This is a genomic window from Ruegeria sp. HKCCD6157 (assembly GCF_013110685.1).
Classification (GTDB): Bacteria; Pseudomonadota; Alphaproteobacteria; order Rhodobacterales; family Rhodobacteraceae; genus Ruegeria.
Genome location: NZ_WVRB01000006.1, coordinates 114,033 through 168,730, shown reverse-complemented (window position 1 = coordinate 168,730; position 54,698 = coordinate 114,033). Strand labels below are relative to the sequence as shown.

The window sequence follows — 54,698 nt, the reverse complement described above, 5'->3', positions numbered from 1 at the left end:
CGGAATTGATCGCGCTTCTTGAAAGCCCGTCGGTGTTTGTCCGGAAAGAGGCAGCAATTGCATTGGGGAAAATAGGTGGCGCGGCGTCGTCTGCATTGCCCGCGCTGGAAGCGATGGTGGACGGTTCGTTGCAGGGAAAGTTCGCGGCCCGCGCAATCGAACAAATCCGGGACAAATCCGCAGACTAGCCGTGTCACCGTCGACTGGGCCGCCGCTATACACTTGTTTTTACAACGACGCGATCGCGTTTCCGGATGCGGGGTCTCTGCCCGCCGCAATGGGACAGAGACCGTATTGGATCAGACCGACATGCAGACGTATTTCATCTCCAGATAGTCTTCCATGCCGTGATGGCTGCCTTCGCGGCCCAGACCGGATTGCTTGACGCCGCCGAACGGGCCCAGCTCGGTCGAGATGATGCCGGTGTTCACGCCGACGATACCGTATTCCAAGGCTTCGGCCACCTTGTAGACGCGGCTCAGGTCCTTGGCATAGAAATACGAGGCCAGACCAAAAATCGTGTCATTGGCCATGGCGATCACGTCGTCTTCGTCCTCGAATTTGAACAGCGGGGCCAGCGGGCCAAAGGTTTCGTCCTGCGCCACCAGCATGTCCTGCGTCACGCCGGTCACGATGGTTGGCTGGAAGAACGTGCCGCCCAGATCATGAGGCAGACCACCAGTCAGAACCGCGCCGCCCTTGTCGGTCACGTCCTTGATATGTTCTTCGACCTTGGCGACCGCGTCGGCATTGATCAGCGGGCCGGTGGTGGTGCCTTCGGTCAAGCCGTCGCCGATCTTGAGTGCCTCTACTGCCGTTTTCAGTTTGGCCGCGAATGCGTCATAGACGCCGGCCTGCACATAGATACGGTTCGCGCAGACGCAGGTCTGGCCGTTGTTGCGGAACTTGCACAGCATCGCGCCTTCGACGGCGGCATCCAGATCGGCGTCGTCGAACACGATGAACGGCGCGTTGCCGCCCAGCTCCATCGAGCACTTCATGACCTGATCGGCCGCTTGGCGCAGCAGGATGCGGCCCACTTCGGTCGATCCGGTAAAGGTCAGCTTGCGCACGCCGGGGTTTTTGCAGAACTCCTTGCCGATCTCGCTGGCTTGTAACGAGGGCACCACGTTGAACACGCCCGCGGGTACGCCGGCCTGTTCCGCCAGCAGCGCCAGTACCAGCGCTGACAGGGGCGTTTCGGTGGCCGGGCGCGCCACAAAGGCGCAGCCAGCGGCCAAAGCCGGGCCTGCCTTGCGGGTGATCATCGCGTTGGGGAAGTTCCAGGGCGTGATCGAGGCCGCAACGCCGATCGGCTGCTTCATCACCATGATCCGCTTGTCGCGCTGATGGCCGGGAATGGTCTCGCCATAGACGCGCTTGGCCTCTTCACCGAAGAACTCGATGAAAGACGCGCCATAGCCGATCTCGCCGATGGCTTCGGCCAGGGGTTTGCCCTGTTCAGCGGTCAGGATCTTGCCCAGATCCTCGGCGTTTTCCATCATCAGATCGAACCAGCGCCGCAGGATGGCTGCACGTTCCTTGCCGGTCAGTTTGGCCCATTCCTTCTGCGCGGCTTCGGCCTGTGCGATTGCTCCGGCGACCTGAGCGCGGCTGACGTCTGCCACTTCGGCGACCACATCGCCCCGAGCGGGGTTTGTGACTTTGAACGTGCCATTGTCACCGTCCACCCACTGACCGCCGATATAGGCTTTGGTTACAAGCAATTCGGGGTTCTTCAGGATTGACTTCAGATCGGTCGTTGCGTCCAGCATGATAAGCCTCCGGCGTGAATTGGGTTGCGCGCACCCAATCAGGTGATGCCTCAATTGTCTATGGCCACTCTGGATGTGGAATCAATCCAGATTTGATCAAAAAATACTTAACAAGTTAATTTAATTGAGTCACCCGAAATCTGCGCGTTTCATTGGCCGGTCTCGCCTTTCTTTTTGCCAAGGAGTTTGCCAAAGTCTGGGTGAATTTTGAGACCCAGGGGATGTAAATCAGTGTAACATTCCCTATCTTATTGGGTAATAGAAGAAAAAAGGGATAGAAGCGATGTCGAACCAGCAATTCGAAGCGTTGATAGAAGAGACTCAAGCCAAAGTGCGCGAAAGCCAGTCTCAGATCGAAGGGCTGACCTCGCGCATTGAAGCGGCCCGCGCCAAGATCGGCACTGCCGAGGCCGATATCGACATCGAAAACGCCACGCTCGAGGATGTGCACGCCCATACCGAGGTGATGAACGCCAATATCGCCGAACTGATCATGGGGCTGGACGACGTCACCAGCGCGTTTTCCAAGGATTTTGACGAGATGCGCTCGAAAACCGGGTGGGAGTCGTTTGTCGGCATCTTCTCGAAAGGTAAATCCGAGTCGATGCGGCAGGAGCGGATGCGCACCGCCAATATCGATGACAAGCTGCAAGACCTGATCGCCAAATCCGACGTGATCGTCAAACTGCTGCAAGGGCAGTTGGCCGTGCTGGAGGAACAGCGCGTCAAGGTCGAGGACAACCTGACCGTCACGCTGGACGATCGCGAGGCGACTGTGGCGGAACTCGAGGCGCTGCGCGCCGAGATTCAGGGTATGGATCCGACGATCATCACGCTGGAAAACAAGATCAGCGTCGAACAGGACGCCGCCGCGCGCACCCAGTTGGAAACCGAACTTGCCGAGTTGAACAAACAATACAACGCCAAGGTTCAGGAAGAGCAGGTCAAGCTGGCCAAAAGCCAAACGCTGGAGCGTTACATCGAAAAGGGCAAGACCTGGGTCGATTCGCTGCAAAACCAGGCGGCGACGCAGATGGTGCTGATCAACAAGCTGCAAACAGACACGCAACAGCGCGTGGTGCTGTACGATGCCCTGACCAAATCGTTGAAAACCGCGCAGCAGCAGGACGTGGCCCACCGCATCAACGAGATCGGCGTGCAGACCGACCAAGAGGCGCAAACCGCCATGGCCGCCATCGGCACCGCGACCAACCAGAAAATGGCCGACATGCTTGAGGCACACGAGGACCACATGGTCTTTGCCCGCGACGTGTTGGAGAAAAAGGCGAAGGCGGATGAGCGTTTTGCCCGCCGGTTTGCCTCGATTGTCGAGAAGCATGATAAGAATTTGTATGGGGGTTGATCTTGGAACTTCTGGAATTGCTAACTTTTTTAGTGGCTCCAGAGAACTGGTTTTGGTGGGTCGTTCTCGGCGTTTTCTGGCTCTTATTCTCTGTGATGTACGCGGTTCTGGGAGGGCCGTTTGGATGGATGGCCATTTGCCTCGTGGTCGCTAGCCTGGCTCATTCTGCCTACCGATTGTGGAACGAAACCGTTGACTAACCCCACCCAAGACCATGTCGGCCTGACCGACACCTACGCCTCGCGCCGGTATTTCCGCAAATTCGAGGTGATCACCGTTCACCTCCTGCGCGTGGCCGCAACGATGGAGGCCGAGGGCGCAATCAGCAAGCAAGAGGTGCGGATCGTGTCGCGTTACCTTTCGGGGTTGCTCTATACCTTCCGCGCGCTATCCATGAAATACCTGCTGGTTGGGCGCGATACGGGGCGGTTCTTTGGCAGCCTCGCCATGGACAAACGCGACAGCGGGTTTCCGGTCGCAGCCGAGCTGCTGACCATGGCCAATGACGCGCAACAGGCGCAGGTTCATCTGGCGAATATGCCCTCGGAAGATGACCTGAAAACCGACATGGTGCGCACGATCATTGGCGACCGGGAAATTCCCACCAAGCTGCAATTCGCGCTGTCACAAAGGCTCTATTACGAGGAATTATTGAAGGGGGAGCTGTTCTGGGCCCGCAACGATCCCGAATGTCACTGGATCGGAAACGAAGGCGAACGACGCAAATTCATGATCCATTGGGCGGTCTATGACAGCCAGATCAACCTGCCGGTCATCTACCTGATGCAGTTGGAGGACAGCGGCAAAACGGCCCTGCCCAAAGACCAGCGCCGCTGGCCCGAGGTTCAGGCGCATCTGATGGCGCAATCGCTGGGTGGTCTGAAACTGGTGACCATCGCTAAAGGCTTCGATCAGGATTTCGATGACTTGCACCCCAAACACATGCGCCGCATTCATGTAGGGCCGATGTATTCCTCGGCCTATACCGAGCAATCCGGCCCCCTGCGGCAAGTGCTCGAGGACGCGCAGGCGCCCGAAGGGCAAGACTGGGCTTTGGCCTGGACCACCGAGGAACTGGAAAGCGAAGAGGTGATCGAGGAACGCGCCGGGTGGTTCTCGACCGTCGAGCGTGAGGTTTTTGCCTTGGACCCGTTCGGTGGTCAGGGGGCCGAGACCGGGGCCACACGCACACAACGGTCCATCATTCTGCCTCAGCGCCCGTTCCAGGTGCTGGCCGAGCGTAATCCTCCGGGATTTGCCGACGTGCGCAAGTTCGTGGTCAGCAAGGCCGGACAGGTGCTGAGGTATTGAGACCAGTGGCGGGCTGAAGCCCGCCCTACAGAATTCAAGTAGGCCGGGCTTCAGCCCGGCATTGCGAGGAAGAAGATGAGTTTGACGTCAGATCAAATGGAATTGCGCGAAGACGACATTCGCAAACATTATCCGGCAGCGACTGCTTTGCTGAATGGTTTCGAGCACGCACCGCGGATTGCAAAGGCTGTTGAAACCACCGTCGAGCGCTCTCCGGGCGTGTCGACCGGACGGCGGTTTCGGTCCACGACACCGGGGCTGGTGGCGCGCCGCGTTGCGCGCGCCGACGGGGTGCATCTGGTCGAACGGATTGAGGCCTCGGACGATGGCGATACGCTGGTCTCTCCGCCGCAGGCAACCACGCAGCAGGCGATCCGACGCGCCATTGCCATCGCTTTGGCCGTGGCCGAGGCCTATGCGGACCAGACCCCGCTGGCCGACCTGAAACGCGTGAACCTCGCCGGGGATTTGCCCGCCGCGCGCAAGTCCGAGTTCTCAGAACTGCTGACAGCCGAGGCTCTGATTACTTCGCACACCTTCGGCAATGCGTTGGCTTACCTGATGTCCTCACATCTGGGCGAAACCACCGTCGATATTGGTGAGGTCGAAGAGGTTCTGACCGACAATGGCCATCTCGCCCTGCACGGTGCATTGTGGGAGCTGGACCAGACCCTTGCCAAACACGCCCCCGACGATGCCCACCTGATCGCAGCCACCAGTGCCTATGCCGAGCAGTTGATGGACAAGGCCGCCCTGCGCGCCCAGTCCGCAGGCCAACTGGCCCCGTTCCAGAACGCCGCCTGGCATATCGAGGCTGACGACCTGACCATCCGGGGGTTCGAACCGGCCTCCAAGGCGAAATCCACCACCCTGACCATGACGTTCAAGAAACCGAACGAGGTGGTCGGCAACCATATCGCCAAATATCAGGCGTTGAAGCTAGCCAAGATGCTGATGGCCTATGACTTCGACCGCCGCCTGAACCCGTTCGCGGAGCTTGGCGGGTTTATCTTTACCTTCATGGGCGACGGCAAACCGGGCACCGGCAAGACCACTCTGATCCAGATGATGGCCGGGCTGATCAATGATTATTGCCAGAATGCAGACTATCCGTTCCGCTATCAGAACCTGAGCACCGACAATATCGACAGCTATCAGGGCAAATCCGGCCAGAATGCCAAGGCGTTCATCAACACGATCATCGACCCCTCGGTCATCGGCTTTGGCACCATCGACGATATCGACCAACTGGCGGGCAAACGCGGCGACCGGCAGTCCAGCGCGGGCCAGCTGGAAATCACCGCCGTGCTGATGGAGAGCTTTGCCGGCGCCAACACCGTGGTGCGCGGCAACTGCACCTTTGGCATGTTCTCGAACTACCCCGAGAATGTGGACGACGCCCTGCGCCAGCGTGCCGGAGCACGGTTTCTGGTGGACGGCCCGCAAACGCGTGAGGATTACATTGACATTCTGCACCTGCTGATGGGCCGCAACCACGACATCCCGCTGGGCGAGCACGACGCCTATGCCGCGCAGGAAATCAAGAAGGCCGTCGCAGCCAGTTTCGAAAGCCACGCCCGTCCGCATGAGGACGCCTTGATGCAGGTCTATGACCGGGTATCCGGTGACATCGGCCAGATGGACACGATCGCCAAGCTGGGCACCTATCTCAAGGCGATCCAACAGGCGGATGAGCGTTTCACCGGCCGCGCGATCAAGAACATCACCGACGCGGTCAAGGTCCGCGCGATGGATTTCGAACTGCCCGACGAATGGATGGAAAACCCCGACCTGTTCCTGTTCCGCGACTACGACACCAAGAAGGCGATGATCGAGGAGCTGCGCCAGCCGATCACCGTCGAGATGGTGATCCAGGAGATCAACCGCTACGCCGACAGCGAGTTCCGCTATGCCGACAAGAGCGACGAGGTCGCCATAGAAAACGCCGTCCGCGAGATGGGCCGGATGGAAGAGGCCAAGCGGCGGTATCTGGAGGGGAAATAGAAACCTGTGCTAACCGATGTATTTTTTATCAGGTACGAGGAAACACCGCTGTTTAGGAGTTTTCTTAGACGAGAAAAACGAGCTCTTCACCAGTGTTTTACTGTCCTCGAAGAATTCCACCCATATTGGGGTGAAGAAGGCGATACTCGAAAAGCCAGTAACAAGTTTTGGGAAGAGGTACACAAAAGACTGGCAAATGAACTCGGTGTTCGTTGGTTGTCTGACGCTTGGTACGAAACTTACGTCGGGCTAGGAGAGTACAGGCGAAAAGAGCATAAGCAGAGAGCCTACATCGAAATTTGCCGGAGTTGGTACAACAAGCAAGAGCTCCAGACTGCCGACATTGATGAGTTTCTAAAAGAAAGGCTTAGCCTTATCGAAGTAGGTTTACGTATCAAATACAACAGAGCAGATTCTTGTAGAAAGTATCTAGAATCAGCGAGTAATTCTGCTTCTTTGCTGGCCAAGTCATATCAAAACACTATCAACGAATATGAAACTGCGGCTTCTGAAATCAACGAAAGATTCCGTTCGGCTAGGTTTCCCCTCAACTACCACAATGGTTTTTTCCAAATAGAAGCTGATCTTCTGGTTTCAAATGAGATCGAGCAACCCTTTTGGAGCCTTGTGTCTGAACCTATTTGGCAAAACGTCGACCTCGATATGAAGGAAGCGGTGGACCAACGAGATAACGGCGGCAAAGACCCTGCACTATTTGCGGCAAAAGCGCTCGAAAGCACGATTAAAATTATATCCGACAAGCTCGGCCTCACACATGGTGGTGAGAAGGGTGCGCATAACTACATCGACAATCTCTCGAAGAAATCAGTTGTTTTCTTGGTCGATTGGGAAAAGGAATTGATAAAGGCTTACTTTACTAAGGTGCGCAACCAACTTGGACACGGCCCAGGAAGTGAACCTATGCCGCAGCTTTCACCGGATCAGACATCCTGGGCAATTGAAAACGCTATGTCATGGATAAAGTTGCTCGTTTTAAAGTTTGAAACCCATCTGGCTGGAGCCTCATGATCCGCCTCATCGAAAAAGGCCTGATGTTCGGCAATCTCGTCCACATCTCCAGCCCGGCTCTGGTCGAGCGGTATAGTCGCGCGTTGCAGCATCTGGCGGGCAAGACCACGGCGCTGACGGATTTCCATGTCGATATCTCGGGTTATTCGCCGGAGGTGGGGATTGAGCTGGACGACCCGCTCTACCTCAACCCCAACGGGGTCAACCGGCAGTTCATCCTGCTGACAACCGAGCAGAAACGCGCGCCTTTGCTGAACGTCAAACTCTCGACCTCGCGCGATATCCTGCGTGAATTCATCGAGATGAACGAGGCGCAGCTGTTCGCCCTGACCGCCACCGATGCGGTGGCCGGAGAGCTTGTGAACTCGGTCATCAAACTCACCACGCCGGGCGATTTGCTCAATATCAAAAAGATCGAAATCGAGGCCGACACAACAGGCGGCACCCTGCGCAAGGCGCAGCAACTGGCGGGCATGGTCGAACGGTTCAAAACCGAAGAGGACGCCTGGTTCGATGATGTGCTGATCGCCAGGATGATCGAAACCGCCAAGGAAACCGGAGACGTCACCCGAAACCCGGTGCGCCTGCGTCATACGGATTTTGAGCAGCGAAATTTCTGGACGGCACATTTCGGTGGGCTTTATCTTTTTCCCGACGTTGATCACCCGGCCGCGATTTGCATGGGTGAAAAGCCTGACGACCTGCCGATCAAGTACACGTTTGACCCGTCACAGCGGAACCAGATTGCCAAGTTTCTGGACTACAACGATCTGGTTGAGCCCATCGTCAAGGCGCGCGGCGTGGATGCGGCCGCGATCCTGCAACAGAAGATGGATTTCCTGACCGTCGATGCGGCGGCGGATGCCGATGTCAACCTGACCGGGCTGGATCGCAGCGACATGCGGCGGTTGGCGCGGAACCACGCGGATCGTCTGCCGCAGGCCTATCACGGGCTTGCGCAACTGCTGCGCTGGGCAAGTGACGGGGGTCCGTGGCCGCGCATCACCTCGGACCACCCGGCCTATTTCTACACGCTTCGCGCCGCCGATACGCCGAACCGCGATCTGGTGAACATGCTGTTGTCCGAATTGGCCCCGCTGGACCCGCGCCAGATGTTCATCTGCCACAAAGAATTGTTCTACCGAACATATTCGGGCTGGCCCGAGAGCAAGAAGGCCTATGTGGCCGACTTCCTTGCGCGCGAATATCAGGTGGACAAGCAAGGCGCACGCGCCGCCCTGTTCGGACATGAGCCGGATATGAGCGGCGACGATCGCGTCAGCGATGACATAATTGCCCGGGTCGGTCCGTGGGGTTCGGTGAGGAAAGGTTGAAATGATTGGATTATTGCGCCTTTTGCTGATCTTGCTGGTGATCCAGACGATAGCCTATGTCGGGCTGTCTTTTTACTCGCGCGGCATACGCCGGCGCAAACTGGAGAACTGGTGGGACGAAAAGGGCAAGACGGGCAACAAAGAAGCCTTTGTCGAACGCGGATTGCATGTGTATGACAACTCGTTTCGGCGTAAACTGATCCTGGGTGTCTATATCGTGCCGTGGGTGGCGATTGGCGCGCTGATCTACATCGTGAATTACATGTGAGGGTTTAGGCATGGCCTATGTGAAATGGGCGTTCATTATCATTTTCTGGGGTACGATTGCCGTGATCCTGCAATATTCTCTGCCCCAGCATGACATTGTGCGCATCGTCAACACCTATGAAGAACGGCAGGATCTGAACGACTGGACCCGGATCTTCTGGTCAGAGCCGGAAGATCAATCCACCAGCCTGTCCAACCGGGATGTGCAGTTCATTCAGGCGGTGCGGGCCAACGGAAAACCCATCGTGTACCGAAATGAGGATACCGGCTGGGGATGGCCCCCGTATTTCAAGTTCGACACGGCGAACCTGTATACCGAGGCCAATGATGCGAAATCCACTAAGGAAAACCCGAAATGGGTGGTCGTAACCCACTACGGGTGGCGCAACGAATTCATGTCGATCTTTCCCAACGCCATTTTCATCAAAGACGTTGAAGGGCCGGATGTTCGGATCATTCCCTGGTTCAATATCATCTTCCTGACGATCTTTGCGGCGTTCGTCTGGGCGATATGGGTGCGTTGGCGCAGGTTCCGGCAAGCACGGATTGATCCGATGATCGAAAACGTGGAAGACGGCCTATATGCGGCGGGTGACGCCATAGAAGAGCGACATAACAGATTTCGGCGCTGGCTGGACAGCTGGAAATCGAAATAGATACAAGCTTTGGTGGGCGTGCCAGCAGCGCGCCCATCCAGCTGGCGGTGCCCTTCACCTGACGATGAATTCCGCATGCAGCGCGCCTGCTGCCTTGATCGTTTTCAGAATGTCGATCATGTCCTGAGGCGAGACCCCAAGCGCGTTCAGACCTGCGACAACCTCGGACAACGTGGTGGCCTCGGGGATTTCGGCGAGGCCGGTTCCCTCTTCTTCCTCGATCCCTGCGATTGTACGTGGCACGACCACTGTTTCACCTCTGGCGAACGGGTTGGGCTGCACCGCAATCGGTGCTTCCTGAACCGTCAGAGTCAGGTTGCCTTGAGACACTGCAACACGCGAAATTCGGACCTCCTGCCCCATGACAATGGTGCCAGAGCGCTGATCGACAACAACGCGCGCTTTCGATTCAGGTTCGACCAGAATGTTTTCGATACGCCCTATGGCGTGGGCTGTCGAAAGCGCCTGCGTCGCCGCGACGTTGATCTCAACCGTGCCGGAATCCCGCATGATTGCCACGGCTCTGTTGAACTCGGTGTTTATCGCGGTTTCGATGCGCGCGGCTGTGGTGAAATCAGGCTCTCTGAGTGCAAGGCGCATCTGAGTGAGAGTTGACAAATCGAAGTCAATTTCACGCTCGACCCTTGCACCGGATGGGATCACGCCCGAAGTTGGCACCCCACGCACGACCGAGGCTGCCTCTCCTTCAGCCGAAACGCCACCTGCAAGGATTGTGCCCTGCGCGACCGCATAGATTTGGCCATCGGCTGCGTTAAGCGGGGTCATGATCAATGTTCCACCCAACAGGCTGCTTGAATCGCCTATGGCTGAAACCGTTACATCGATTTGCCCCCCCACCCGTGCAAAAGGCGGCAGGCTGGCCGTGACCAATACCGCTGCAACGTTTTTGGGCCGAAAATCCTCACCTGTGACGTTGACGCCAAGACGTTCGAGGATATTGGACATGATTTCTTCGGTGAAGGGCGCGTTGCGTAACCCATCGCCGGTTCCGTTCAAGCCGACCACCAGGCCGTAACCCACCAGATCGTTGCCCCGCACACCGTCAAAATTCACGAGGTCCTTGAGACGGATTGTCCCAGCCCAAGCCATGCCGGGAAGGAGAAGCAGGAGAAAAATCAGCGCCCTCATCTCAGAAAGTTCACCAGCGACAGGTTCGCATTGCGAACGGTTACGGAATACAGGCTTTCCAACTGAAATTGCACCGTTTGCAGTTTCGCTGCCGTCTCATAAGGATCGGCCGCGATCAGTTCGTTTCGGCTGAATTCCAGGCTGGTTCGGGCCGACGAATTGCGTGTTGCCGCCTCTTCGATGCGGGCTTCGGCCGCACCGACTTTCGCCCTGAGCTTGACGGTGGCATCCTGTGCGTTGGCCAGATCGACCCCTAACTGCGTGAACAAAGCGGTGCGTTGATCGGGCGAAAGTGCCAATGCGCTGTCGGTGGCCAGTGCCGCAACGGCGACGTCCCTGAGTGCGACCTTGAACGCCGGGTCCGTTGCCGTGATCGGCAGCGTGACGCTTTCATTTTCCGAAATCTGCATCGGAGACAGGGTGCTGTTTGACCCCTGAAAAATCACGGCGTCGAAACCGGCTGGGTCATTGAACCAGTTTTCTGCCGCCAGCCTGATATCAGCGACCGTGGCAAGCCCCGTCAACTGCGATTTCAGCGCCGTCAAAAGATCGCTCGAAGATTGCAGGGGCGACACATCGGTGGCGGTACCGGAAAACAGGCTGCGCCCTCCTACGCGCGTGTTCAGTGCCGAGATCATCGTGTCCAGTTCATTCTTCGCCTGTTGGGACGCTTGTTCATGATTGACGGGCTGATTGGCGTTTCCGTACGCCAGCAAAGATACGGTCATGTCTCCGACCGAGTCTCCGAAGGTTTTCAGGCTCAGTTGCATGGTATCGGTGAACAGGGCCGCTTCGGACGTTGCGATGCCAAAGGCGTCGAGTCTGGCGAGGCTGCGGTCGAGATCCAGAATTTGCGAATAATCCCCGCCAAGCCGCCCCGACACGTCCTGTACCCGCCCGGTGGACATTTCATAAGACAGGGTTTCGATCTGGGTTTTGATATCTGTTGCGCGGGTTCGCAAGGTCATTCCTCGCGCCAAATCGCCGATAGAAGTGATATTCATGGTCACAACCTCAGAAGAGTTTCCATAAGCTCGTCAATAACCGAGATGACACGAGCGTTTGCGGCATATGTCTGTTCGACCTGCATGAGCCGCTGCAGTTCCTGATCGGTATCTACGCCCTGCGCGGCCTCGATCTGCGCCATTTGCTGCTGGAAGCTGATTGAAAAAGTCTTGCTTTGATCTGCGGCATGGGCGTGTGCGCCCGCTTTCGACAACAGGGCCTCGGTCAACTCGGCAGCGCGCATTTTTCCCGTGCCGAACAGCCCGCCGGGTACCAGACGTGCGTCGTTCAATATGTTCCCGAACGCGCGCAATTGAGCAGCCTGCCCGGGGTCACCCGGAGTTGCGGCACCCAGACCCGCGCGCAGTTTCCAACTGTCCCCGCCATCGTCAGGGTCCACGGTTGAATTGAGTGAAATCAGTGAAGCAAGCCCGACAACAGATGCAGGATCAAATCGGTTGCCGTCGTCGGTGAACAGACCAGGATCTGTCGCAATAGCCGACGAATCCAAACCGGGCGTTTCAAATCGTTCAATCAGGTCCCTTGCAACCGTGTCGAGCTGAACCTGCGCCTCGACTGCCAAGTCGTCGCGGATGGTGAACTGCGCCATCAGTGCCCCGCCGCGTATTTGAGCGTTGTCTCCGCTTGTCCGTACCGGGTTGCCGTTCATCTCCAGACCGGACAACAGACCATTTGCCACGGTCATGTGAGGCTTTGTTTCGCCGGTCGTGGAAAAAGTGAACTCCAAGGCCGTGCTTTCCAGCAGGATCAGCCCGCCCTCCGAGTACAGGGATACCTGATCATTGGCGCGAGGCACGACATTGACCGGGATCAGGGTATTGACCTGGTCGATCAGGACGTGCCGCTGATCCAGCAGGGCAACGATGTCACCACCAGAGTTTTGAATGGCGGGAATCTTGGCGTTCAGTTCTTCGATATCTTTCAGAGTCTGATTCAGGGTGTCGATCTGAGTGCCAATTTTTCGATCAGCATCCGAGCGTGCCTGGCGTACGCCTTCGGACGCCGCGTTCAGCTCGTTGGTCAGATCGCGGGCCGAGCGCGCAACCTGGTCCAGCCGTTCGATCGAGTCAGGCAGACTGGCCGCCGTGATAAAGGCGTTTTCCAACGAGGACAAACGAGTAGACAGCGAAGGGCCGTCATCAGGAGACCCCACCAGCAGTTCGAACCGTGCGTGAAAATCTGAAACGTCCGACCGAAAGGCGAGTTCGGCATCAGACGAACGTCTGTTGGCGGTCAAAACCGGATCCTGATGCCGGATCACGCCAACGGTGCGTACGCCATTTCCGGATATAGGGCTTGTTGCAAGCTCCAGGGATCGGCGCGCATAGCCGGGGGTCAGCGCATTCGCGATGTTTCCGGACACCACAGCGGCCCCGCGACTGGCCGCAGTCAGCCCGCCCAATGCGTTATTGAGTGCTGTCGACATGTTCATGAGGCCGCTCCTTTCTTTGGGTCAGAGCTGGATTAACGTTTCAGGTTTGTCGTTTCCTGCAACATCTCGTCCACCGTCTGGATCACCGTGGCGCTGGAGGAGTAAGCACGTTGCGTCTGAATCAATGAGGTCAGCTCGGTCGCTACATCCGTGGTGGATTCCTCGCGCGCGAAAGAAACAAGATCCCCGGTCGGGCCTTCGCCCGCATTCCAAAGAAAGAACGTACCGCTTTCACGGGAAGGCGCGTAGGTCTGGCTGTCCAGCGCGGTCAAACCGTTGGGATTGGGGACATCCGCCAGCGGAATCTGGTACATTCGGCGGCTGACGCCGGTGTCGTACAATGCATAGACATATCCGTTCTCATCAACCTGGACGCTGGTCATTGTGCCAACGGCAGAACCATCTCGTGTGATCGAAACGGGCGCGAACGTATCGGACAATTGGGTTATACCGTCTGCATCCCCGATCAGGCCAATATCTACCTCCATCGGTCCGCCGGCGACGTTGACCATGACACTGCCCGTTGCTGGATCATAAGCACCGCCTGAAACAGCTGTGACGCTGGCCAGAGTGCCACCTGCCGTTCGGTTGTCGGTGAATGTCAGCGTGTATTCACCGATGATCGCGCCACCCGAGGCCGAGTCACGCAAGACCATGGTCCATTCGTTGCTGCTGCCGGTTGCGGGAACAGTCGGGATCAACTGGATATCGACGCTTTCAGACTTGCCGAGATTGTCGAAATACTCAACTGACAAAGGTTGAATGTCGCCCGGCGCGCCCGCATCCGTTGCCGTGGCCGGAAGGTTCATACGCAGTTTCATTTCCGTGGTTGGGGAACCCGACAGCTGGTTCACGCTGAGCTGAATGGGTTCAAGCGCGGCGGGTGTGTCGCGCGAAACCGGTGGAATAGTGCCATCAGGTGCCGCGGGCCACCCCAGAAGAACAAGGCCTGATTCGGTAACCAAATACCCTTCTTCATTGGTGCGGAATGACCCGGTTGTTGTCAGCAGCATCTCGTTCGAATTATTCCCGATCTGCGAACTGGGGCGCACAGGCAACATGCCGCGCCCGCGAACCGCCAGATCGGTTGAGTTGCTGGTCGTGACCAGGGGCCCGCGTTGATCAATCATGCGCTGGCTTGTCGTCCGCACGCCGCCTGCCGAATAGCTGCCACCCTGGCCCGACGTGACCATTGAATGAAAATCCGTCTCGACCCGTTTATACCCGTAGGTTGAAGAATTCGCGATGTTGTCGGAAATCGTCGCCAACCTGTTGGCATTGGCTTTCAGCGCCGCCACACCGGCATTGAGCGAAGAGGAAATGGTCATGGGTGCGCCCTTCTGTTGCGTCCGTCTTTGATGCAACAGGTAACGCGCTGCCCCTTAACAGCGCGCTAACATGTAAAATACGCTCTATCATTTAGGGTTGGCGCAGAAAGATCACTTCGATCCTGTTGTTCCGCGCAGCCATGGGATTGTCGGCGAACAATTCTCGGTCTGCATGGCCGGTAACACGATCCATCCTTTGTGCCGCAACGCCCTTGTCCTGTAGCAATTGACGCAATTTCTGGGCCCTTGCCGTGGACAGTTCCCAGGCTGTGTTGCGCGCCTGCACGACCGGAGACGCGCTGACATGCCCTTCGACGGCGATCGAATTGACGACAAGATCCGAGGCTCGGGCGATGATCAGGGCCAGGGACCGCAGAAAGCTGGTTGGCTTGTCAGAACCCGATTCGAACAATGCCTGATCGTCGGTGTCGAACAGTTCCACCACCAATCCTTCATCGGTGACCCGTGTGACGATATGCTTGAGCAGTTTGTCCGAGACCTCGCTTTCACCCGTGCGCCCCAGCAGTTGCGCCTCCAGGGTAGAGAAATCTTCCTTGGCCCCTTTGCCGCCGCCCTCGGCATTCACTCCGATCGAGCCACGGGACTGATGCGATTCGGTCGGATGTGTGGTCGTGGCACCCTGACCGTCCCGCAACAGCACGTCTTCAGACAGCATGCTGTCGCCGCCAAACGCCCCGTCCCCGCCGCCGGATTCCGGGCTTAGCGGGATTGTCGGTGCGAAGTAATCCGCCAACCCTTTTCGTTGCTGTTCCGTTGTTGCGTTCAGCAGCCACATCAACATGAAGAAGGCCATCATGGCCGTCACAAAGTCGGCATACGCGACTTTCCACGCGCCACCGTGATGGCCATCGCCACCTGATGAACGCTTCTTCTTGATGATGATTGGCGCCGCATTGGTTTGCGCACCCATCTCCACCACCTTTTTATCACCCGACTATCGGAATAGCAGCGCAGGTCTTAAGGCGGCCTTAATACTTAAAACTGTTCCGAGTTCACTAACGCGGCAGGCCGGCCGAGGCACGACGCAGAATCAGGGACAAGCGGTTGAAGCTGTTTTCAATTCCTTCGGAATCGGGTTTGCCGAAAAACGTGTCCAACTCCTCATGAACGCGCACGGCCTGATCCAAGAGCGGATCTGATCCTTCTGAATACAGCCCGGCCTTTATCATGACTTCGGATTGTTCGTAGCTGCCAACAAGTTTGCGGGTTTCGTTGATCATCTGGTTCTCGGCCTCTGACGCGGCCTCTGGAAGGCTGCGGGATACGGATTTGCTGAGGTCGATGGCCGGGAAGCGCCCGCGTTCGGCAATCTCGCGGCTGAGTACGATATGCCCGTCCAACACACCGCGCAGAATGTCGGCGATGGGTTCATCCATGTCGGACCCCGCAACCAGGACGCTGAACACGGCGGTGATATCACCCTGCTCCTGCGTGCCGGGGCCTGCGCGTTCACTCAGATTGGCAATCAGGGGGGTGACAGAGGGCGGATACCCTCGGAGCGACGGGGCTTCGCCCATGGCAACGGCGATTTCACGGTGCGCTTCCGCGAAACGGGTTACCGAATCGGCCAGAAACAGGACGTTCAGCCCCAGATCCCGCAGGAACTCGGCCGCCGACATGGCCGACCACGCGCACCGTCTGCGCGCCAATGCAGACTGGTCGGACGTCGCGGCGACCACGATAGTGCGCTTCATGGCTTCCGGGCCTATGGCGCGGGCAACAAACTCGTTCACTTCACGCCCACGTTCGCCGACAAGAGCCACCACAACCACGTCAGCCTGCATGAAGCGCGCCAGCGTCGACAGCAGCGTCGATTTCCCCACACCCGATCCCGCAAACAACCCAACGCGTTGACCGCGTACAATCGGCAGCATGGTGTTGAGAACCGATAGTCCGGTGGCCATCCGCTTTCCCAATGGCTTGCGCGCCACTGCAGGCGGCGGGGCTTGCATGATGTCGCGATCCTGTGGCCCGTTCAGCAGGGGTTTTCCGTCCAGCGGTTTGCCAAACGGATCAATGACGCGTCCAAGCCAGTGCAATGCGGGCGCGAACCCCGGCGATGGATCAAGATACACACGGTCCCCGAGGCTGACACCGTCCGGGGCGGAACCCGGAATCATGTGGATATGGTCTGCACCGACATGCAGCACTTCACCGGCCAGATCGGGCCCCGCGCGCCGCCGCAATGTAAGCAGGTCTCCGGTTCGCGCATGTTCGTTGAGGCCACTGATCTCGATCAATCCTTGTGCGACGCCGCTGACCAGGCCCACGTGGCGGATCGAAGTCATCCGATCGAATTCATGTTTCAGAAGCATCGGGTCGAGATCGGACATCTTGGGTTCTCCAATTGGGTTCTGAAAACGGTTTCTAAAGGAATCGGGGTTAAGCCTTGATTGAAATTGATCGAGGGAGAAGCCCCGATGTTCTATGACTTGAGCGTCCTTAAGACCGCGTACGCAATGACAACCCATGCCGGGCAACGGCAGGCGGTGATTGCGCGCAACATGGCCAATGCGGATACGCCGGGCTACCAGCCGCGCGATATCGAGCCCTTCCATAAAGCACTTGAAACCTCGGGACGCGAAGTGACCATGATGGCCACGCGGAGGGGTCATCTGCACGGCGGTACGGGTGCGCAGCCCTGGGCAGAGCACCAGGCCGCTCCGTCGGGTGATCCAAATGGTAACGGCGTATCGCTTGAAGAAGAGATGCTGAAATCGGTCGAGGTCAAACGACAGCACGACCGCGCATTGGCAATCTACAAATCCTCGATGAACATACTTCGCACCAGTCTGGGACGTGGATAAGGAGGCCGAGGATGAGCGATTTTTCCCACTCACTTGCGGCATCCGCCAGCGCCCTGCGCGCGCAGGCAGCCCGGCTGCGCCACGTGTCCGAAAACATATCGAATGCGGATACGCCCGGGTACCGGCGCAAGACGGTGCCGTTTGAGACCATAGAAAAAGATGGTCAGAACGTGGTGAAAGCTGGCCGCGTAAAGCTTGATCGACGCGACCTGACACGAATTTTCGACCCCGGCCACCCGATGGCAGATGCCAGCGGTCACTATCTGGGATCGAATGTCGATCTGATGATCGAAATCGCTGACGCGCGTGAGGCGCAGCGGAGCTACGAAGCCAACCTCAAGATGTTCGATCAAACACGGCAAATGTCGTCGTCGTTGATGGAATTGCTCAGAAAATAAAGGACAGCCAGAATGGACATCCGATCCCTGACCGCCGCACAGAACTATGCCGGCGCACGCCCCGCAACACAGGCCGATCCCGAACATACCGGGATGGCGCAGGGGCTGAAGGCCAGTTTTCAGGACTTTGCAGCCACATTGAAACATAGCGAGCAGATGTCGCAGACCGCGATTGTCGGGCAAGCCGACCCGCACGCGCTGGTGCAGGCGCTGGCACAGACCGAACTGGCCGTCGAGACAGCTGTGATAGTTCGCAACAAGGTGGTCGAGGCCTATCAGGAAATCCTTCGGATGCCGGTCTGATACCATGCTGAGCGAAGGTCTTTTCTATGACATCGTGCGTCAGGCTCTCTGGATCGCCGTCATCACATCGGTCCCGATTCTGGCAGTTGCTCTGGTGTCAGGCCTGATCGTTGGTCTGTTTCAGGCCCTGACGTCGATACAGGAAATGACACTGACCTTTGTTCCCAAACTGATCGCCATCGTCGTCGTGTTCTGGATCTCGATGGGGTTCATGACTCAGACCCTTGTTACGTTTTTCACCGGTACGCTTGTTCCATTGATCGCAGGAGGTCGCTGATGGACACCGCCTATGTCACCCTGTCCCGCCAGTCCGGGCTGATGGATGAAATGCGCCTGGTGGCGAATAACATCGCAAATGCCAACACGACCGGCTATCGCCAGCAGGGGCTGGTGTTCTCGGAATACATTCGAGATATGCCGAACAGCCCGTCCCTCTCCATGAGCCGGGCCGAGGCGCGAAATTCGTCAATGCAACAAGGCGTGCTGACGCAAACCGGCGGGCAATTTGATTTTGCCATCGAAGGCGACGGGTTCTTCATGGTCGAAACCGAGAACGGCAACCGGCTGACGCGGGCTGGCAGCTTTTCTACCAATGCCGATGGCGATCTGGTTTCAATGGATGGTGCGCGCGTGCTCGATGCCAATGGCGCGCCTGTGTTCATCCCGCCTGATGCAGCGTCAATCGATGTCGGCAGCGACGGAACGCTGAGTGTCGATGGTCAACTTCTGGGGCAGCTGGGCGTTTTCAACGTTGCCGACACGAACGAACTTGTACGCGAAGGAAACACTCGTTTCCGCACCGACGGTGCAATTGAGCCGGTCGACGAGCCGGTGGTTTTGCATCGCTTTCTCGAAGGGTCAAACGTGAACGCGATTCAGCAAGTGACCCGTTTGGTGGAAATCCAGCGCGCCTATGAGCTGGGGCAAAGCTTTCTTGAGAGTGAAGATGAGCGCGTGCGTGGAGCACTCAAGGCGCTGATGCGCTGATTTGGATGAGGAGAGTTAGACATGCGGGCCCTAAAAATTGCCGCCACCGGGATGACAGCGCAACAGATGCGGGTCGAGACGATCTCGAACAACCTCGCGAATATGAACACCACCGGCTACAACGCCCGACGGGCCGAATTCGCCGACCTGCATTATCAGCAGATGGCGCGGGCCGGGACCGTGAACGCGTCGGACGGAACCGTTCTGCCCACGGGTATTCAACTGGGTCTGGGTGTGCGACCGGCCGCGGTGACAGTTCAATTGGAACAAGGGGCCTTGTCGGCCACCGGGAGCGACCTGGATGTTGCAATCGAAGGTCGCGGATATCTGGAGGTGACCTTGCCCAGCGGTCAGGCCGCGTATACGCGCGACGGCAGTTTGAAGCGGTCGGCAGAGGGTCTGATCGTCACCTCTGACGGGTTTGCGGTTTCGCCGGAAATCACCATCCCGGACGATGCGCGTTCTGTTTCGATCAATGCGTCGGGCGAAGTCTATGCATATTTTGACGATTCCCCCGAAGGTCAGTTGCTTGGAGAGTTTACGCTGGCCAGTTTTTCGAACGCCAAAGGCCTGGAAGCCGTCGGAGGCAATCTGTTCAAGGAAACCGAAGCTTCGGGTGCTCCGGTTCTGGGTACGCCGGGCGAAGACGGTCTGGGAACTTTGCGGCAGGGTTATCTGGAAGACAGTTCGGTTGACGCCGTTCGCGAAGTTACCGAGCTGATCGAAGCGCAACGCGGCTATGAGATGAATGCCAAAGTCATCACGGCGGTGGACCAGATGATGAGCGCGACAACGCAGGTACGGTGATGCGACATCTGGTTCTTTCTCTGGTGCTTCTGGTGCCAATTGCCGCCCAGGCTGACATTGTGGTGCCGACACGCACGATCCGGGCCAAGGAAGTCATTTCTGCGGCCGATCTCGAGTTGAAGCCAACAGATGTTGCCGATGCAATTTCAGACCCTGATCTTCTGATCGGACAAGAGGCCCGGGTGGCGCTCTACCCCGGTCGGCCAATTCGCGGCTCTGATGTCGGGCCACCTGCCATCGTGGATCGAAACGATCTGGTCGTGCTGGTGTTCAGCAGCCAACCCTTGTCGATCACCACCGAGGGCCGGGCCTTGGGGCGCGGCGCGGCGGGGGATCGCATTCGGGTCATGAACCTTTCATCCCGAACAACCGTAACAGGCCGAATCCGTCCGGACGGTCAAATCGAGGTACAGTGATGCACGGATTGCCAAAAACCCTTGTCCTGACGGCTTTTGCCTTGTCCGCATGTGGACGAATGGATCATTTGGGCAAACCGCCAAGTTTCACACCCAACGAGGATTCCCCGGAACAGGTTGCAATGTTGTGGCCGGGTTTGCCATTGCACACCCAACCCCAGCGAAACGTCGACCGGTCCTCTTTGTGGAGCGGCGGGCAGCATTCGTTGCTGGGCGACCAGCGGGCGATCAAGAAAGGCGACATCCTGACCGTCGTCATCGAGCTGGACGAGAAGGCAGAAATTTCGAACAATACCAGACGATCCAGATCTGGGTCCGAGACCCTCGAAGTCCCCAGCCTCTTCGGCCTGCCTCAGCGCGTGCAAAAGAACCTGCCCCAGGGCGCGTCATTGGATGAAGCCGTTTCGATTGAAGCGGATTCCTCGAGTTCTGGCCGGGGATCCGTCAGGAGAAACGAAAAACTGACTCTGCGTGTTGCCGCAACAGTGCTGGATGTGTTGCCGAACGGAGTTCTTTCAATATCGGGATCCCAGGAGTTGCGGGTCAACTTCGAACTGCGAGAGCTTCTTGTGACGGGATATGTCCGCCCGCAGGACATCTCGCGGCAAAACGAAATAACCTATGACAAAATCGCGTCAGCGCGCGTGTCATATGGCGGCAGAGGGCAGATAACGGATGTCCAGCAACCCCGCTATGGTCAGCAAGTTCTTGATTCCCTTTTGCCGTTCTGAGGTGAGATCGTGGTTGCGAAATTGATTCCCGTGATTCTTCTGATTGTTGGACTCGGCGCGGGTATTGGCGCGGGTCTGGTTCTTGCACCTGCAAAAAAACCTGAAACTGCCGCTGCCGAAAAAGAAGCAGTCAAAGAGGATAAGTCGGCCGGCAAAAAAACCGGGAAATCAAAGGAAAAAGGCAAGGGGGAAAGCTCTGGCTATCTGAAAATGACCAAGCAATTCGTCGTCCCCGTTGTAAAAGACGACCAGATCGAAGCCATGGTAACGCTGTCGCTGAGCCTTGAGGCGAACCCGGCCATCACAGAAACCTATTATGCGATCGAGCCTAAACTCAGGGATGGCTTTCTTCAGGTTCTTTTTGACCATGCAAACACGGGCGGCTTTGACGGGACTTTTACAGAATCCGGGAACCTGGATGTTTTGCGGAATTCCTTGCTGGAAGTGGCGCGCAAAGAATTTGGCGACAACGTGTCCAAAGTGCTGATCCTGAGTGTAAACCGACAAGATAGCTGACACTGACCGGCCCGATACGTCGGGTCGGTCAAGCTAGGCACCGAAGTGCTTTTTGGCATTTGCTTTTCGGTTTGCCTGCTGAACTTTCTTCCGCAGTGTTTCCACCGCTTGTTTTCGCCCAAAGGCAGTACGCAAAGCTTCCATTCCGGCCAGTTTCTGCGCGCGCGTTCGTGCCAGTTGCAGGTTCAATTGTCTCCGCGTCGCGGACTCCCAACTATTCCAGAGTACGTCGGTCCCTGAAACCTGATAGCCTTCGACCTTGGTGCTGTCTTGGCGCGCCTGACGGAGTTGACCGTCCAATCTGGCAAGTTGCTGCTTGATCCGTGCCTCGGCCTCCAGGATCGGTCGCAGCGCTTGAAATTGCTTCTGAAACGCTGCGTTGGTCACTTTTTCCAAATCGGGTAATTGCGTATGAGTCATCGAACTTGCTCCTTCGCGCGTTTTCGCATCGCTTCGGCAAACCGGATCGCGGCGGCAACAGGACGATAGTGCTCTTCGGCGATCTCCTGACCTATGTCCACGGTCGCGTGAAGGGCGCGAGCTGTGGGAGGGTCTGAATGGATCGGAACGCCTGCTTCTCCTGCGGCGGATCGGATGGTGGCGGCGATTTCGTCCACCCCTTTGGCAACGCAAACCGGGGCGCTGCCCGCAACCCGTGCCCATTTAAGCGCCACAGCATAATGGGTGGGGTTTACGATCACGACATCCGCGCCTGGAACATTTGCCAACATTTGGTTGGTTGCGATTTCCTGTGCGCGCTGGCGCCGGTGTTGTTTGACATGAGGGTCGCCCTCGGCATCCTTGGTTTCATCCATGATCTCCTTGCGCGACATACGGTTCTTGCGCATGTGTTCGGCATATTGCCAAAGGAAATCGACAACCCCGATGGCCAGTGCGATTGCGATCACGATGAACAGAAAGCGAAACAGCAGGTTCATCATGAGCAGAATGGATGACTTCGCCGGCGCCGCGCTGGCAGACAGAATCTCGGTTAGATTGGCTTTCAGAAAAAGCGCAAGGCAGGTGCTGTAGATCAACAGTTTGGTGGTGCTTTTGGCAAACTCGAACAGGCCACCCCGCCCGAACTTGTTCTTTGCGTTCGAAACCAGAGAGATACGCGAAAGTTTTGGTTTCAATTTGCTTGGGGCAAAGATCAGCGCGCGCTGGGCGATCAAGTTCAGCAGAACAGCCGCGGCAGGAAGGCAGAACAGCAAAGCAACAGGCAGCAGGGCACTTTTCAAAACCCCCGCAACCGGAGCATGCGATGGCCCATCCGTCAGAAGCCGTGCAAATGCGTCGGACTGATCGATCAGAACCATGAACCCGGTGCCCATATGCTCGACGCTGTATTGACCGACTGTAAGCAGGGCGATCAGAAGCCCGGTATATGCCGCCACAACCGACAAGTCGTTGGATTTTGGAACCTCACCTTTCTCGCGCGCCTTCAGCAGCTTTTGCGGTGTCGGCTCGTATGACTTGTCGCTGTCGTCATCACCTGCGCTCATCTTTGCACTCCCATCGGGTTGGTGAAGAAGGTGATCAGCGCGTCAGCCCACACGGACAGGATCAGCGGTGTGCCGGCGAACAGCAGAAACAGCCCGGCGAAGGTGATTGCAGGAGCGCCTACGAAGGCCACCATCAGCTGGGGCATTGCCCGGTTGATGACCCCAAGTGCCAGGTTGTAGATCAAAGAGGCGATGACGAACGGTGTTGCCAGTGCAAAAGCCAGCCCAAAGCTGTTGGCGACCTGATGCAATCCCCAGCGCGACGCATCCGCGGCATCAGGTGCCAGCCCTATTGGGAACAGGGCATAACTCTGGATCAGGAACTGCGCGGCCCGGATGTGCAGGTCCATGATTACGGCAAGTGTCAGTCCTGCCAGGGTCAGCAGGTATCCCATGGCGGGGATCGGATCGGCCGCCGCGCCACCCAGCAGTTGCGACAATGACGTGGACTGAGCCGCAATAGACCCCGCGGTTTGCAGCGCGAGAACGAACAGGCGCAGGCCTATCCCCAGGACAAGCCCGATCAGAACTTCGGTGCCGACCAGCCGCACTGTCGCCCAAAGGCTGGGATCTATTCTGACGGGGGGCGCAGCGGGCAGTATGATCAGCGTGAAAGCAACGGAAGCACCAAGCTTTACCCGTGTCGGAATACTGCGCTCACCGAAAGCTGGAAGCAGCGAAACAAGAGCGGAGACGCGCAGAAATACGACAAAGGCCTGCCAGATTGCTTCGGCCAGCTGCGACAGCATCTCTGGCGGCAGGGCAATCACGCTGCAACAGTTCCGACCAAGGCAGGTTTGGCTTCCAACCCGATTTCTTCGAAGGACAAAACCGGGTTGGACACGCCGCGTGCTTGCATGACGGTGCGCAGCAACCGACGGCGCCGGGTCGAGGTCACGACGGCTGGAAACAGACCGTTGTCAGCGGATTTGGCGATGGTGCTCACGACTCCGTCGGCCAGTTTGTTGAACACGTTCGGGGGCAGCGCGACATCCATGCCGGTATTTGGGGCGTCGATCTGGTAAGAGGCGAATGTGTCCTCCCATTCCGGGGCCAACTGGATCAGAGGGATCGAACCATCCTCGCGCTTCATGTCCGCGACCAACTGAAAGCCAAGACGCTGACGCACAAGTTCACAGATGCCTTCGGGCTGGGTTGTGGTCAGCCGCGCTTCGGCGACACTTTCAAGAATCAGCGCCATGTTCCGGATCGACACACGTTCGTCGAGCAACAGGCGCAGAACAGCGTGCAACGTGTCGATCGGCACTTTGTCGGGGATCAGTTCATCCAGCAGCTTACGGTTGGCTTCGGCGCGTACCGGGTCGCTCAGGCGGGTCATTTCCGACAGCAGGCGCCGGAGGGATTTCAGTGTCAGCAGGCGCGAGAAGTTCTGTTTGATGATCTCCAGCAGATGGGTGGCAAGAATCTCGGGCGGTGAAACTATGGTGGCACCGCTCAGCGCGGCATCCTCCTGATCTTTCGGCAGGATCCAGCGCGCTGGAGCACCATAGACCGGCTCGGTCACGTCATTGCCCTCCGGCAGCAGGTCAAACCCGTCCTGCACGAGCGCCAGGATGAGATCGGGATGCAAGACACCGCGTGCCTGTTCGACGCCCTGAACCTTGATCACATACGTTCCGGTCGGCAGGTCGGCGCGGTCGGTCAGGCGGATTTCGGGCAGGATCAGGCCAAAGGTCGACGCCACATAGGTCCGCATATTGGCAATACGAGCGTCCAGCCCCGTGCCAGGATTCAGAACCATGCTGACCAGATCCGGCGCGAACTCCAGATGGACATCATCCAGGTCCAGGATGTCGCCGATAGCTTGGGATGTCGGCGCTTCGGTTTCGGTCGAGGGCAGGTTTGCCGACGCGTCTGCTTCATGCTGCTTTCGGTGAACATTGTAAGCCGCGTATCCCAGAATGGCCGCGCCAAGGATGAACGGCAGAAAAGGGAGACCGGGCACCAGAGCGAACAGAACCATGAGCACCGCGACGGTGGACAATGCTGCCGGGTGGCGGCCAAGTTGAGAAAAGATGGCGTTGTCCGTGGCCCCCTGCGTGCCGCCTCGTGCCAGCAGAAGGGCAGACGCTATGGAAATGATGACGGCGGGAATTTGGGACACCAACCCGTCGCCGACGGTGAGAATCGCATAGGTTTCGAACGCCGCGGCCACGGGCATTCCATGTACGACGACGCCCATGACCAGGCCCATGACGAGGTTCAGCAACGTGATCAGAAGCCCGGCGACGGCGTCACCTTTCACGAATTTCGACGCACCGTCGAGCGAACCGAAGAATGTCGTCTCCTGCTGTTCCAGCTCTCGCCGTTCCTTGGCCTGCTGATGATCGATTGCCCCGGCGGACATGTCGCTGTCGATCGCAAGTTGTTTGCCGGGCATCCCGTCCAACGCAAAGCGCGCGCCGACTTCGGCCATGCGGGCGGCGCCTTTGGTGATGACCATGAAATTCACGATCAGCAGCACGCCGAACACCACCAGGCCAAGAAAAATGCTGCCGCCCATGACGAAACTGGCAAAACCTTCGATCACGTCTCCTGCCGCATTCGGGCCGGTGTGCCCCTGCCCGATGATCAGTTTCGTCGACGACACATTCAGCGACAGGCGCAACATCAACGACGCCAGCAGAATCGTCGGGAAGGACGAAAAGTCCAGCGGGCGTTCAATGAACAGCGTCAGGGTGAAGATCAGGATGGCCAGGGCAAAGGAGGCCGCCAACCCCACGTCCAGCACCCAGGCTGGCATGGGCAGGATCATCATGACGATGACCGTCATCAGCGCAATCGCCAGCAGAACAGTAGGCGAAAACAGCGACTGGATGTTTACCTTGGGCACGCGAAACTCCTAGTTGAAGGCGATAAACGCGGTTGCGGCGCCTGCGGCCGGCACCAGAGACCCAAGCGCGCCGGTGCGGGGCGAGGCCGTCGGAATGGGGATCAAGGGGAGGCCGGCCCCGGTGAACGGATCCCGAGATGTGGCCGCAACCCGGGTTCGGGGGGGCCCTTCGAGCTGTGCCAGCACCGTTTGAAACCGCTCTTTGTAAGCTTCGGCAAGGGGTGTCGTGCGGGAATGATAAGCCCCCGCGGCTGCGGGCCACGATCCAAGCTCGGCATGGAGTTCATTCAGGAACCGGGCGGCGTAGGTCGCGTTCTCATCCGGATCGAACATCGCGTCGATCGAACGGAAGGCTTTGCCGTGCCAGCGATAATTGATCTGAAAACAGCCGACATCAAAGCTGCGGGTGCCCGATTTGAAGATTTTGAACGCATAGGCCTTGGCTTCGACCTCGGACTTGAACCAGTATCCCTGACCGCCGACGTTGATCGTCCAGGGCCAAGGCTGCAACCGGCCGTCCAGCCGGCGCCCGGTTTCAACGCGCGAGATGGCGCGCAGCACGTCCAGGGGCACGCCTTCGGACAAAGCGGCGCGGCGCGCGGCATGATCGCACAGGTCACCGGTTTTGGCATCTGGCATGGCAAACCCTGCCTGCGCCAAAAGCACATGCACCAACATGAGTAACAGCGGGAACTTCTGATTTGGCATTCTGCCGGTCCGGGATTCTGATCTGTCCCGGCCAAGCTAACCAACGATCGGTTTACAGAGAGTTATCGCCGCTTCAGTTTCGATCTATCCTGCGCCCGAAAACAACGCTGGTATTGGTGCGCAAGACACCGGGAATTTTCGCCAGGTCATCGACCAGAATGTCCAGATCCTCCAGCCTGGGCGCCTCTGCCGACAGCATAAGATCGAACTCTCCGTTGATCGACAGGCATAGCTTGACCTCGGGGTAGGCTTCGAGCCGCCTGATGATCCGGCTGGTTTCCTTTTGCTGCACTTCAAGCATGACGATGACCTGCACTTTCGGCGTGTCTTCAGTGGACCCGAGGCGCACGGAATATCCTTCGATCAGGCCGCGCTGTTCCATCCGGTTTATTCGCTCGTGCACGGTTGTCCGGGCAACACCCAGCGTGGTCGCAATCTGCGTGGTCGAGGCGCGTGCGTTGGTTTGCAGGGCGGCGATGATGCGACGGTCAAGCTGGTCCATTGGGGCTCTGGTTTGTGGTCATTCCGGGTTGAGATCAGTTCGAAGCGCCCGCTCAGGGTTCGCGCGGGATGCGCGGGTGCAGATCGTCGATGATGATCGGATGCGCGTGCGGGCCCGGCCCGGCCAGATGTGGATGATCGGGCGGCAGGTCAGGGTGATCATGGGTGATCGGTTCCTGGTCGAGGCGCGGCCACAGGCCGATTGCACCGACGACGCCCGCCACGGACAGCGTCGCCATGCTGCTGAGTGTGACGGTCGGGCCGAACACGGTCATCAACCACCCCGCCAGCGGGTAAAGAACCAGCCAGCAACCATGCGACAGGGTAAACTGTGCGGCGAAGACGGCGGGGCGATCCTCGGGGTGGGCCGACCGGGTCAAAAGGCGGCCCGAAGGTGTCAGGGTGGTTGAATATCCGAAACCGGTGAATGCCCACAGCGCGGTCAGCAACCCGAGCGACAGAGGAGCAATTGCGGCCAGCATCGCGGCGACGGCCATGGAGCCAGTGGCAAAAACGGCGCCCGCGACCATGACGCGACGGTCCTCGATCCGGTCCAGAAGGCGGGGCAAGGTAAAGGCTGCAAGCATCGATCCGCCCCCGAACCCGGCCAGGGCAATGGCCACCGCGCTTTCCGACAGGCCCAGATTGGCGCGCACGATGACCACGGTGTTCACGATCACCATCGAGCTCAGGGCCGCCGCACTCCAGCTGAGCGCAAGCAGCCCGCGCAACCGGGGTGTTTTCAGATAGATACGTATGCCGCGTGTGGTGCGGTCATAGATACCGCGGGGTCGGCTTGGTTTGGGCGACGGAAGCACGACCGAGACAACCAGCAATGCCGATGCGACAAAACCAAGCGCGGTACCCCAGAACAGGCTGTTGAAGCTGACCAGCAGCAGCAATGCGGCGGCGAACATCGGACTCAGCAGGCTTTCCATATCGTAGGCCAGGCGTGAAAGTGACAAGGCACGCGTGTATTCAGCTTCGTCTGGCAGAACGTCCGGAATCGTGGCCTGAAAGGCGGGCGTAAAGCCCGCCGACGCCGATTGGAGCACGAAGATCAGCACGTAGATTTGCCAGACTTCAGTCACGAAAGGCAGACACACTGCAACCGCTGCGCGGATCAGGTCCAGCACGACCAACATCTTGCGACGATCCAGACGCTCGGCAAAAGCAGCGGCGAGCGGTGCAACGGTGACATAAGCCACCATCTTGATCGTCAGTGCCGTGCCAAGGACAAGGCCCGCAGCATTCCCGGCCAGATCAAAGGCGAGCAGCCCAAGGGCGACCGTGGCCAGCCCGGTTCCGGTCAGAGCAACGATCTGGGCGGCGAACAGGTGGCGGTAGGTGCGGTGTTTCAGAATACTCAGCATGGCTCAGAGGTACTTTGTAATCGCCTTGAAGTCTTCGATCCCGCCGCCATCGTCGTCAGCGGACAGGCAGTGCTCGATATGATCATGAATCAAAGCGCGTTTGGCATTGGTGACGGCTTTTTCCACTGCAAACAACTGTTGGGCGACGTCCGAACAGGGCGCGTGCTCCTCGAGCATGGCAATGACCTTGGCCAGGTGCCCATGGGCCCGCTTCAGGCGGGCCGTGATCTGTGGATGTGACTGGTGGGCGTTGTCTGACATGGCTTATCCATATCCCCCCGATGAGGATATGGTCAAGGATTTGGCATCGAATGGCCCGCGACTTTCGGACGGCGTTGAGTTTGGGGACCAAACCGCCTATCTCGGGGGCTATATCGCACAAAGGAATAGTCGCGTGGCGAACCATTTGTACAAAAACGATCTGCCGGATGGGCTGGATCTGGGCCCGGTTGTGGCCATTGACTGTGAAACCATGGGGCTGAACCCGCATCGCGATCGCCTGTGCGTGATTCAAATGTCAGGCGGTGACGGAAACAGCCATATCATCCAGGTGGACAAGGGCCAGACCGAAGCCCCGAACCTGAGTGCCATGCTGGAAGACCCCGATGTCCTGAAGCTGTTCCATTTCGGGCGGTTCGACATCGCCGCGATGTATCACACCTTTGGTGCCCTGGCCGCGCCGGTTTACTGCACCAAGATCGCCAGCCGGCTGGTACGCACCTACACCGACCGTCACGGGCTGAAGAACCTGTGCCAGGAACTGATCGGCGTGGATATCTCGAAACAACAGCAGATGAGCGACTGGGGCGCTGAAACCCTGACCGATGCTCAGCTGGACTATGCGGCCTCGGACGTTCTTTACCTGCACCGCCTGCGCGACGAGTTGAACAAACGGCTGGCGCGCGAGGGCCGGACCGAGATGGCGCGGGCCTGTTTTGATTTCCTGCCGATGCGTGCGAAGCTGGACCTCGCCGGTTGGCCCGAAACGGATATCTTTGCACACTCATGACCGACACCGAAGCATTCCTGAGAACCGCCCGCCAGGTCGTCACCGACGAGGCCCGCGCGCTGGACGTGCTGGCCGACAGCCTTGACGAGCATTTTGCAGAGGCGGTGCATCTTATCCTTAAAGCAACCGGGCGCATCATCATCAGCGGCATCGGAAAATCGGGCCATATCGGCCACAAGATTGCCGCCACTCTGGCCAGTACCGGAACGCCCGCCTATTTCGTGCACCCGGCCGAGGCCAGCCATGGCGATCTGGGCATGGTTTCCAAAGGCGATGTGGTGCTGGCGATTTCGAATTCTGGCGAAGCGCCCGAGCTGGCCAACCTGCTGGCCTTTACGCGCCGCTTTGGCATTCCGCTGATCGGGCTATCCAGCAAGCCAGAAAGCACGTTGATGAAACAGGCCGATGTGCATCTGCTGATACCGTCGATGGGCGAGGCCTGCGGTTTCGGCATGGTGCCTTCGATCTCGACGACGCTGACCCTAGCCATGGGCGATGCGCTGGCCATTGCGCTGATGAAGTATCGCGACTTCCGCCCCGAGGATTTTCGCGCCTTCCACCCCGGCGGAAAGCTGGGTGCACGGCTGAGTACGGTGCGTGACCTGATGCATACCGGCGACGCCTTGCCTCTGGTCGCGGCGAACACCCCGATGAGCGACGCGCTGATCGAAATCAGCCAAAAGGGTTTCGGCGTGGCCGGTGTAACGGATGCGCAGGGGCATTTGTCGGGCATCATTACGGACGGTGACTTGCGGCGACACATGGACGGTCTGCTGGACAAAACGACCGAGCAGGTCATGACCGCCAATCCGACCACCATAACACCGGACGCATTGGCCGAAGAGGCGGTGGCGATCATGAATGATCGCAAGATCACTTCGCTGTTTGTGGTCGACGAGTCTGCATCCGGGCAGGCGCTGGGTCTTCTGCATATCCACGACTGCTTGCGCGTCGGTCTGGGCTGAGGGAGGCCGAATTGGACAGGTATTCCCGCATGGTACAGTTCCTGAAGGTTCTGTTGCCGCTTGCGGCCATTCTGATGCTGTCTACAGTGTTCCTGCTATCCCGCAGCATCGAAACCAACGTATCAGTGCCATTCGCAGAAAAAGACATTGACGAGCGGTTGGCGCAACAGGTGGTCACACAGCCGAAATATCGCGGGACAACCCGCAAAGGCGAGGATGTTCAGATCGAAGCCATCCAAGCCAAGCAGGGCGGCGAAGACGAAACCCCGACCGCATCCGAATTTCGGGGTCGGCTGGGGCTTCTCAGTGGTGGAACGATACTTCTGGATTCCAATTCAGGTTTGATCCGCCCTGATGAGGGCACGGCGACTTTTGTCGGCGACGTGGTGATTACCACTGCCGACGGACTTCAGGTCACGACTGACCTGCTCAACACGTCGCTGGACGAAATCCGGGGCGACACGCCGGGGCGGGTGAACGGAACCGGGCCGATCGGCAATTTTTCCGCCGGACGCATGACCTTTGGGACTGAAAAAAAGGACGGACCGGTCCATATTGTTTTTACAGACGGCGTGAAGCTGGTATACGAGCCTGAAAAAGCAGAAAGATAACCTGTGTTCGATTTTCGTTTTGTTCCTTTGTGCCTTGCTCTGTTTGCAGGTGCCGTAACCGCGACTGCGCAGGAGGCGCAGGTGGCTTTTGGTTCCGCAAATGCCGACCCGAGCCTTCCGGTCGAGGTCACGTCCGAAACGTTGAACGTCAACCAGGAGGACGGTTCTGCCGAATTCCTCGGAAATGTCGTCGTCATTCAGGGCGAAATGCGGCTGACTGCTGAGCGGGTTCTCGTGATCTACAATGAGGAACGCTCGGCGATTGAACGGATGGAAGCCACCGAGAATGTTGTTCTGGTCAGCCCGCCGGATGCGGCAGAGGGCGATTGGGCGGAATACACGATCGATTCCGGTGTGATCGTCATGAAAGGCAATGTCCTGCTGACGCAAGGCCCCAGCATCATCAGCGGCGATCAGATGAACGCCAATCTGACAACGGGCACAGCGACCATGACCGGGCGCGTCAAGACGATCCTTCAGCAGGGAAACAACTGATGGCGCGACCCGACCTGTCAGTGGCCGAAGGCAATTCCGGGCTGCGCATCGAGAAACTGCGGAAATCCTACCGTAAGAAAACGGTGATACGCGATGTCTCGATGACACTGGACCGGTCCGAAGTCGTTGCCCTGTTGGGACCCAACGGATCGGGTAAGACCACGACCTTTTATTCCGTGGCAGGGCTTGTTTTCCCAGAGGCCGGCAAAGTCACGATTGACGGCCAGAATGTTACGACGTTACCGATGTACCGGCGTGCGCGAATGGGCATCGGTTACCTGCCGCAGGAGATGTCGATCTTTCGCGGCATGAGCGTCGAGGACAACATCGCCGCGGTACTGGATATCACGGTTCCTCATGCTCACAGGCGGAAAGAACGGCTGGAAGAGCTGTTGTCGGATTTCTCGATCGAACATCTGCGCCGCGCGCCCGCTCTTGCCCTTTCCGGCGGTGAGCGCCGCCGCGTTGAGATAGCGCGATGTTTGGCCGCAGACCCGAAATATCTTTTGCTGGACGAACCATTTGCGGGTGTTGACCCGATCAGCGTCGGCGATATCCGACATCTGGTTGCCGACCTTAAAAAACGGGGGATCGGTGTTCTGATCACCGACCATAACGTGCGGGAAACGCTGGAAATTGTCGACCGCGCCTATATCCTACATGACGGGCAGGTTCTGATGTCGGGCACACCGGACGAGGTCGTCGAGAACGAGAATGTCCGCCGTGTCTATCTTGGCGAAAACTTCCGTATTTCATAGGCTTGTTATGGTCTGCGTCGGATGCATGGCGGAAATCGCGTATATACACACCTGTTTTGATTGACTCTTCCCTCGTCTCTTGCCTCAATTGTCCCATGGCATTTACCCGGTTCCAGTCTGGAGATCGTTGTCCCTTCGTTGAAGGGCTGGAGTTAAGACAACCGCGGAAAGTGTCTCGACCCCCCACCCGATAAAAACAAGTTCGTCGCGTAACGTGACGTCAGAATGGGTGTGAATTGTGAAGGAGATCACATGCGTTACCAAATCAGCGGAAAACAGATCGACATCGGTGCGGCGCTTCAGACTCACGTGCAGACCGAATTGGGCGAGGTTGTGGGTAAATATGCCCAGCGGCCTACCGATGCCAACGTCGTCTTTTCCCGTTCAGCGCATGAATATGTATGCGAAACAACAGTGCACCTGTCCACCGGGCTGACCGCTCAGGCCAAGGCGCATGCAACCGAAATTTATGCGGCGTTCGAGGCATGCTGCGACAAAATGGAAACACAGCTGCGGCGCTACAAACGTCGTTTGAAGGACCACCACAAGGATCGGTCCGAGCCGGTTGAACTCTTTGGGGCGTCCTCTTATATCCTCGCCTCTGACGAATCGGACGCGGCCGATGAACCCGAATCGCTACAGCCCATGATTGTGGCTGAGATGGAAACAAAAATCCCATCTTTGAGCGTTGGTGAAGCCGTGATGCAAATGGAACTTGCCGGTGCCCCGGTGCTGGTGTTCAGAAATGAGAACAAGGATGGATTGAACGTCGTGTATCGTCGCGAAGACGGTAACATCGGCTGGATTGATCCTTAACAGGCAAGGATACGGGGCCGCACCTGCCGTGGCGGGTGCCGTGCCTATGGAGCGTGATCATGGAGCTTTCGAGCATACTGAAGCCCGAAGCAGTACGTGTACTATCCGCCGCTTCCAGCAAGAAGCGGTTGTTTCAGGAAATCGGCGATGTCGCAGCCGCCAATCTGGGCCTCGATTCTCAGGCCGTCGTCGACTGTCTGCTTGAACGGGAAAGCCTGGGCCCGACCGGCGTGGGGCATGGCGTTGCGCTTCCGCACGCGCGGTTGCCCGAGCTTGATTCGGTTTCGGGCGTATTCGTCATGCTGGAAAAGCCCATCGACTTTGGATCGGTTGACCGTCAACCCGTGGACATTGCCTTTGCACTTTTTGCGCCGGAAGAGGCCGGCGTCGATCATCTCAAGGCGCTGGCCCTTGTGTCACGTACGCTGAGGGACACCTCGGTGTGCACCAAGCTTCGGGCGAACCCCGATCCGGTCAAGCTTTATGCGATCCTGACCGAAGCGCAGTCTATGCAAGCAGCGTAATCAGAAAAAAAGCCCCCGGATTTCGGGGGCTTTTTTGTGTGTACGGTGATCGGGGTCAGCCGCCGGTTCCCATTTCCAGCGTCCACCAGATTTTCCCGCCTTTTTCCTGATGCCAAGCGAACCCCATCTGCGTGGCCTTGGGGTCCATGATCACGGCGCGCGGTCCGGGTTCCTGCATCCAAGCGGCGAGGGTTTCGGTTTCGGTTTCGTAGGTCTCGGAAATTGCTTCACCGAGGAACGTGCCGAAATATCCGACCCGTGCAGCCCGATCGATCGGAGAGGAGCCGTCGGACCCAAAGTGCCAGGGCCGGTTCTGTCTGGCCATGTCCTTGGAATGGGTCGCCGCTGCTGCGTTCAGCTGCGCGTTCAGCTGGACAGGCTGCAATCCTTGGGCCTGACGCAGGGCATTGACCGAATCAACCATACGGAACTGCAACTTTTCTGGGTTGCCGCGAATTTTGTAGACCGTGGGCAGCGGGCGACCGTCTGCACCAATGGTCGTGGTGCCGGTGTCTGTACATGCCGCCAGCGCGACAAAGCAAATCAAGAGTAAAGAAACGATACGCGTCATGATCGACCTGGTTATTGTGTCATTACAGGGCATAGCGCGCCTGACAGCTCTGAGCAAACGCGCAATAGCCTAAACTTGCGTGATTCTGCCGGTTTGATTTGCGACTGAAGCATTCTGGCAATAGAATGTCACGGATTTCAGACCTCACTTGAACACAGGACCCGTTGTCATGGTCAAAAAGCGCATTCAAACGTCCACACGCAGGGGTTTTCTGGCTGGGGCCACTGCAACGCTGGCAACACCCGCACTGGCGCAGTACATCCCCGGTGATCCGCTGCGCCCTGCACCCGAACCCGAACCGTCGGTGCGCCGCAACGTATCGGGTTTCCGGGCGCTGGATTGGCAACCGTATTTTTCGAACACCAGAAACGGTGCCATTCTGGTCGATACCGTGTCGCGCGCGCTGCACTATTGGTCAGATGATCAAAGTATATACAAACTCTATCCTTCATCGGTTCCCCTGACCGAGGAACTGACCCGCCGGGGGCGTACCAGCGTGATCAGAAAGGTTGAAGGGCCCAGCTGGTCTCCGACACCGTCCATGAAAAAGCGAAACCCGGAATGGCCTGACTATATCCCTCCGGGGCCGGATAACCCGCTGGGAACACATGCTTTATACCTGAGTTGGAAGTACTATCGCATTCACGGAACGCACGATACGCGAAAAATCGGACGTCGGTCGTCGAATGGCTGTATCGGTCTGTTCAACGAAGACATTGCCGAGCTGTTCTCGATGGCGAAGGTCGGCACGCAAGTGTTGCTAATTTGACGACATTTTCGTGTGGGAACCCGCTTAGCGGTCAAGTTGCAATTGCATTCCAGCGTCAATGCTGATTAGAAAAAACCACGAGGTAAGTCTTAGATGTGTGGTTCCGGGCATTGGAACTGCGCAAATTCTGGAGGTTAATATGAAGAAACTCGTTCTCGCTGCTGCACTGACTGCTGCTGCTTCGACCGCTTATGCTGGTAACCTGGAAGAGCCGGTTGTTGAAGCACCTGTTGTTGTAGAAGAAACTCAGGGTTCGTCGCAGGGCATCCTGCTGCCGCTGATCCTGCTGGTCGTTGTTGCTGCTGCTGTTGCTGCAAGCTAATCCGACACGGAATTCATGAAAAAGGCGGTGGAGTAATCCACCGCCTTTTTTTGTTTCCCAAGGCTGTGCCGGTCAGTCCAGCCAGCCGCGCAAGTTTTCTTCGATCACTGTGCCCAATGCAGCAATGTGCGCCGCATCGTCATTGAGACATGGAATATAGGTGAAGGTTTCGCCGCCCGCTTCTTCGAAGCTTTCCTTAATCTCTTCGTTGATTTCTTCCAGCGTTTCGATGCAGTCGGCCGAGAATGCCGGCGCGATGACCGCTATGTTCTTTTTGCCCTGTTTGGCCAAATCCGCCACATGATCCACTGTATAGGGTTTCAGCCATTCCTCGGGGCCGAATCGCGACTGGAACGTTGAAACCAGTTGATCGTCAGACCATCCCAGCCGTTCCTTCAGCAGCCGTGTCGTCTTGGCGCACTGGCAATGATAGGGGTCACCCTGTTGCAGATACCGTTCCGGCATCCCGTGATACGAGCAGACCAGAATATCGGGTTTTGTCTCCGCCGCGGCATAAGCACGTTCAACGGATTGCGCCAGAGCGTCGATATAGGCGGGTTGGTCGAAATAGGCCGGTACGGTTCGCGTGGCAGGCTGCCAGGCCTCATCCATCAGTGCACGAAAGAACTGGTCATTGGCGGTGGCCGTGGTTGCGCCCGCGTATTGTGGGTAAAGCGGGAAAAACAGAATACGGTCACAGCCCGCGGCAACCATCTCGCGCACTTTGGACTTTGTTGACGGGTTGCCGTAGCGCATGCAGAAATCGACCATCACCTGATCCCCATACCGATCCTGCATCGCGTCGCGCAGCTTGGCAGTCTGGTCCTTGGTGATCGTCATCAGCGGGCTTTCGCCCTTCTCGTGATTCCAGATCGATTTGTAGGCTTCACCCGAACTGAATGGCCGTTTGCTGAGGATGATCCCCTGAAGAATCGGTTGCCATTTCCATTTCGGATAGTCGATGACCCGCTGATCCGACAGAAACTCGTTCAGATAGCGACGCATCGGCCAATAGGTGTAATTGTCCGGTGTACCCAGATTGGCCAGCAAAATGCCAACACGGCCCATCTTGACCTTGGGATGGTCGGCAGGGGCATGAGCGGGACGGGTGGCATCAAACATTTGAGCATTCCTGAGTTTTCGTGTTCCGACCTGAGATAAAGGGATTTGGTTGCGCGTCAATCCGGCAGTTTGCCCTCTTTCGTGCGCAGGGCATCTGCCAGGCGCATTTGGGCTGACCCTGGACGCAGCGGCTTTGGTTGGCTGTCATCGGGGGACCAACCGGTCAGGCAAATCAGTTCGAAGGTTGCGGCGAGGCGGCCTGTTCCCGTCGAAAAGTGATCCGAATAGACGCGCTGTGCGGCTTCGAAGACTCTGCGCCGGGTCGGGCATTTCAACCGGGCAGCCAATGCGTTGGTTTCACCCATATCCCTCAGATCATGCATCAGGTGCCAGATATCGCGGTATTCTGCCGTCAGCGGTACGGCATCGGCCACTGGCAATGCCAGACCGGCCCGTTGCAGCAACCCACCCAGATCGCGCAGTTCGGCCATGGGGGCGATGCGGGGGCTGAGCCCGCCCGTGACTTCGATTTCGGCCTGACCCAGCGCGGCGCGCAATTCTTGAAGGCTCTCACCCCCAAGGCATAAAACAAGAAGCAACCCATCCGGTTTCAAAGCCCTTTTGCATTGGATCAACTGTCCGACCGGGTCATTGGCGCAGTGCAGCGCCATCGCATGAATCACCAGATCATGCGCGCCGGGTTGCAGCGACAGCACATCGTCATCCGCGACAATGGCGGCATCCGGAAAAACGTCTGCCCAAAGCTGTGGGAAAGGGGTCACAACCGCAGGTGCCGTAAAGGTTCTGTTAACCATGGAGAGCCGATCCTGAACCTCATCAATGGCGGCGCGGTGCAAGAACAGGGCGTCGTCCTTCGCGCGGGCGCGATGATGCAGAATGGCGTTTCGGTCGAAAAGAGAGGGTGCGGTGGGCTCGGGCAGTTTCATAGGTCGCAAGTATCGCATTGCGCAGCGGATTCAAACTGCCCTTGCATTGATCTATCCGCCGCGTTGCATGGGCTGCGGAGAGCTGACGGAATCCGATTTCGGCCTGTGTGGGGCGTGTTGGGGGGATACGCCGTTCATCGGTGGCACGGTTTGCGAAAGCTGTGGTGTGCCCGTGATCGGAAGTGCAGACAGGTTCCGGACCGAGTGCGACGATTGTCTGAAAACCCCTCCGCCCTGGAACACGGGCCGCGCTGCGCTGATGTATGATGGGAAGGCGCGGTCACTTGTTCTGGCTTTGAAACATGGTGACCGGACCGAACTGGCCCGCCCCGCTGCGCGTTGGATGGCGCAGGCCGGGCGCGAGCTGCTGCGTCCCGGGATGGTGATTGCTCCGGTGCCGTTGCATTGGTCACGCCTGCTGAAACGGCGATACAATCAGTCTGCGCTGCTGGCACGCAACCTGGGGCGAGAAACCGGGTTGGACTGCGTGCCGGATCTGCTGGTGCGCAAACGGAGGACCCCGGTGCTGGACGGAAAGACCGCGCGGGAAAGGGGCGAAGCCTTGGCAGGCGCAATTGACGTCCACCCAAGGCGGGCACTGCATTTGAAGGGGCGCGATGTCCTGCTGGTGGATGACGTGATGACATCCGGCGCGACGCTGGCGGCGTGCACACGTGCGTGTCAGGCCGCAGGGGCAAATCATATTTTCGTGTTGGCACTGGCGCGCGTTGCCAAGGATGCCTAATTCGCCCAAGATCGCACGAAACCCAAAGGGACCGGAACATGAAGCCCGTAGAAATCTATACCTCGCCGCTCTGTGGTTTTTGCCACGCGGCCAAACGTCTGCTGAAGCAGAAAGGCGTTGAGTTCAAGGAAGTTGACATTCTGATGCACCCCAAACGCAAGCCCGAGATGATCCAGCGTGCAGGTGGCAAACGCACCGTGCCTCAGATTTTCATCGGGACACAGCATGTGGGCGGCTGCGACGACCTTTACGAGCTGGAGCGGCAAGGCAAGCTTGACCGTCTGCTTGCGGCCTGATGAAGACCGCGCTGCTGCAAATCACCTCGTCGGATGATCCGGTCGAAAACCTGGACATGGTGCGCGCCATGGCGGACGACGCGGCAGGGCAGGGCGCGCGGTTCATCCTGACGCCAGAGGTCACGAATTGCGTGTCAAACAGTACGACGCGGCAAAACGAGGTTCTTCAGCACGAAGAAGACGACATCACCTTGGCCGGCCTGCGGGCTCAGGCCGCCCGACTGGGCGTGTGGGTGTTGATCGGGTCACTGGGGATCAAGACTCATGACGCTGACGGGCGGTTTGCGAACCGGTCTTTCATGATCGATCCGCAAGGTCGGATCGTGGCGCGTTACGACAAGATCCATATGTTCGACGTGCAGGTCACCGAGACCGAGACGTTCCGCGAATCAAAGAACTACCGCCCCGGCGAAAAGGCGGTCATAGCCGAAACTGATTTTGGCAAGGTGGGTTTGACCATCTGTTATGACATCCGGTTTCCGTACCTGCATGCGGCTTTGGCGCAGGCAGGCGCGCGAATCCTGACCGTTCCGGCAGCGTTTTCACCTGTTACGGGCGCCGCGCATTGGGAATCGCTGTTGCGGGCCCGGGCGATTGAGACAGGCTGTTGGGTCTTGGCCCCCGCGCAAACGGGTGAACACCCATCAACGCGCGGAAAGACGCGTTTTACCCATGGGCACAGCATGGTCGTCGACCCCTGGGGAAAGGTGCTGATCGACGCAGGTACCGATCCGGGCATTCACATTTTCGATCTGGATGATAGTTCTGTGTCAGAGGCACGCCGCCGCGTGCCGTCGTTGACACACACCCGGTCTTTCACCGGACCCTGACAGAACTGGACAATGACGGAAGACACCAACGCCCTTGCGGTCACGCTGTTCAGCGAGATCCTGACCGCGGATCAGTTGTTGCGCAACCGGCTCAGCCGGGTGCTGCCCAAGGGTATGGAAATTTCGCATTTCTCGGTGCTGAATCATCTGGTTTTCGTCGGGGACGAGCGTAGCCCGGCGCAACTGGCCAATACATTCCACGTGACCCGTGGCGCGATGACCAATACTTTGGCCAAGCTGGAATGGGCCGGGTACATCCACATCCGCCCCGACTGGGACGACGCCCGCCGCAAGATGGTCGCCATCAGCCCCGCCGGCCGTCGCGCGCGTGATCAGGCGATTTCCTCGATTGCCCCCCTGATCAACCGCGTGGTCGGAGAACTGGGGCTGGAGCGCGTCCGCAGCACGCTGCCGGTGCTGCGGGATCTGCGCATGCAGTTGGAGGGGGAGTAGGGGGCTGAGTTCCCCCGCACCAGCATTCTGCTCTTGTGGGCGAAAAACGGCTTTTGCTTCAGTCCTTGGGCTCATAGCTGTTGCGAATAGGGCAACCTTGAACTTTCCAAAGAGAGTAAACCCCGAGATTCCTCCATAGGAGTTCGCAAGCTAAACACATCACCATAAACATTGGTTTCATCAACGTGATGAAGAGAGGAGCCAATAATAAAGCAGTTATCGGTATTGGAATTCCCGCAATTTCTTCAATCGCAAGCATGAATACGCTAATCGCAATGAGCGCAAAACATATGCATGCGAGGCCCAACACGCTTCCGATGAGCGGGTTTCGATCATAGAGCGGAAGAAACCACCTAATTGTCCAGTTACTTATCTTTCTCATTGTTGTGTCGAATTCACCCCGGCTTCACGCTCGCCGTCACGTAATTCACGCTCAGATCCCGGTCCGAGATCGACCAGTTCCACAGGATCGGGTTGAAGACGAACCCTTTGCGGTCCACCGGGTCCAGCCCGGCCTGACGCAGCAGGTCGAACAGCTCGTCCGGCGTGATGAACTTGTTCCATTCATGCGTTCCGCGCGGCAGCCAGCGCATGACGACCTCGGCCCCGAAAATCGCCATGGCGTAAGACTTCGGGTTGCGGTTGATGGTTGAACAAATCTCCAACCCGCCGGGTTTGAGCAAGTGACGCGTGGCGGTCAGATAGGACAGGGGATCAGCCACGTGTTCCACCACTTCCATGTTCAGCACAACATCGAATTGCTCACCGGCAGCGGCCATGTCCTCGGCCGTGGTATGGCGATAGTCGATCGTCAGACCGGATTGTTCCGCGTGAATGCGCGCCACGGGCAGGTTGCCTTCGGCCGCGTCGGCGCCCACAACGTCGGCCCCAAGACGCGCCATCGGTTCGCTCAGCAGCCCGCCGCCGCAGCCGATATCCAGCAGGCGCAGGCCTTCGAACGGCACAGGCGACTTTAGGTCGCGATCGAATTCTCCGGCGATCTGCTGCGTTATATAGTCCAGCCGGCACGGGTTAAGCATGTGCAATGGCTTGAATTTCCCGTGCGGGTCCCACCATTCGGCGGCCATCGCCTCGAATTTTGCAATCTCGGACGGGTCCACCGTGTTCGGATGCGCTTGCATTCCTGTCTCCGTGTGCTCTTTTACGCTTAAGGACTATATAGGGCCATAATGGACAAGTACCCGGACCAAAAGCGCGCAGTTCAATATCTGTACCCGCCGATCGACCCTTTCGACCAGCGGATGGTCGATATGGGCGATGGGCACCGTATCTACGTGGAACAATGCGGAAATCCTGACGGCATACCCGTCGTGATCCTGCACGGGGGGCCGGGTGGTGGGTGCAGCCCGGCCATGAGGCGATACTTCGATCCACGGGCCTACAGGGTGATTCTGTTTGACCAGCGCGGATGTGGCCGGTCGCGCCCCACCGCCTCGGTCGAGGACAACACGACGTGGCATCTGGTGGCCGACATAGAGCGGCTGCGCAAACTCTTCGAGATCGAAGAATGGATCGCTTTTGGCGGAAGCTGGGGGGCGACTCTGGCGTTGATCTATGCCCAGACCCATCCCGATCGCGTCAGCCGGTTGGTGTTGCGCGGAGTGTTTCTGGCGACTCAGGCCGAGCTTGACTGGTTTTACGGCGGCGGCGCCGGGCGGTTCTGGCCCGAGCAATGGCAGAAATTCACCTCACTGCTGCCAGAAGTTGAGCTTGAGGACACCATTGCCGCCTATAACAAACGTCTGTTTTCGGGCGACCGTGCGACAGAGATCCTGTACGCGCGGGCCTGGTCGCATTGGGAAAACGCGCTGGCCTCGATCCACACCAACGGATCGGTTGGCGAAAGCCCCGGCGAATACGCGCGCACCTTTGCGCGGCTCGAGAATCACTATTTCACCAACAAGGCGTTTCTGGAAACGGACGGGCAGATTCTGGAACAGATGGACCGGATCGCGCATATTCCCGGCCATATCGTGCAGGGGCGCTATGACATGATCTGCCCGCCGCAGGCCGCCTGGTCGCTGGCGGAACGCTGGCCGAATGCCGAACTGAAGATGGTTCGTCAGGCGGGGCACGCCCTGTCCGAGCCGGGCATCAGCGCGGAACTGGTGCGAATCATGGACCGTGTGGCGGAGGGTGTCGCATGACCCGCATCGATCGCCGTGCTCTCTTTGCCTCTGGTGCCGCTGCCGCATTGCTGGCGGCGACAGGAGCATCCCTTGCCGGTACGCCCAAGAAAGGCGGGACATTGCGTCTGGCCGTTCCGCGCGATGACAGCCTCGAGCAAGTGGCGCGTGGGGCCGTTTTCGACACAATGACCGAAATCGCCCCGGATGGTACGTTGCGCGGTGAGCTTGCGACCGGATGGCAAACCGACGCTGAAGCACGGGTCTGGAACTTTGATCTGCGTGATGACGCGGTCTTTCACGATGACGAACCGTTGCAGATTGCTGATGTCATGGCCGTTCTGGCCGAAATCGGAAGGCCCGAGGCGCTTGCCCCCAACCGCCTGCGGCTTGAACTTGCCGAGGCAAATCCCGGATTGCCTTTCCTGTTGGCCGACAGCCGCTTTGTTGTTGCGCGCGCCGGTGAAACCGTATCCCCGTTGCGCAAGGCCAACGGCACCGGCTGCTATCGTGTCGAACGGGCAGAAGATGGCCGCCATTTTCTGGGCCGCCGTGTCGAGGGGCATTACAAAGATGGTCAGGCCGGATGGGCTGACGCGTTTGAGGTCATTGTAATCCCGGACCCCGCCGTGCGGGCCGAGGCGCTGCGGGACGGGTATGTCGATATCGCGGCGCTTCCGGATCGGGCCGGAATGCGAGGCACACGCGGTGTCCGGTTCCACCCCTCCGAGGCCGACATGGCCCTTGCCGTATCGGATGCTGTCGGGATGCCGCGGCAGATTGCCGGGAACGGTGCGCTGGACGATGGCCGCATCGCCGAACGGTGGTGGATGGTGTAAATCCGAATGCGAATCCCTCTGGGGGTTGCAGACTCGGGCCATCCTGCGTATATGCAGTTTCAACAGCGGCGCGTTGGACTTCTGGTCCAAGGCTCCACCGGAAAATTCGACGGGCCGCGCGCCCGTTTTTTTGTGCCCGACTGACAGGGTAGAGTACCAGATGACAAACGACCTGATAGCAAAAGCTGCCATTGACCGGCGACTGGCCGAGATCATCACGCCCGTGATCGAGGATCTGGGGTATGAGCTGGTCCGCATCCGCCTGATGAGCGGCAAGCAGACCACGCTTCAGATCATGGCCGACAAGCCCGATGGCGGTATCGAAGTGGATGATTGCGCCGAAATTTCCAACGCGGTCAGCGCCACGCTGGATGTCGAGGATCCGATCCTTGATGCCTATACGCTTGAGGTGTCCAGCCCCGGTATCGACCGCCCTCTGACCCGTCTGAAGGATTTCGAGACCTTCGAAGGGTATGAGGCCAAGATCGAGACCGCCGAACTGATTGACGGCCGCCGACGCTTCAAGGGCGAATTGGCCGGGATCGAAGGGGACGAGGTTCTGATCAACATCCCCGAGGGGGATGAAACCATCACCATTGGTCTGCAATTCGACTGGCTGAGTGATGCCAAGCTGGTCCTGACCGATGACCTGATCAAGGAAATGCTGCGCCAGCGCAAGGATGCCGGCGCCCTGAACGAAAACGCTTTCGACGAGATTGAGACCGAAGGGTCCGAAGAGGAGACGAACTGATGGCAATCACCTCAGCAAACCAGCTGGAGCTGTTGCAGACCGCCGAGGCCGTGGCCCGCGAAAAGATGATCGACCCCGGCCTGGTCGTCGAAGCGATGGAGGAATCGCTCGCCCGTGCCGCCAAGAGCCGCTACGGCGCCGAGATGGACATCCGCGTCAGCATCGACCGCAAGACCGGCAAGGCGACTTTCACCCGTGTTCGCACGGTGGTCGAAGATGACGAGCTTGAAAACTATCAGGCCGAAATGACCGTCGAGCAGGCCAAGCAGTACATGGAATCGCCCGAGGTTGGCGACGTCTTCGTCGAAGAGGTTCCGCCGGTTGAAATGGGTCGGATTGCGGCTCAGTCCGCCAAGCAGGTCATCCTGCAAAAAGTGCGCGAAGCCGAGCGCGACCGTCAGTACGAAGAATTCAAGGATCGTGCGGGCACCATCATCAACGGTGCGGTCAAGCGTGAAGAGTTTGGCAATGTCATCGTCGATCTGGGCGGTGCCGAGGCGGTTCTGCGCCGCAACGACAAGATCGGCCGCGAAAGCTATCGCCCGAATGACCGGGTGCGCGCATACATCAAAGAGGTTCGCCGCGAAGTGCGTGGCCATCAGATCTTCCTGTCGCGCACCGCGCCGGAATTCATGGCCGAGCTGTTCAAGATGGAAGTGCCGGAAATCTATGACGGCATCATCGAGGTCAAGGCCGTGGCCCGTGACCCCGGTTCGCGCGCCAAGATCGCTGTGATTTCCTATGATGGCTCGATCGACCCCGTCGGTGCTTGCGTGGGTATGCGCGGCAGCCGTGTTCAGGCCGTTGTGAACGAGCTTCAGGGTGAAAAGATCGACATCATTCCGTGGAACGAAGATCAACCGACTTTCCTGGTAAACGCGTTGCAGCCTGCCGAGGTCTCCAAGGTGGTTCTGGACGAAGAAGCCGGCAAGATCGAGGTCGTCGTGCCCGAAGAACAACTGTCGCTGGCCATCGGTCGCCGCGGTCAGAACGTGCGTCTGGCCAGCCAGCTGACCGGTCTGGACATCGACATCATGACCGAAGCCGAAGAATCGGCCCGCCGTCAGAAGGAATTCGAAGCCCGTACCAAACTGTTCATGGACAGCCTGGATCTGGACGAATTCTTTGCTCAGCTGCTGGTCTCGGAAGGCTTCACCAACCTCGAAGAGGTTGCCTATGTCGAGATCGAGGAACTGCTGGTCATTGACGGCGTTGACGAAGGTACCGCGCAGGAACTGCAAACCCGCGCCCGCGAATTCCTGGAAGCACAGGCCAAGGCGGCACTGGATGCGGCGCGTGAATTGGGCGCCGAGGACAGTCTCATTGAATTCGAAGGTCTGACACCCCAGATGGTAGAGGCGCTGGCCAGGGACGACGTGAAGACTCTGGAAGACTTTGCAACTTGCGCCGACTGGGAACTGGCCGGTGGCTGGACGACCGTCGATGGTGAGCGTGTCAAGGATGACGGTGTATTGGAGCCTTTCGGCGTAACGCTGGAAGAGGCGCAAGATATGGTCATGACGGCGCGTATCCTGCTGGGTTGGGTTGATCCGGCCGAGCTGGAACAGGCGGAAGAAGACGCCGACGGCGACGCAGCAGACGAGGAGGTCGAGGCCTGATCTCGGGCTTCGGGTGGCGTGTATGAGTCGCGGTGGCGCCCATAAGGATCGGTCCGACGGACCCGAGCGCAAGTGCATCGCCACGGGCGAGGTGCAGCCCAAATTCGGGTTGATCCGCTTTGTGACGGGGCCGGACGGTCAGGTTTTTCCGGATGTCGCGGCGAAATTGCCCGGGCGGGGGGTCTATGTGGCGGCGGATCGTGCCGCCCTGGACAAGGCCGTTGGCAAGAAACTGTTTGCGCGGGGGTTCAAGGCGCAGGTGTCTGTGCCCAAGGACCTGGCGGAAAAGGTTGAACAGCAGATCGCGCGCCGCGTTGTCGAGCTGCTCAGCCTGGCGCGCAAGTCCGGCGACGCGGTCGCCGGGTATGAAAAGGTCAAGACGTGGCTGGACCGGGAAGAGGCGCAGGTGCTGATTCAGGCCGCTGATGGATCGGGGCGCGGCAAGTCCAAACTGAGCACGCCGCACTTCGGGAAATACATAGGTTGGCTGACGGCAGACGAATTAGGACAGGCATTTGGGCGCCAAACGGTGATTCATGCGGCCTTGGCCTCTGGCGGACTCGCCAAACGTGTTGTAGAGGAAGCGCAGCGCCTGCGTGGCTTGCGCGAAACGGATGACGGCGGCAGGGGCCGCGCGGAAGGGTAAGTAGCTTTATGAGCGATAATGACGGCAAAAAGACATTGGGTCTTCGTGGCGGGGCACGCCCCGGAAATGTGAAACAGAGTTTCAGCCACGGACGCACCAAGAATGTCGTGGTGGAAACCAAACGCAAGCGCGTGGTGGTCCCCAAGCCGGGTGCGACCAAACCGGGCGGTGGCGCTGCGCCATCGGGTGATCCTTCGCGTCGTCCTGCAGGTATTTCCGACGCCGAAATGGCGCGCCGGATGAAGGCATTGCAGGCTGCCAAGGCTCGTGAAGCCGAAGAGGCCGCAGCCCGTGAGGCAGCCGAAAAGGCGCGCGAAGAAGAGCGCGCCCGCCGTCGTGCCGAGCAAGAGGCCAAGGAACGTGAACAGCGAGAAGCTGAAGAACGTGCCCGCGCCAAGGCCGAAGAGGAAGAGCGCAAGCGCAAAGAGGCAGAAGAAGCTGCCAAACGTGCTGCAGCAGCGCCTGCACCGGAAGAGCCCAAAGCGGCGCGCAGCCCGGCAAGTAAACCAGCGCCAGCAGCCGCACCGCGCAAGCAGGAGCGCGAACGCGAACAGCGTGGTCGTGGCAAAGGGCGTGACGACAATCGCCGTTCGGGCAAGCTGACTCTGGGTCAGGCCACCGGTGGCGAAGGCAACCGTCAGCGTTCGATGGCCGCGATGAAGCGTAAGCAAGAGCGCGCGCGTCAAAAAGCCATGGGTGGTGCCGTTGAACGGGAAAAGGTGATCCGCGACGTACAGCTGCCCGAGGCGATCATGGTCTCGGAACTGGCCAACCGTATGGCCGAGCGTGTGGCTGACGTGGTCAAATCGCTGATGCAGATGGGCATGATGGTCACGCAGAACCAGACCATCGACGCAGACACCGCGGAACTGATCATCGAAGAATTTGGCCACAAGGTCACTCGCGTATCCGATTCGGATGTTGAAGACGTCATCAAAGAGGTCGAAGACAGCGAAGACGATCTGCAGCCGCGTCCGCCGGTCATCACCATCATGGGTCACGTTGACCACGGCAAGACCTCGCTGTTGGACGCAATCCGCGACGCGCGCGTTGTGGCGGGTGAGGCCGGTGGCATCACCCAACATATCGGCGCGTATCAGGTGAAAACCGATGGCGGCACCACGCTGACCTTCCTCGACACTCCGGGCCACGCGGCGTTTACGTCGATGCGCTCGCGCGGCGCTCAGGTTACGGATATCGTGGTTCTGGTCGTCGCGGCTGACGACGCAGTGATGCCGCAGACGATCGAAGCGATCAACCACGCAAAAGCGGCCGAAGTACCGATGATCGTGGCGATCAACAAGGTCGACAAGCCCGATGCAAACCCGGACAAGGTGCGCACCGATCTGCTGCAACACGAAGTGATCGTTGAGAAAATGTCCGGTGACGTCCAGGATGTCGAAGTGTCCGCAATCACGGGTCAGGGTCTGGACGAATTGCTGGAAGCCATCGCGCTTCAGGCCGAGATTCTGGAACTGAAAGCAAACCCGAACCGCGCCGCCCAAGGTGCCGTGATCGAGGCGCAGCTGGACGTGGGTCGTGGCCCGGTTGCCACGGTTCTGGTTCAGAACGGCACGCTGCGTCAGGGCGATATCTTCGTTGTAGGTGAGCAGTACGGTAAGGTCCGTGCGCTGATCAATGACAAGGGTGAGCGCGTCAAGGAAGCTGGCCCCTCGGTTCCGGTCGAGGTTCTGGGCCTGAACGGTACGCCCGAAGCGGGCGACGTTCTGAACGTGACCGAGACCGAAGCGCAGGCCCGTGAAATCGCCGCTTATCGCGAACAGGCCGCCAAGGACAAACGCGCCGCGGCAGGTGCCGCGACCACCCTTGAACAGCTGATGCAGAAGGCCAAGGAAGACGAGAACGTGGCCGAGCTGCCGATCCTCGTCAAAGCCGATGTGCAGGGTTCTGCCGAAGCTATCGTTCAGGCGATGGAAAAGATAGGCAACGACGAAGTGCGCGTGCGCGTGCTGCACTCGGGCGTGGGTGCGATCACCGAGACGGATGTTGGTCTGGCGGAAGCCTCCGGCGCGCCGGTCTTTGGCTTCAACGTCCGTGCCAACGCATCGGCGCGGAACACGGCGAACCAAAAGGGTGTCGAGATCCGCTATTACTCGGTGATCTATGACCTAGTCGACGACGTGAAAGCGGCCGCGTCCGGCCTGCTGAGCGCCGAGATCCGCGAAAAGTTCATCGGCTATGCCGAGATCCGCGAAGTCTTCAAGGTTACCGGTGTCGGCAAGGTTGCCGGGTGTCTGGTGACCGAAGGTGTTGCCCGCCGTTCGGCAGGCGTTCGCCTGCTGCGCGACAACGTGGTGATTCACGAAGGCACGCTGAAGACGCTGAAGCGCTTCAAAGACGAAGTGGCCGAGGTCCAGTCGGGTCAGGAATGTGGTATGGCGTTCGAAAACTACGACGATATCCGCCAAGGCGACGTGATCGAGATCTTCGAGCGCGAAGAAGTTACCCGCACCCTGGATTGATCCCAAGCGGGATGGACACAAAAAAAACAGCGGCACCGATCGGGCCGCTGTTTTTGTTTGAAAAATGCCTCATTGCGTGTCGAGCAGGAATGTCCCGGAATGCAGGATGATGTCGAAATGGTGCATTCCGGGTTTCAAGGCAAAGCTGACCGAGTGCCCGGCCTTGCGCAGCCGTTCCGCATAGTCGCGGCTTTGACGAATGAATTCGCCGGTGTCCCGTTCCCCCACTGAAACATGATAGCGGGGGCCCGGTGGGGGCAGGTTGCGGATCGGGGACAGATCGTTCACTTCAACCGGGGTCAGGTGCAGCGGATCATTCACGGATGTCAAACTGATGGGTTCCAGATCATAAACACCGCTGATCAGAAGCACGTCACGCACACGCAGCCCGGCGCGGGCCAATGCGCCGGCCGAGGTCGCCATGACCATGCTAGCCAGATGAGCGCCGGCACTGTGCCCTGACAAGGTGATCCGCGTCGGGTCGAATCCCAGTGCCTCGGCCTGTGACGCAAGCCACAGAAGGGCGTCGCGGCATTCGTCGACCATTTGATCCAGCCGCGCATCCGGGGCAAGCGTGTAGTTCAAGGTGGCAAAGGATTGCTCGGCTTCGATCAGCGCCGGGGCCATCATGGCCGATTCGCGCTGGCTGAGATCCTGCCAATACCCACCGTGAACAAAGACATGCAACGGGGCGCCGGCCCCCTTCGCGGGAAAGAAATCCAGCACCTGGGCCGGGGCGTCGCCATAGGCCAGGTTGGCCTGAACGGGCAGCTCGGCACGGGCTTGCGCACTCAGTGTTTGATAGCTGGCCAGATAAGGGGTCAGGTCGCCACCGATCATCGAACTGGGAGAGTATTCCCGCTCCAGTTCGGCTTGTGAAAATCCGCGATACAGCATGGCTCAGCCCTGCCCGTTGTACATCAGTTCCGTCCGCACATCATAGAGGTCATGAAAGAACCGCAACTCAAGTGCTTTTCGCAAGAAAGCCACGCCGCTGGAACCTCCGGTACCGGGTTGCATTCCGATCACACGTTCAACCGCAGTGGCGTGGTCAAAGCGCCAGCGTTGAAACAGGCTTTCCACATCCATGAGCTTTTCGGCCAGCGCATACAGATCCCAATACTTGTCCGTGTTGCGGAACACGTCGACCCAGATCTGAACCACGCGCGGATCACCGGAATAGGGTTCCGAGTAGTCCCGCTCGATCAAGTCCCTTGGAACGTCGAACCCCTGTCGGGCCAGCATGTGCAACACCTCGTCATACAGGGACGGTTTGGTCAGGGCGGCGTTCAGCATCTCCATCACCTCGGGGTCATGCTCGTGCACTTTCAGGGTCGAGGCATCCTTGTTGCCCAGAATGAACTCGATCTGCCTGTACCCATAGCTTTGAAACCCGGAAGAGTTGCCGAGGGCCTGCCGAAACGTCATATAGTCGGCCGGCGTCATGGTCAGCAGGGTTTCCCAGGCCGCAATCAATTGCCGTTGAATGGCCTTGATGCGGTCGAGGTTTTTCATGGCGGGTCCGAATTCGTCTTGTTGCAGGAACCGACGCACCTCGACCAGTTGGTGATGCATCAGTTTCAGCCACAGCTCACTGACCTGATGAATGATGATGAACAGCATCTCGTCGGGTTGTGCGGGGTCCTGAAAGGTTTTTTGCAGGTTCAGCAGCGTCTTCAGTTGCAGGAAGTCGCCATAGCTTTTGCGGTGCGTTTCGGCGAAATCAGTGACTAGGGTGTCTTCGACCCCCCGTTGCAACAGACGATCGTCTTTGTTCTCGCCCATCTCATGCCTCCCTTGTGCAAGTTCTGCACCTGTCTAGGGGCTGAACTTGCAACTTTCCAGCGCGTTAGGTCCAGTCCAGAACAACCTTGCCGGACAGGCCTGATTTCATCGCGGAAAACCCTTTGGCGAAATCATCAACCGCAAAGCGGTGCGTGATCACGCGGGACACATCCAGACCGTTTTGCAGCATGGCGATCATCTTGTACCACGTCTCGAACATCTCACGCCCATAGACCCCCTTGATCGTGATCGCCTTGAACACGATGCGCGACCAGTCGACCGGAGATTTGCCCGGAGGAATCCCCAGCAACGCGATCTTTCCACCCATCACCAACGCTTCGACCATCTGGTCCAGGGCGGCTTGCGAGCCGGACATTTCAAGCCCGACATCGAATCCTTCTTTCATCCCAAGCTCGGCGATGACGTCCTGCAAGTCCTCGGTGGATACATCGACAGTCCGCACCGAGGGAACCACATGTTCGGCCAGTTTCAATCGGTCTGCGTTGATGTCGGTGATGACCACGTTACGTGCACCCGCGTGACGAGCGACGGCAGCGGCCATGATGCCGATGGGGCCCGCACCCGTGATCAGAACGTCCTCGCCCAGCAAATCAAAGCTGAGGGCAGTATGCACCGCATTGCCCAGCGGATCGAGGATGGCCCCGATCTCATCCGGTATGTCGTCGGGCAAGGGAACCACGTTGAAGGCAGGCAGTTTCAGGTATTCGGCAAATGCGCCCTGTTCGTTCACTCCAATGCCCCGGGTTCCCGGATCCAGGTGAAACTTTCCGGCGCGGCTCTGACGGCTGTCGGTGGTGATCAGATGGCCCTCGCCCGAGCATCGCTGGCCGATTTCAAGCCCTGTCACGTTGCGCCCGATCTCGACGATCTCTCCGGCAAACTCATGGCCAGTGATCATCGGAACCGGCACGGTATGAGACGCCCATTCATCCCAGTTCCAGATATGGATGTCGGTGCCGCAGATACCCGTCTTGTTGATGCGGATCAGCACATCATCGGGGCCAATTTCGGGGATCGGGGCCTGCACCATCCACAGCCCCTCTTCTGGTTTGGATTTTTCCAGTGCTTTCATTGTGTTGGGTCGCATGCAGTTACTCCCACAAATCGGTCGACAGGTATTTCAAGCCGCTGTCACACATGACGATTGCGACACAGCCGCCTTCCTCGGGACCGCGAAGCAGTTCAATTGCCGCAGCAAGGTTCGCGCCTGCCGAGTAGCCGGCGAATATCCCCTCGGTGCGGGCCAGAAGCCGGGCACAATCCCGCGCGGCCTTTCCCGAAACAGCAAGGTGTCCGGCCAATTGGGTGTCCTTCAGATGCACCAGATCACCCATGGCGTAACCACCGCCCTGAATGGGGTGATCCGGGATCGAAACTGGTTCACCGGCCAATGCGCGTGCGCCTTCGGGTTCTATGGCATAACACCGTACGCCGTGCCGGTTCAGATACTCTGCCGCCCCGGCCAGCGTTCCGCCCGATCCTGCAAAGTCGCAGAATGCCGTGACGGCGCCTTCGGATTGCGCCCAGATCTCGGGCCCGGTCCCGGTTTCGTGGGCCTTGGGGTTGCCCGAATGACCAAATTGATCCGCACGAAACGCGTTGCGTGCGGTCGTGATGCGTTTCGCCTCGACATCGACCAGTTCAAGATCGGCCCCAGAGACTTCGCCGGGTTTGCTGCCGGGGGCCTGGGGGACGATCACCACCTCGGCGCCCAACGCGCGCATCATGCGGGCGCGTTCGACCGAGTTCCCCGCGCTCATGACTGCCACGAACGGGTGCCCCATAATGCCGCAGACAATCGCCAGGCCGGTGCCCATGTTGCCTGAGGTCAGCTCGACCACCGTCTGCCCCGGTGACAAAGTCCCGTATGCGCGCGCCGTTTCGATGATGGACTTCGCCGCGCGGTCCTTTTTCGAAAATCCCGGCAGCAAATAGTCAAGCTTGGCGATGATACGCCCGTTCAGCTTCTGCTGGGCACACACGCGCGACAGTTCGACCATGGGGGTGTCGCCGATCACATCGATGACCGATGGAAGGATCATTCGATGACCCCCAGCTCTTTGCCGACCTTGCCAAATGCGGACAGGGCGCGGTCCAGTTCATCCCTGGTCAGAGCCGCATTCATCTGCGTTCTGATCCGCGCTTGCCCGCGTGGGACGACCGGAAAGAAGAAGCCCGAAACATAGACGCCTTCGTCGAACAGCCGTGACGCCATGTCTTGTGCCAGCGTCGCCTCACCCAGCATCACCGGGATGATCGGGTGTTCCCCGGGCAGCAGGTCAAAGCCAAGCTTTTCCAGCCCGGCGCGCCAATATTTGGCGTTGCCGAAGAGTTGCGCGCGCAGCATGTCGCCTTCTTCGACCAGACGGATCGCCTCCAACCCGGCAGCGACGATCGAGGGCGGCAGCGAGTTTGAGAACAGATAGGGCCGCGCCCGCTGCCGCAGCAGGTCGATCACTGGCTGCGGCCCGGCGATATAGCCGCCGATTGCCCCCCCAAGTGCCTTGCCCAAGGTTCCCGTCAGAATGTCCACATCGACGCCGAAATGATCGGGTGTGCCGGCCCCGTTCGGCCCCATGAAGCCGGTCGCATGGCAATCGTCCACCATGACAATCGCATCGTATTTATCGGCCAGTTCCCGGATTTTCGGCAGGTTGGCAAGATAGCCGTCCATCGAAAACACGCCATCGGTGGCGATCATGATATGCCGCGCCCCGTCTTCGCGCGCCTGTTTCAGCCAGGCTTCGAGGTCGTTCATGTCGTTGTTCATGTAGCGATAGCGCTTGGCCTTGCACAGCCGCACGCCGTCGATGATCGAGGCGTGGTTCAGGCTGTCTGAAATGATGGCGTCTTCCGGTCCCAGCAGAGGTTCAAACAACCCGCCATTGGCGTCGAAACAGGCGGCAAAGAGGATGGAGTCGTCCTTGTTCAGGAAATTGGCAAGACGTTGTTCCAGTTCGCGGTGAATGTCTTGCGTACCACAGATGAACCGAACCGACGCCATGCCGAATCCTTTGGGCCCCATCGCTTGTGTCGCGGCCTCGATCAGCGCCGGGTGATCCGCCAGACCCAGATAGTTGTTGGCACAAAGGTTGATCACCTGCTTGCCGCCCACAGTGATCTCACCGCCCTGAGGCGAGGCGATCATTCGTTCACGTTTGTAAAGACCCTCAGATTCGATCTGCGCAAGTGTGTCCGTGATATGGGACAGGAATGCATCTGCCATGGCGACCTCCGTTCAACTGAGTCGCACATCTAACATAGCGGATGAAATTCCCAAATAGGGGAAATTCAATATGAAGGAAAAATATCCGTGAAGGCGGAATTTCGCGGATGTCAGGCGTTTTTTACGATCAGAAATACTCGGGCTGGCCCTTGGGCACAGATGGAATGCGCAATGTCGGCGGCGTATCGGGCCGTGTCCCCCTCGTTCAACTCGGACACCGCATTGCCTGAAGTGACTTTGACCGCGCCTTCCAGCACGGTGAGCTGTTCACGGGCACCGCGGGCGTGGGGTTGGCTGTTCAGGGCCCCGTCCTCGTCAAATTCGATATCATAGACTTCATGACCCCCGGCCTCTTCCGGTGGTGACAGGATGCGAATTCGGCAGTTCTGCCCCATATTGTCGATGCTGGGCACTTCGGAGTTTCTGAGTACCTCGATCTGGTCCGTGGCCTTTGTGCCCTCCAAGAGACCGGCGAAATCCACCTGCAAGGCGCGTGTCAGGTTCCACAAGGTCGAGATCGTCGGGCTGCTTTCGCCGCGTTCGATCTGACTGACCATGGACCGGGACACACCGCTGAGATTGGCGACCGCTTCCAGGGACAGGCCTTTGGCCCGGCGTGCCTCTTTCAGGCGGGCGGGCAGGAGGTTCAGGATATCGTCTGTGTCTTCCGTCATGACGGAATCCATGGGGGGTGCGCAACGCAATGTCAATTCCCGCCGTGACGGGACGTTTGGGGCGACAGTGCCATTCTGCGCATGCATAATGCAGCGAAATTCAGGAGGAGTAGCTCATGAGCGATATCGTTATTCTCGACGGTGCCCGCACCGCAATTGGCACCTTTGGTGGTGCGCTGGCTTCAACCGCGCCGATTGATCTGGCCACTGTCGCGACCGAAGCGGCGCTTGAGCGATCGGGGGTTGAGGGGGCGCAGATCGGGCATGTTGTGTTCGGTCATGTGATCAACACTGAACCGCGTGACATGTATCTGTCACGCGTCGCCGCCATGCAGGCGGGCATTCCCAATGGTACGCCGGCCATGAACGTGAACCGCCTGTGCGGATCGGGCGCGCAGGCGATCGTGTCAGCCGTTCAGTCCCTGATGCTGGGCGATGCTGACTTTGCGGTGGCAGGCGGAGCAGAAAGCATGTCACGCAGCCCCTATATCGTTCCGCAGGCGCGCTGGGGTGCAAAGATGGGCGACGTCACCTCGCTGGACATGATGCTGGGCGCGTTGAACTGCCCCTTCGGCACCGGACATATGGGGGTGACGGCCGAAAACGTGGCGGATGAGCATCAGATCAGCCGCGAACAGATGGATGCGTTCGCATTGGACAGCCAGACACGTGCGGCAGCGGCGATCGAGGCCGGTTACTTCGACAGCCAGATCACTCCGGTACAGGTCAAGGT

Annotated in this window: 62 protein-coding genes (2 of these 62 cut by a window edge); 37 read left to right on the top strand and 25 right to left on the bottom strand. The window is 58.7% G+C overall.

Annotation, left to right across the window (positions count from 1 at the left end):
• Positions 1-188, top strand: the 3' end of a protein-coding gene (locus tag GS612_RS17215) for a tetratricopeptide repeat protein (protein ID WP_171641994.1). The gene continues 2,038 nt to the left of window position 1, outside the view; only the last 188 of its 2,226 coding nucleotides appear in the window; the start codon falls outside the window, past its left edge; it ends in the stop codon at positions 186-188.
• Positions 189-299: 111 nt separating this feature from the next.
• On the opposite strand, the gene GS612_RS17210 is transcribed toward GS612_RS17215, so the two are convergent.
• Positions 300-1,775 (bottom strand): NAD-dependent succinate-semialdehyde dehydrogenase, encoded by a 1,476-nt coding sequence (locus tag GS612_RS17210; RefSeq protein WP_171641993.1) that lies wholly within the window; start codon positions 1,773-1,775, stop codon positions 300-302.
• 283 nt (positions 1,776-2,058) lie between these two features.
• On the opposite strand from GS612_RS17210, the gene GS612_RS17205 reads away from it, so the two are divergent.
• From GS612_RS17205 to GS612_RS17175, 7 genes are all read left to right on the top strand, one after another.
• Entirely contained in the window at positions 2,059-3,138 is a 1,080-nt protein-coding gene (locus GS612_RS17205; protein WP_171230262.1) for a hypothetical protein, read from the top strand.
• A 192-nt stretch (positions 3,139-3,330) separates the two neighbouring features.
• Positions 3,331-4,449: a hypothetical protein gene (locus GS612_RS17200; protein WP_171641991.1), complete on the top strand. Its 1,119-nt coding sequence runs from the start codon at positions 3,331-3,333 to the stop codon at positions 4,447-4,449.
• A 75-nt stretch (positions 4,450-4,524) separates the two neighbouring features.
• Entirely contained in the window at positions 4,525-6,453 is a 1,929-nt protein-coding gene (locus tag GS612_RS17195) for an ATP-binding protein (RefSeq protein ID WP_171641989.1), read from the top strand.
• Between the two features lie 6 nt (positions 6,454-6,459).
• Positions 6,460-7,482, top strand: a complete 1,023-nt coding sequence (locus tag GS612_RS17190; RefSeq protein WP_171641986.1) for an AbiJ-NTD4 domain-containing protein — start codon at positions 6,460-6,462, stop codon at positions 7,480-7,482.
• On the top strand, positions 7,479-8,816 hold the full coding sequence (locus tag GS612_RS17185; RefSeq protein ID WP_171641984.1) for a DUF6638 family protein: 1,338 nt from the start codon (positions 7,479-7,481) through the stop codon (positions 8,814-8,816). The genes GS612_RS17190 and GS612_RS17185 overlap by 4 nt, the downstream gene beginning before the upstream one ends.
• 1 nt (position 8,817) lies before the next feature.
• Positions 8,818-9,084, top strand: a complete 267-nt coding sequence (locus GS612_RS17180) for a hypothetical protein (RefSeq protein ID WP_171120117.1) — start codon at positions 8,818-8,820, stop codon at positions 9,082-9,084.
• 10 nt (positions 9,085-9,094) lie between these two features.
• Positions 9,095-9,739 carry a DUF1523 family protein gene (locus tag GS612_RS17175; protein ID WP_152459741.1) on the top strand — a complete coding sequence of 215 codons (645 nt, stop codon included), beginning with the start codon at positions 9,095-9,097 and terminating at the stop codon, positions 9,737-9,739.
• Positions 9,740-9,793: 54 nt separating this feature from the next.
• Here GS612_RS17175 and GS612_RS17170 read toward each other — a convergent pair whose 3' ends face one another.
• From GS612_RS17170 to GS612_RS17145, 6 genes are all read right to left on the bottom strand, one after another.
• Positions 9,794-10,888: a flagellar basal body P-ring protein FlgI gene (locus tag GS612_RS17170; RefSeq protein WP_171641982.1), complete on the bottom strand. Its 1,095-nt coding sequence runs from the start codon at positions 10,886-10,888 to the stop codon at positions 9,794-9,796.
• A complete protein-coding gene (locus tag GS612_RS17165; RefSeq protein ID WP_171641980.1) occupies positions 10,885-11,892 on the bottom strand; it encodes a flagellin in 1,008 nt (335 codons plus the stop codon). The genes GS612_RS17170 and GS612_RS17165 overlap by 4 nt, the downstream gene beginning before the upstream one ends.
• 2 nt (positions 11,893-11,894) lie before the next feature.
• The gene (gene flgK, locus GS612_RS17160) at positions 11,895-13,346 is read right to left on the bottom strand and encodes a flagellar hook-associated protein FlgK (RefSeq protein WP_171641978.1); all 1,452 of its coding nucleotides are present in this window, start codon (positions 13,344-13,346) and stop codon (positions 11,895-11,897) included.
• 32 nt (positions 13,347-13,378) lie between these two features.
• Positions 13,379-14,674, bottom strand: a complete 1,296-nt coding sequence (locus GS612_RS17155) for a flagellar hook protein FlgE (protein WP_171641977.1) — start codon at positions 14,672-14,674, stop codon at positions 13,379-13,381.
• Between the two features lie 91 nt (positions 14,675-14,765).
• Positions 14,766-15,605 carry a flagellar motor protein MotB gene (locus GS612_RS17150; protein ID WP_171641975.1) on the bottom strand — a complete coding sequence of 280 codons (840 nt, stop codon included), beginning with the start codon at positions 15,603-15,605 and terminating at the stop codon, positions 14,766-14,768.
• 85 nt (positions 15,606-15,690) lie between these two features.
• Positions 15,691-17,010, bottom strand: a complete 1,320-nt coding sequence (locus tag GS612_RS17145) for a FliI/YscN family ATPase (protein ID WP_253286213.1) — start codon at positions 17,008-17,010, stop codon at positions 15,691-15,693.
• Positions 17,011-17,115: 105 nt separating this feature from the next.
• Here GS612_RS17145 and GS612_RS17140 point away from each other — a divergent pair, with 105 nt between their 5' ends.
• Genes GS612_RS17140 through GS612_RS17100 form a run of 9 tightly spaced genes read left to right on the top strand, consistent with a single transcriptional unit; the run spans position 17,116 to position 21,660 of the window.
• Positions 17,116-17,502 (top strand): FlgB family protein, encoded by a 387-nt coding sequence (locus tag GS612_RS17140; RefSeq protein WP_171641970.1) that lies wholly within the window; start codon positions 17,116-17,118, stop codon positions 17,500-17,502.
• 11 nt (positions 17,503-17,513) lie between these two features.
• On the top strand, positions 17,514-17,900 hold the full coding sequence (gene flgC, locus GS612_RS17135) for a flagellar basal body rod protein FlgC (protein WP_152459748.1): 387 nt from the start codon (positions 17,514-17,516) through the stop codon (positions 17,898-17,900).
• A gap of 12 nt (positions 17,901-17,912) precedes the next feature.
• The gene (gene fliE / locus GS612_RS17130) at positions 17,913-18,203 is read left to right on the top strand and encodes a flagellar hook-basal body complex protein FliE (RefSeq protein WP_171641968.1); all 291 of its coding nucleotides are present in this window, start codon (positions 17,913-17,915) and stop codon (positions 18,201-18,203) included.
• 4 nt (positions 18,204-18,207) lie between these two features.
• Positions 18,208-18,480, top strand: coding sequence for a flagellar biosynthetic protein FliQ (locus GS612_RS17125; RefSeq protein WP_152459750.1), 273 nt, complete (start codon positions 18,208-18,210; stop codon positions 18,478-18,480).
• Positions 18,480-19,190, top strand: coding sequence for a flagellar hook-basal body complex protein (locus GS612_RS17120; RefSeq protein ID WP_171641966.1), 711 nt, complete (start codon positions 18,480-18,482; stop codon positions 19,188-19,190). Before GS612_RS17125 ends, GS612_RS17120 begins: the two co-directional genes overlap by 1 nt.
• A gap of 21 nt (positions 19,191-19,211) precedes the next feature.
• The gene (gene flgG / locus GS612_RS17115; RefSeq protein ID WP_171120134.1) at positions 19,212-19,997 is read left to right on the top strand and encodes a flagellar basal-body rod protein FlgG; all 786 of its coding nucleotides are present in this window, start codon (positions 19,212-19,214) and stop codon (positions 19,995-19,997) included.
• Positions 19,997-20,413, top strand: a complete 417-nt coding sequence (gene flgA, locus GS612_RS17110) for a flagellar basal body P-ring formation chaperone FlgA (protein ID WP_171641964.1) — start codon at positions 19,997-19,999, stop codon at positions 20,411-20,413. Before flgG ends, flgA begins: the two co-directional genes overlap by 1 nt.
• Entirely contained in the window at positions 20,413-21,144 is a 732-nt protein-coding gene (gene flgH / locus GS612_RS17105; protein ID WP_152459754.1) for a flagellar basal body L-ring protein FlgH, read from the top strand. Before flgA ends, flgH begins: the two co-directional genes overlap by 1 nt.
• A 9-nt stretch (positions 21,145-21,153) precedes the next feature.
• Positions 21,154-21,660 carry a flagellar basal body-associated protein FliL gene (locus GS612_RS17100; protein ID WP_171641962.1) on the top strand — a complete coding sequence of 169 codons (507 nt, stop codon included), beginning with the start codon at positions 21,154-21,156 and terminating at the stop codon, positions 21,658-21,660.
• A 33-nt stretch (positions 21,661-21,693) separates the two neighbouring features.
• Here the strand turns inward: GS612_RS17100 and GS612_RS17095 are convergent, their stop codons facing one another.
• The 8 genes from GS612_RS17095 to GS612_RS17060 form a co-directional block, all read right to left on the bottom strand.
• Positions 21,694-22,080 (bottom strand): hypothetical protein, encoded by a 387-nt coding sequence (locus GS612_RS17095; RefSeq protein WP_171641960.1) that lies wholly within the window; start codon positions 22,078-22,080, stop codon positions 21,694-21,696.
• Positions 22,077-23,165, bottom strand: coding sequence for a flagellar type III secretion system protein FlhB (gene flhB / locus GS612_RS17090; RefSeq protein WP_171641958.1), 1,089 nt, complete (start codon positions 23,163-23,165; stop codon positions 22,077-22,079). Before flhB ends, GS612_RS17095 begins: the two co-directional genes overlap by 4 nt.
• Positions 23,162-23,935: a flagellar biosynthetic protein FliR gene (locus tag GS612_RS17085; RefSeq protein ID WP_171641956.1), complete on the bottom strand. Its 774-nt coding sequence runs from the start codon at positions 23,933-23,935 to the stop codon at positions 23,162-23,164. The genes flhB and GS612_RS17085 overlap by 4 nt, the downstream gene beginning before the upstream one ends.
• Positions 23,932-25,959 (bottom strand): flagellar biosynthesis protein FlhA, encoded by a 2,028-nt coding sequence (flhA, locus tag GS612_RS17080; protein WP_216603636.1) that lies wholly within the window; start codon positions 25,957-25,959, stop codon positions 23,932-23,934. The genes GS612_RS17085 and flhA overlap by 4 nt, the downstream gene beginning before the upstream one ends.
• Positions 25,960-26,028: 69 nt before the next feature.
• A complete protein-coding gene (locus GS612_RS17075) occupies positions 26,029-26,727 on the bottom strand; it encodes a transglycosylase SLT domain-containing protein (RefSeq protein WP_371809362.1) in 699 nt (232 codons plus the stop codon).
• A 73-nt stretch (positions 26,728-26,800) separates the two neighbouring features.
• On the bottom strand, positions 26,801-27,229 hold the full coding sequence (locus GS612_RS17070; protein WP_171641952.1) for an Lrp/AsnC family transcriptional regulator: 429 nt from the start codon (positions 27,227-27,229) through the stop codon (positions 26,801-26,803).
• 52 nt (positions 27,230-27,281) lie between these two features.
• Positions 27,282-28,601, bottom strand: a complete 1,320-nt coding sequence (locus GS612_RS17065) for an MFS transporter (RefSeq protein ID WP_171641950.1) — start codon at positions 28,599-28,601, stop codon at positions 27,282-27,284.
• Between the two features lie 3 nt (positions 28,602-28,604).
• The gene (locus GS612_RS17060) at positions 28,605-28,862 is read right to left on the bottom strand and encodes a metal-sensing transcriptional repressor (protein WP_171206378.1); all 258 of its coding nucleotides are present in this window, start codon (positions 28,860-28,862) and stop codon (positions 28,605-28,607) included.
• 133 nt (positions 28,863-28,995) lie between these two features.
• On the opposite strand from GS612_RS17060, the gene GS612_RS17055 reads away from it, so the two are divergent.
• The 7 genes from GS612_RS17055 to ptsN all read left to right on the top strand — a co-directional run bounded on the left by GS612_RS17055 (position 28,996) and on the right by ptsN (position 33,779).
• Positions 28,996-29,610, top strand: coding sequence for a ribonuclease D (locus GS612_RS17055; RefSeq protein ID WP_171642050.1), 615 nt, complete (start codon positions 28,996-28,998; stop codon positions 29,608-29,610).
• The gene (locus tag GS612_RS17050; protein ID WP_171641948.1) at positions 29,607-30,575 is read left to right on the top strand and encodes an SIS domain-containing protein; all 969 of its coding nucleotides are present in this window, start codon (positions 29,607-29,609) and stop codon (positions 30,573-30,575) included. The genes GS612_RS17055 and GS612_RS17050 overlap by 4 nt, the downstream gene beginning before the upstream one ends.
• An 11-nt stretch (positions 30,576-30,586) precedes the next feature.
• A complete protein-coding gene (lptC, locus tag GS612_RS17045; protein WP_171641947.1) occupies positions 30,587-31,186 on the top strand; it encodes an LPS export ABC transporter periplasmic protein LptC in 600 nt (199 codons plus the stop codon).
• Positions 31,187-31,189: 3 nt separating this feature from the next.
• Positions 31,190-31,681 (top strand): LptA/OstA family protein, encoded by a 492-nt coding sequence (locus GS612_RS17040; RefSeq protein ID WP_371732247.1) that lies wholly within the window; start codon positions 31,190-31,192, stop codon positions 31,679-31,681.
• Positions 31,681-32,439: an LPS export ABC transporter ATP-binding protein gene (lptB, locus tag GS612_RS17035; protein ID WP_152459766.1), complete on the top strand. Its 759-nt coding sequence runs from the start codon at positions 31,681-31,683 to the stop codon at positions 32,437-32,439. The genes GS612_RS17040 and lptB overlap by 1 nt, the downstream gene beginning before the upstream one ends.
• Before the next feature lie 252 nt (positions 32,440-32,691).
• Positions 32,692-33,255: a ribosome hibernation-promoting factor, HPF/YfiA family gene (gene hpf, locus GS612_RS17030; protein ID WP_152459767.1), complete on the top strand. Its 564-nt coding sequence runs from the start codon at positions 32,692-32,694 to the stop codon at positions 33,253-33,255.
• A gap of 59 nt (positions 33,256-33,314) precedes the next feature.
• On the top strand, positions 33,315-33,779 hold the full coding sequence (gene ptsN / locus GS612_RS17025; protein WP_117872900.1) for a PTS IIA-like nitrogen regulatory protein PtsN: 465 nt from the start codon (positions 33,315-33,317) through the stop codon (positions 33,777-33,779).
• Between the two features lie 55 nt (positions 33,780-33,834).
• Here the strand turns inward: ptsN and GS612_RS17020 are convergent, their stop codons facing one another.
• Positions 33,835-34,350, bottom strand: a complete 516-nt coding sequence (locus GS612_RS17020) for a CAP domain-containing protein (RefSeq protein WP_171120163.1) — start codon at positions 34,348-34,350, stop codon at positions 33,835-33,837.
• 169 nt (positions 34,351-34,519) lie between these two features.
• Here GS612_RS17020 and GS612_RS17015 point away from each other — a divergent pair, with 169 nt between their 5' ends.
• A complete protein-coding gene (locus GS612_RS17015) occupies positions 34,520-35,119 on the top strand; it encodes a L,D-transpeptidase (protein WP_152459769.1) in 600 nt (199 codons plus the stop codon).
• Between the two features lie 139 nt (positions 35,120-35,258).
• Positions 35,259-35,441: a hypothetical protein gene (locus tag GS612_RS17010; protein WP_117870963.1), complete on the top strand. Its 183-nt coding sequence runs from the start codon at positions 35,259-35,261 to the stop codon at positions 35,439-35,441.
• Between the two features lie 72 nt (positions 35,442-35,513).
• Here the strand turns inward: GS612_RS17010 and hemH are convergent, their stop codons facing one another.
• Both hemH and GS612_RS17000 read right to left on the bottom strand, forming a co-directional pair.
• Positions 35,514-36,563 (bottom strand): ferrochelatase, encoded by a 1,050-nt coding sequence (gene hemH, locus GS612_RS17005; RefSeq protein ID WP_152459770.1) that lies wholly within the window; start codon positions 36,561-36,563, stop codon positions 35,514-35,516.
• A gap of 56 nt (positions 36,564-36,619) precedes the next feature.
• Complete coding sequence (locus GS612_RS17000) at positions 36,620-37,450, bottom strand: methyltransferase domain-containing protein (RefSeq protein ID WP_171641945.1); 831 nt, start codon at positions 37,448-37,450, stop codon at positions 36,620-36,622.
• On the opposite strand from GS612_RS17000, the gene GS612_RS16995 reads away from it, so the two are divergent.
• Genes GS612_RS16995 through GS612_RS16980 form a run of 4 tightly spaced genes read left to right on the top strand, consistent with a single transcriptional unit; the run spans position 37,401 to position 39,774 of the window.
• Positions 37,401-38,195: a ComF family protein gene (locus tag GS612_RS16995; protein ID WP_171641943.1), complete on the top strand. Its 795-nt coding sequence runs from the start codon at positions 37,401-37,403 to the stop codon at positions 38,193-38,195. The genes GS612_RS17000 and GS612_RS16995 overlap by 50 nt on opposite strands.
• A 38-nt stretch (positions 38,196-38,233) precedes the next feature.
• A complete protein-coding gene (gene grxC / locus GS612_RS16990) occupies positions 38,234-38,491 on the top strand; it encodes a glutaredoxin 3 (protein WP_152459773.1) in 258 nt (85 codons plus the stop codon).
• Complete coding sequence (locus GS612_RS16985; protein WP_171641940.1) at positions 38,491-39,321, top strand: carbon-nitrogen hydrolase family protein; 831 nt, start codon at positions 38,491-38,493, stop codon at positions 39,319-39,321. Before grxC ends, GS612_RS16985 begins: the two co-directional genes overlap by 1 nt.
• Positions 39,322-39,333: 12 nt before the next feature.
• Positions 39,334-39,774 carry a MarR family winged helix-turn-helix transcriptional regulator gene (locus GS612_RS16980; protein ID WP_171641938.1) on the top strand — a complete coding sequence of 147 codons (441 nt, stop codon included), beginning with the start codon at positions 39,334-39,336 and terminating at the stop codon, positions 39,772-39,774.
• 395 nt (positions 39,775-40,169) lie between these two features.
• Here the strand turns inward: GS612_RS16980 and ubiG are convergent, their stop codons facing one another.
• Positions 40,170-40,916, bottom strand: a complete 747-nt coding sequence (ubiG, locus tag GS612_RS16975) for a bifunctional 2-polyprenyl-6-hydroxyphenol methylase/3-demethylubiquinol 3-O-methyltransferase UbiG (protein ID WP_171641936.1) — start codon at positions 40,914-40,916, stop codon at positions 40,170-40,172.
• A 48-nt stretch (positions 40,917-40,964) separates the two neighbouring features.
• Here ubiG and pip point away from each other — a divergent pair, with 48 nt between their 5' ends.
• The 6 genes from pip to infB all read left to right on the top strand — a co-directional run bounded on the left by pip (position 40,965) and on the right by infB (position 48,259).
• Positions 40,965-41,942, top strand: a complete 978-nt coding sequence (gene pip, locus GS612_RS16970; protein WP_171641934.1) for a prolyl aminopeptidase — start codon at positions 40,965-40,967, stop codon at positions 41,940-41,942.
• Positions 41,939-42,760, top strand: a complete 822-nt coding sequence (locus GS612_RS16965) for an ABC transporter substrate-binding protein (protein ID WP_171641932.1) — start codon at positions 41,939-41,941, stop codon at positions 42,758-42,760. Before pip ends, GS612_RS16965 begins: the two co-directional genes overlap by 4 nt.
• Before the next feature lie 160 nt (positions 42,761-42,920).
• On the top strand, positions 42,921-43,511 hold the full coding sequence (gene rimP / locus GS612_RS16960; protein WP_152459779.1) for a ribosome maturation factor RimP: 591 nt from the start codon (positions 42,921-42,923) through the stop codon (positions 43,509-43,511).
• Complete coding sequence (gene nusA, locus GS612_RS16955) at positions 43,511-45,130, top strand: transcription termination factor NusA (RefSeq protein WP_152459780.1); 1,620 nt, start codon at positions 43,511-43,513, stop codon at positions 45,128-45,130. Before rimP ends, nusA begins: the two co-directional genes overlap by 1 nt.
• Before the next feature lie 22 nt (positions 45,131-45,152).
• A complete protein-coding gene (locus GS612_RS16950) occupies positions 45,153-45,776 on the top strand; it encodes an RNA-binding protein (protein ID WP_171171767.1) in 624 nt (207 codons plus the stop codon).
• Between the two features lie 8 nt (positions 45,777-45,784).
• Entirely contained in the window at positions 45,785-48,259 is a 2,475-nt protein-coding gene (gene infB / locus GS612_RS16945) for a translation initiation factor IF-2 (RefSeq protein ID WP_171641930.1), read from the top strand.
• Positions 48,260-48,328: 69 nt separating this feature from the next.
• On the opposite strand, the gene GS612_RS16940 is transcribed toward infB, so the two are convergent.
• From GS612_RS16940 to GS612_RS16915, 6 genes are all read right to left on the bottom strand, one after another.
• Positions 48,329-49,156 (bottom strand): alpha/beta hydrolase, encoded by an 828-nt coding sequence (locus tag GS612_RS16940; RefSeq protein ID WP_171641928.1) that lies wholly within the window; start codon positions 49,154-49,156, stop codon positions 48,329-48,331.
• Positions 49,157-49,159: 3 nt separating this feature from the next.
• Positions 49,160-50,044: a tryptophan 2,3-dioxygenase gene (locus GS612_RS16935; protein WP_171641926.1), complete on the bottom strand. Its 885-nt coding sequence runs from the start codon at positions 50,042-50,044 to the stop codon at positions 49,160-49,162.
• A 64-nt stretch (positions 50,045-50,108) separates the two neighbouring features.
• Complete coding sequence (tdh, locus tag GS612_RS16930) at positions 50,109-51,137, bottom strand: L-threonine 3-dehydrogenase (RefSeq protein WP_171206431.1); 1,029 nt, start codon at positions 51,135-51,137, stop codon at positions 50,109-50,111.
• A 19-nt stretch (positions 51,138-51,156) separates the two neighbouring features.
• Positions 51,157-52,107, bottom strand: coding sequence for a PLP-dependent cysteine synthase family protein (locus GS612_RS16925; protein ID WP_171641923.1), 951 nt, complete (start codon positions 52,105-52,107; stop codon positions 51,157-51,159).
• The gene (locus tag GS612_RS16920) at positions 52,104-53,291 is read right to left on the bottom strand and encodes a glycine C-acetyltransferase (protein ID WP_171641921.1); all 1,188 of its coding nucleotides are present in this window, start codon (positions 53,289-53,291) and stop codon (positions 52,104-52,106) included. The genes GS612_RS16925 and GS612_RS16920 overlap by 4 nt, the downstream gene beginning before the upstream one ends.
• A gap of 110 nt (positions 53,292-53,401) precedes the next feature.
• Entirely contained in the window at positions 53,402-53,965 is a 564-nt protein-coding gene (locus GS612_RS16915) for a helix-turn-helix domain-containing protein (RefSeq protein WP_171641919.1), read from the bottom strand.
• Positions 53,966-54,081: 116 nt separating this feature from the next.
• On the opposite strand from GS612_RS16915, the gene GS612_RS16910 reads away from it, so the two are divergent.
• Positions 54,082-54,698 carry the 5' portion of an acetyl-CoA C-acyltransferase family protein gene (locus tag GS612_RS16910; protein WP_171641917.1) on the top strand. It continues 559 nt past the right edge of the window, so only the first 617 of its 1,176 coding nucleotides appear in the window; its start codon is at positions 54,082-54,084; its stop codon lies beyond the right edge, outside the window.

What these genes read in the sequence shown, in the direction of transcription:
- GS612_RS17060 (WP_171206378.1), bottom strand. Translation starts at nt 28,862, where the DNA reads ATGTCAGACAACGCCCACCAGTCACATCCACAGATCACGGCCCGCCTG.
- flgH (WP_152459754.1), top strand. Translation starts at nt 20,413, where the DNA reads ATGCACGGATTGCCAAAAACCCTTGTCCTGACGGCTTTTGCCTTGTCC.
- GS612_RS16920 (WP_171641921.1), bottom strand. Translation starts at nt 53,291, where the DNA reads ATGGCAGATGCATTCCTGTCCCATATCACGGACACACTTGCGCAGATC.
- GS612_RS17150 (WP_171641975.1), bottom strand. Translation starts at nt 15,605, where the DNA reads ATGGGTGCGCAAACCAATGCGGCGCCAATCATCATCAAGAAGAAGCGT.
- GS612_RS17010 (WP_117870963.1), top strand. Translation starts at nt 35,259, where the DNA reads ATGAAGAAACTCGTTCTCGCTGCTGCACTGACTGCTGCTGCTTCGACC.
- GS612_RS17065 (WP_171641950.1), bottom strand. Translation starts at nt 28,601, where the DNA reads ATGCTGAGTATTCTGAAACACCGCACCTACCGCCACCTGTTCGCCGCC.
- hemH (WP_152459770.1), bottom strand. Translation starts at nt 36,563, where the DNA reads ATGTTTGATGCCACCCGTCCCGCTCATGCCCCTGCCGACCATCCCAAG.
- GS612_RS17185 (WP_171641984.1), top strand. Translation starts at nt 7,479, where the DNA reads ATGATCCGCCTCATCGAAAAAGGCCTGATGTTCGGCAATCTCGTCCAC.
- GS612_RS16935 (WP_171641926.1), bottom strand. Translation starts at nt 50,044, where the DNA reads ATGGGCGAGAACAAAGACGATCGTCTGTTGCAACGGGGGGTCGAAGAC.
- GS612_RS17170 (WP_171641982.1), bottom strand. Translation starts at nt 10,888, where the DNA reads ATGAGGGCGCTGATTTTTCTCCTGCTTCTCCTTCCCGGCATGGCTTGG.
- GS612_RS17165 (WP_171641980.1), bottom strand. Translation starts at nt 11,892, where the DNA reads ATGAATATCACTTCTATCGGCGATTTGGCGCGAGGAATGACCTTGCGA.
- GS612_RS16925 (WP_171641923.1), bottom strand. Translation starts at nt 52,107, where the DNA reads ATGATCCTTCCATCGGTCATCGATGTGATCGGCGACACCCCCATGGTC.
- GS612_RS17095 (WP_171641960.1), bottom strand. Translation starts at nt 22,080, where the DNA reads ATGACTCATACGCAATTACCCGATTTGGAAAAAGTGACCAACGCAGCG.
- hpf (WP_152459767.1), top strand. Translation starts at nt 32,692, where the DNA reads ATGCGTTACCAAATCAGCGGAAAACAGATCGACATCGGTGCGGCGCTT.
- GS612_RS17015 (WP_152459769.1), top strand. Translation starts at nt 34,520, where the DNA reads ATGGTCAAAAAGCGCATTCAAACGTCCACACGCAGGGGTTTTCTGGCT.
- GS612_RS16995 (WP_171641943.1), top strand. Translation starts at nt 37,401, where the DNA reads ATGGCGTTTCGGTCGAAAAGAGAGGGTGCGGTGGGCTCGGGCAGTTTC.
- lptB (WP_152459766.1), top strand. Translation starts at nt 31,681, where the DNA reads ATGGCGCGACCCGACCTGTCAGTGGCCGAAGGCAATTCCGGGCTGCGC.
- flhA (WP_216603636.1), bottom strand. Translation starts at nt 25,959, where the DNA reads ATGACGGTCATCGTCATGATGATCCTGCCCATGCCAGCCTGGGTGCTG.
- nusA (WP_152459780.1), top strand. Translation starts at nt 43,511, where the DNA reads ATGGCAATCACCTCAGCAAACCAGCTGGAGCTGTTGCAGACCGCCGAG.
- flgG (WP_171120134.1), top strand. Translation starts at nt 19,212, where the DNA reads ATGCGGGCCCTAAAAATTGCCGCCACCGGGATGACAGCGCAACAGATG.
- flgC (WP_152459748.1), top strand. Translation starts at nt 17,514, where the DNA reads ATGAGCGATTTTTCCCACTCACTTGCGGCATCCGCCAGCGCCCTGCGC.
- GS612_RS17205 (WP_171230262.1), top strand. Translation starts at nt 2,059, where the DNA reads ATGTCGAACCAGCAATTCGAAGCGTTGATAGAAGAGACTCAAGCCAAA.
- pip (WP_171641934.1), top strand. Translation starts at nt 40,965, where the DNA reads ATGGACAAGTACCCGGACCAAAAGCGCGCAGTTCAATATCTGTACCCG.
- GS612_RS16985 (WP_171641940.1), top strand. Translation starts at nt 38,491, where the DNA reads ATGAAGACCGCGCTGCTGCAAATCACCTCGTCGGATGATCCGGTCGAA.
- GS612_RS17120 (WP_171641966.1), top strand. Translation starts at nt 18,480, where the DNA reads ATGGACACCGCCTATGTCACCCTGTCCCGCCAGTCCGGGCTGATGGAT.
- GS612_RS16940 (WP_171641928.1), bottom strand. Translation starts at nt 49,156, where the DNA reads ATGCTGTATCGCGGATTTTCACAAGCCGAACTGGAGCGGGAATACTCT.
- flgK (WP_171641978.1), bottom strand. Translation starts at nt 13,346, where the DNA reads ATGAACATGTCGACAGCACTCAATAACGCATTGGGCGGGCTGACTGCG.
- GS612_RS17125 (WP_152459750.1), top strand. Translation starts at nt 18,208, where the DNA reads ATGCTGAGCGAAGGTCTTTTCTATGACATCGTGCGTCAGGCTCTCTGG.
- tdh (WP_171206431.1), bottom strand. Translation starts at nt 51,137, where the DNA reads ATGAAAGCACTGGAAAAATCCAAACCAGAAGAGGGGCTGTGGATGGTG.
- flhB (WP_171641958.1), bottom strand. Translation starts at nt 23,165, where the DNA reads ATGAGCGCAGGTGATGACGACAGCGACAAGTCATACGAGCCGACACCG.
- GS612_RS17145 (WP_253286213.1), bottom strand. Translation starts at nt 17,010, where the DNA reads ATGCTTCTGAAACATGAATTCGATCGGATGACTTCGATCCGCCACGTG.
- GS612_RS17050 (WP_171641948.1), top strand. Translation starts at nt 29,607, where the DNA reads ATGACCGACACCGAAGCATTCCTGAGAACCGCCCGCCAGGTCGTCACC.
- GS612_RS17175 (WP_152459741.1), top strand. Translation starts at nt 9,095, where the DNA reads ATGGCCTATGTGAAATGGGCGTTCATTATCATTTTCTGGGGTACGATT.
- rimP (WP_152459779.1), top strand. Translation starts at nt 42,921, where the DNA reads ATGACAAACGACCTGATAGCAAAAGCTGCCATTGACCGGCGACTGGCC.
- GS612_RS17155 (WP_171641977.1), bottom strand. Translation starts at nt 14,674, where the DNA reads ATGACCATTTCCTCTTCGCTCAATGCCGGTGTGGCGGCGCTGAAAGCC.
- infB (WP_171641930.1), top strand. Translation starts at nt 45,785, where the DNA reads ATGAGCGATAATGACGGCAAAAAGACATTGGGTCTTCGTGGCGGGGCA.
- ubiG (WP_171641936.1), bottom strand. Translation starts at nt 40,916, where the DNA reads ATGCAAGCGCATCCGAACACGGTGGACCCGTCCGAGATTGCAAAATTC.
- GS612_RS17075 (WP_371809362.1), bottom strand. Translation starts at nt 26,727, where the DNA reads ATGCCAAATCAGAAGTTCCCGCTGTTACTCATGTTGGTGCATGTGCTT.
- GS612_RS17000 (WP_171641945.1), bottom strand. Translation starts at nt 37,450, where the DNA reads ATGAAACTGCCCGAGCCCACCGCACCCTCTCTTTTCGACCGAAACGCC.
- GS612_RS17180 (WP_171120117.1), top strand. Translation starts at nt 8,818, where the DNA reads ATGATTGGATTATTGCGCCTTTTGCTGATCTTGCTGGTGATCCAGACG.
- GS612_RS16965 (WP_171641932.1), top strand. Translation starts at nt 41,939, where the DNA reads ATGACCCGCATCGATCGCCGTGCTCTCTTTGCCTCTGGTGCCGCTGCC.
- GS612_RS16915 (WP_171641919.1), bottom strand. Translation starts at nt 53,965, where the DNA reads ATGACGGAAGACACAGACGATATCCTGAACCTCCTGCCCGCCCGCCTG.
- GS612_RS17070 (WP_171641952.1), bottom strand. Translation starts at nt 27,229, where the DNA reads ATGGACCAGCTTGACCGTCGCATCATCGCCGCCCTGCAAACCAACGCA.
- GS612_RS16980 (WP_171641938.1), top strand. Translation starts at nt 39,334, where the DNA reads ATGACGGAAGACACCAACGCCCTTGCGGTCACGCTGTTCAGCGAGATC.
- ptsN (WP_117872900.1), top strand. Translation starts at nt 33,315, where the DNA reads ATGGAGCTTTCGAGCATACTGAAGCCCGAAGCAGTACGTGTACTATCC.
- GS612_RS17210 (WP_171641993.1), bottom strand. Translation starts at nt 1,775, where the DNA reads ATGCTGGACGCAACGACCGATCTGAAGTCAATCCTGAAGAACCCCGAA.
- fliE (WP_171641968.1), top strand. Translation starts at nt 17,913, where the DNA reads ATGGACATCCGATCCCTGACCGCCGCACAGAACTATGCCGGCGCACGC.
- grxC (WP_152459773.1), top strand. Translation starts at nt 38,234, where the DNA reads ATGAAGCCCGTAGAAATCTATACCTCGCCGCTCTGTGGTTTTTGCCAC.
- GS612_RS17195 (WP_171641989.1), top strand. Translation starts at nt 4,525, where the DNA reads ATGAGTTTGACGTCAGATCAAATGGAATTGCGCGAAGACGACATTCGC.
- GS612_RS17140 (WP_171641970.1), top strand. Translation starts at nt 17,116, where the DNA reads ATGTTCTATGACTTGAGCGTCCTTAAGACCGCGTACGCAATGACAACC.
- flgA (WP_171641964.1), top strand. Translation starts at nt 19,997, where the DNA reads ATGCGACATCTGGTTCTTTCTCTGGTGCTTCTGGTGCCAATTGCCGCC.
- GS612_RS17020 (WP_171120163.1), bottom strand. Translation starts at nt 34,350, where the DNA reads ATGACGCGTATCGTTTCTTTACTCTTGATTTGCTTTGTCGCGCTGGCG.
- GS612_RS16950 (WP_171171767.1), top strand. Translation starts at nt 45,153, where the DNA reads ATGAGTCGCGGTGGCGCCCATAAGGATCGGTCCGACGGACCCGAGCGC.